This is a genomic window from Brumicola blandensis (assembly GCF_031846165.1).
Taxonomy (GTDB): domain Bacteria; phylum Pseudomonadota; class Gammaproteobacteria; order Enterobacterales; family Alteromonadaceae; genus Glaciecola; species Glaciecola blandensis.
On record NZ_JAVRIE010000001.1, the window covers coordinates 634,387 to 692,057 of the forward strand.

Here is a 57,671-nt window from a genome sequence, read left to right on the forward strand (position 1 = left end):
TTAACTCAGATGCATCATGCCTAGCATGAGCTAAGGAAACTTCAGGATAGCCACCTAATCCGATTGATTTTCGCTTTCCATTGATAACAGTTCTCAAAATCCAACTGGCTCCATTGGGTGGTTTTATTTGAATATTTAGACCTGATACTCTCCCTACTGGGTACATTCCGTCTTTGTCGATTGTTAGCAGGGCTTTTACTTCTTTGTCTGATAATTCCTTTGCAACTTTTGGCATACCATTATACCTACCATAAAAAATTAGATTTAAGTGTATGATATAATATGGATATAGACAATGAATATTTACGATGGCTTTGTATTTAATGGGATTGATGGGTGGTTATGTATTTATATAGACAGTTGAAAAGAGTTGGCCCCGGGCACCATTCTTTTTTATATAATTCATTTACCTACACATACTATTGCATTTGGCATATTTGCCGTCTTACGTATTTTAAAAAGTACACATCTCCGTCTTTTCTCGATATTATCAATGCCTTTGAGCATCCCAGTCATCACAGCAAAGGAATATTGCTATGCAGACAATCATTCAACCAAAGCAATTACTATCATTGTTAGAAGATGAATTACCTGAAGTAGCAGAAGTAAAGTCACCAAAGATATTGTTCACCAGCATGAAGAAGGCGCCGGCATCAAAACCGGGCATAGTGCTATCGAACGATGCCTACATTCCTCAATCCATATACTTCGATTTTGAAACGTGTTTTGTTGATGGTAATTCGGCTTTAGAGCATATGATGCCGCCTGTCGCTATATTTGAGAACGAAATTGCAAAACTGGGTTTGGAAATGGACGATGAAATCGTTGTTTATGACGATTTTGGTAATTTTTGCGCCTCTCGTGTTTGGTTCATGCTGACATCAATGGGCTTCTCTAAGGTAAGAGTGCTTCAAGGTGGTTTACCCACATGGCTTGAGCTTGCTTACCCAACTCAAGCAACACTCACCAGCCCAAAGCCATCGTTCGTAAAAGTAAACCTTCAAGTTAATCGACTAATGAAATTTGTGGATAGTGACTTCATGCTGTCCATCATAAATAAGCGGTCTGGTTTCGAACGAATACAAATTGTAGATGCAAGAAGCGTAGGGCGTTTTGAAGGCACTGAGACTGAGCCAAGAGCTAATATGAGGTCAGGGCATATGCCTGGGGCGTCGAGCTTGCATTACGCTCGCCTGCTAGAGCACGGGATGTTCAAGGAAAAATATGTCTTACAAGATATGTTTGTTGAAGCGGGTGTTGACCTTAACTTACCCATTGTTACATCTTGTGGTAGCGGAGTGACAGCATGTATCCTGGCTCAAGCGTATTATGAATTAGGGAACCGAGAGATATATGTTTACGATGGCAGTTGGTCAGAGTGGGGCGCGAGTGATTCGTTTCCTATAGAAAAATTATAAAAAGGATAAGTGGTCGTGTTCAATTGGGTCGAGCTATTTTCTATTGCGCTAATTCATTTCTTTGCAGTTGCTAGCCCGGGACCGGATTTTGCGGTAGTGCTGAAACAGAGTATACAGCAAGGGCGTTTACCCGCCTTAGTTACAAGCCTTGGAATAGGCTGTGGGATATTGTTGCATGTGACATATTCACTTGTGGGTATTGGCCTGATTATACAAACGACGCCTTGGTTACTTAATTTACTTTTATATGTTGCTGCCGCATATTTAGCCTGGATAGGTTGGTCAGGTTTAAATAGCAAACCTAGCGAAATACGACACGAAATACCCAAAGGTCATTCGAATAAAACATTAGTAAAGTCATTCGTTATTGGTTTCGTCACAAATGGTCTAAACCCAAAGGCAACGCTCTTCTTTCTATCTTTATTTACTGTGGCGATATCAGTTGATACCAGTATTCATGATAAAATCATTTATGGGATCTATATGGCCGTAGCCACAACCCTATGGTTTAGTTTTGTGTCACTAGTCATTACTCATAAAAAGGTGCGTTACTTTTACCAAGACAATGGCTATATTTTTGACCGTATTATGGGCGCGGTCCTTATTATAATGGCGGTACTATTACTTTTTAGTAACTAAATTCTATCAATAGGGCGATCCAAACAGGGTGTAATCAGTTATTATACGAGGGTACCCGAAACAATTATGGTGAGTTGTGTTCCAACAAAATAAGAATGAGTCAGAAGCCTTGGAAAAAGCGCTAAATGGACAGTACGATTTCGATATAAAAAGTTTATTCATGCGGGCAGGTGAAGCCTCCCGAAAAAATATGGCAACCATTCTGAAGTGCATCCTTGCTGCGGTTTTTTTCGCTTTGGGCATTACCATCGTTTTTTTCCAAATATACGAGATTCAAACCGTAGAACAATTTGAAGCAATCCCTTTAGAAACCAGATATCTATTCCAAATGATACTGGAATGCTTAATCGCGCCAATGTTAGTAGGTTTGACCATGATTGGTGTTAGAACTGAGCGCAAAGAGGCGGTCACTTTTAGCATGTTGTGGGCGTATTACCCAATTTTTATCTTTGTCGCGTCAGCGACCTTGATGGTGGCATTGCTATCGCAACTCGGCTTTGCACTTTTCTTGTTGCCTGGAATCTATGTACTGGTCACTACCATGTTCGTGCAAGCACTGGTGGCCGATAAAGCAATGAGTCCCTTAGCTGCGTTAGTATTGTCCATTAAAGTCTCAAATAAATACCTAGTGAAGATCGCTCTGTGCTACTTGGCTTTCTTTGCAATGTTCATCTTCGTCATGATAACGTTTGGATTCGCTCTGATTTGGGTAGGCCCTTTGTTCTTTAATTTTAAAGGGATCCTGTACAATGATTTATTTGGTGGCATTAGCGAGGTTCAAAATGCGCCAGAACATTCAGAAGAGGAAACACACTTTGATGCATAAGTTAAAGATAATTTCGATCGCAATTACGGTTTTGCTTCTTGTTGTATTCTCTGTTTATTTTTTACAGCCCCAAAAATCTGAAATTCAAGAAATCCCACAATCGGTGAGTGCCAAGCAAGCCATTCCCGACTTTGCAGAAATTAAACAGACCACAGAAAAAAAGAAGGCGTTTTTTTCCTATCTCCGTCCTGAGGTTGAAACACAGAATGCCCACATTTTGCTACAACGAGAGTTCGTTCATGGACTCCGTGCTAAACATATTGCAGAAGAGCAAATTACCGAAAACCAAATGGAAGAACTTCTTTGGCTTATGAAGGAGTACAGAGTAGAGGAAAATGATGATCTAGAACTCGTTTTTGACAAACTTTTAACGCGTATCGACATTGTTCCGGTAGAATTAGTACTCGTTCAAACTGCGAATGAAAGCGCTTGGGGCACATCGAGGTTTGCTAGAAAAGGTTATAACTTTTTTGGATTGTGGTGTTTTAGGAAAGGCTGTGGCTTTGTTCCTAAAAGACGTAACGATGGCGCTGCGCATGAAGTGGCTAAGTTTGATGATTTGTCGACAGGTATGTACACCTATTTGAGAAATTTAAATCGACATGATGCATATAAAGAGATGCGTGCAATCAGAAAGCAATTACGTGACCAAATGAAACCAATATCAGCCACGGCGCTTACCGAAGGTTTGACCAAGTATTCCGAGCGTGGTGACGACTATGTCGTTGAGCTTAAACATATGATAAGAACAAATCAGGATTTGATGTAATGAAGAAAGCAATTGTTGGGACTGTATTAGCATTGGGATGCGCGTTTATCGCTTCTCCTGCGCTGGCAGATGAAGTCGAAGTCGCTTACAAGACATTCTATAGTCATGTAAAGAAATTAGACAATGAGGATACACAGGCCCTGCAATTCGCTTTCGGTTTTACTTATGTACAAAATGGTAAGCTTTGTCATATAAATTCAGCTCGGATTAGCACCGAAAAAAAGCAAATGCCATTGAAAGTGAGCAAAGAGCAGCGCTTTACGATTCAATCAGAAAAGGCACTTAATCTTGCTAATGCAAAGGTAGTCATAGACTTCAAAGAACCGTCAAACCAATGTGACATTTCAGTTCAGTTGGAAACAAAACCTGAATACTTAAAAGAGAACTATACTTTCGAAGAATTAAGCTTTCTGTACCAGCAATACGAAGCCTTCTTCAATGAAATGGGAAGTTTTCTGTCGTTTATGATGCCCAACGTAAGTGGTCTAATGTTTCAATTTGAAGATACAAACCTAAGCGAAGCAACTAAAACGGGTGAAAGAGTAAGTGAAGGCACCTTGATGTTAAATGACGAGTGGTTTGAAAATGAAAGGGGCCTTAGATTACAGCGAAAGCCGTTACGCATAACCGCTATAGCTACTAAGTAATAACGCTTAAGGCTAGTTAGCAAGGGAACTCATTGCCTTTGGCACCTTCATTCCCGTTAGCGTAGTGACTCCTGTTAAAATAGACCTTCTAGTGCTTCTCTTTTAAACCAGCAGCTACTTTGTCCATGCCTAATTGATAAAGTAGCTGTTCGGATAGTCTTTCAACCGCCTGACTCCCTTTCTCTGCTACTTCAATCGCTCTATGAAACTCGAGGATGCCTACATCTCTCAGCTGTGGTTCAATTAAAATGTCAGGTGGCTCGCCTGCTAACCTAGATCGTGTCACACGTGCTTGCAAGATTTCCAGCGAACTACTCATAACACTGACAATACCAGGAGGCGTCGCCTTGTTTGGTTTAGGCTCCGGAGAAAACCACTTCTTCATAAAGCCTTCACTAGCGCGATCGAGTAAATCATCAGTACGCTTTTGATTCTCTTCATGTTCTTTTTCACATGTTTCTATCAATCTAGGACGAAAATCAGCACTGAGATTTACTGCTATCACAAAATCAGCACCTAGCTGTCGGCATTGATTCACCGGAACAGGGTTAACGACGGCGCCGTCAACTAACCAGCGGCCTTGGTGGTGAACTGGGCTGAATAGAGCAGGGATTGCGCAGGAAGCTTGAATAGAATCACCAAGTTCACCTTGATTAAAGACAACTTCTTTCCCAGAGTACAAATCTGTTGATACGCAAGCAAATGGTATATTCATCTCATCAAAGCGTTCAGCACAAAACTCATCTTTAAGTTTGTCGAATACTTTTTGACCACTTGCTAAACCACCACGCTTAAAGCCAACACCCAGTAATCTAAAAACTTGCCATTCGGTTAAGGTGTTTGCCCATGCTTCAAGTTCGTCTAACTTACCACTGGCATAGGCAGCCCCTACGTAGGCCCCAATTGAACATCCGGCGATGACATCAATTTGTATGCCGGCACGCTGTAACGCGCGAATAACCCCAATATGGGCCCAACCTCTGGCTGCTCCTGCACCTAATGCAAGTCCAATTTTCATGAAATTCCTTTTACAAGTTTGCTATTTGAATCACTAAAGATTCATCTATGTTAGTCGAAGAGACTTCTTCACTATTGAAGTCATACGCTTTACGTTCGGAACTGCGGTCTATTTGCAGCCCCTTGAAGTCAAATAAGTCGGTATCAGCCAATTGGCTCGGGATAATGCTCTTTGTAGCATTAAAGATATTCTCGACTCTGCCAGGCGTTTGTCTATCCCATTCATTCAACATTGCTTTCACGTTTTGACGTTGCAAGTTTTCTTGTGAACCACAAAGGTTGCATGGAATGATAGGGTACTCTCGAATTGCAGCCAGTGAAGCGATATCTTTCTCGCGGCAGTAGGCTAGAGGGCGAATGACGATGTTGCGCTTATCATCTGATAAGAGCTTTGGTGGCATGGATTTTAGCTTGGCACCATAGAACATGTTTAAAAAGGTTGTTTCCACCATATCATCCATGTGATGACCCAAGGCGATTTTAGTCGCGCCAATTTTTTCAGCGAAGGAATATAAACTTCCGCGCCTTAAACGTGAACACAATCCACATGTGGTTTTTCCATCTTCTATTTTGGACTTAACAACAGAGTAGGTGTCTTTATCGATAATATAATAAGGAATATTTTTCTGTTCCAAATAACTCGGTAGAATATCCTCTGGAAAACCGGGTTGCTTTTGGTCCAAGTTAACGGCGATAACCTCAAAATTAATCGGGGCTGATTGCTGTAAACTAAGCAAAATGTCCAACATCACAAAGCTGTCCTTGCCACCACTAATGGCAGCCATAACAACATCACCATCTTCAATCATCTGATAGTCTGCTATCGCTTTGCCCACATTTCTGCGAATGCGCTTTACGAGTTTGTCATTGTTATATTTTTGCTTAGGTAAGTTTGAAGTTTGAACCACTGTGTATGCCTGTGAATGTGCCGACCTATAAAAGTATGGATGATGCTCGCATACCTAATCTTTGGCGCACATTTTAAAGCTTGTTGTCTGGGTAAGCAAACAAGGAATGAAAAGAGATGCCCGATTTAGGCATCTCTTTGGTTTTGTGTAAAAACGAGGGTGTTTGTTTATGGCTTTATGATGAGCGTGTCACAATTAACCGCATCGATAATCATTTCTGCAGTATTCCCCAACAGGGCTGCTGAAATACCTCTTCGCCCAACAGATCCTATTATCAGTAAATCTGCGTCCAGTTCATTACTTAGCTTAGGAATAACATCTTCAGGCAAGCCCTCTAGTACATGCATCGTAGCATCCTGAAGGGAATGAGTCGTGGCTAGCTCATTCAACTTATTCGTATGTCTTTCTTGTACTGAACGATTGTAAACTTCTGGCGCAAAATTCGGGACTTCCACGGCAATGTGCACAGGCGCGCCAGCATAAGAATTGGCCAAGTGAAGTGTTGAGTTCGTCAATTTAGCTAGCTCATTTCCTGTTTCAGCGATTTTATCACTCAAGCTTATATGCTGATCATCTTTAGCTGAAACACCAATAGAAGCAAGGACTTTACCATTATTTGTCCATTCATGATCTTTGACCAAAAGCACATCAACAGGCGCGTTGCGCAAAATATGCCAATCATTCGGTGTGAAAATACTAGATGCTAACATGCCATGCTTCTTAGTGGATTTCACAATCAGGTCACATGATTCTTCCTGGCAAGTTTCCACCACGGATTCATGCAACTTCTTTTGCCATTTAATCTTGGTGCTAATGTTAACGTCAGTAGTTAGTTCCTTTAGCAGGGCAGTTAGGTTAAGCGATTCATGTTCTAACATTGCCTGTTTCATTTCGTAGCGTTCGTCGCTTGTGAGGATCGCGGCCATGTCATATGACTTATCGTAAATTGAGGATAGGGCAACGACGCTAGCACCGGTTTTTTCAGCAAGGAAAATAGCTCGATTGAGTGAAGGTTGTTGTTTTGTGCTTGGGTCAATGACAGCTAAAATTTTGCTACAAGTAAACATAGTGTTCTCCAGAACGTTGTTATCTATGTATATTGTAGATATTTATGGGCAATGTGCTAGTAACCACATTGCCCCAGATCAAGTTTGCGAATAATAAACTTAACAAACTTGGGTAAAGTTTATTTCCATATCGGGAAGGCGTTGCTTTATGCCGTCGAAATCACTAATAGTGATTAACTTGCCATCAACCTTAATCAGATCTTCTTTTTGGAATCGGGTTAGCAAGCGGCTAATAGTCTCAACCGTCAAGCCCAAATAATTACCAATTTCATTACGCGTCATCGATAAATTGAATTGCTTGGCGGAAAAGCCTCGTTCTTCAAATCGCTGAGATAAGTGACTTAAAAAGTGAAGAAGACGCTCTTCTGCGCTTCTTTTACTGAGTAACATCATCAAATCGTGGTCGTGTTTGATTTCAGCACTCATGAAACGCATGATTTGTTGTCTTAGTTTTGGAAATCTGACTGACATCTCATCTAAGGTCTCGTAAGGCAGTTCGCACACCATTGCAGTTTCTAACGCTTGGGTATAACTGCCATGCTTATCGTCTTTCAATGCGTCGAATCCGATAATATCGCCAGGGAAGTGGAACCCAATAATCTGCTCAACACCGTCTTTATCACTAACATAAGATTTAAATGAACCTGAACGTACGGCATATAATGAATGGAATTTGTCACCATAACGGACTAATTTATCGTTTTTATGAAGGGGTTTTTTTCGCTCAATGATATCGTCCAAGGTATCAAGTTCATTTTTGTTTAAACTAACCGGTAAACACAAATGACTAAAGCTACAACTTTGGCAGTGAATTGAGAGTTCTGGACCTTTTGCCATGACTTACTCTTTTTGATGATTTTCAGATCAATTATTACCTGTAACAAGGTCGTAGGTCAAGATCAAAGAAAACGCAAGTAGTAGAATAGCAATCATTTTTCGAGTGTATTTATGTTGAAAAATGGGCAGTAAGAAACCTGCACCAAGGCTAGTTGCCATGACCGCAGGTAGCGTCCCCAAGCCAAAGAACAACATCATCGAAGCGCCTTGATAAACACTTTCGCTTGCCAATGACCAACTGAGCATGGAGTAGACTAAACCACAAGGCAGCCAACCCCAAATCATCCCGTAAGCTATTGTGTATAATGGGTTTTTAAATGGGATAAGCTTTTTACCAATCGGGGAAATATGTCGCCAAAGATGGCTTCCCAGGCGTTCTAGTGCTGAAAGGCCTTTGTACCAATCACTGATATAAAGTGCCAGCAACACCATAAACACGATGCTAATTATTTGAAATATTGGGAACGCGTTATTCGCACTGGTGCTTATTATGCTGCCAATATACCCTGTTAACGCGCCAGCTGCGGTATAACTCAATATACGACCAATGTTGTAGGCACAGATATAGGTGAGTTGTGAAACGTTTTTCGGAATAGCAAAGGTGAAAGCACTAGCAATACCGCCACACATGCCTATGCAGTGTACCCCCCCAGCAAGCCCAATTAAAAATGCACTTAATAGATTGAAATCGGGATTCAACGCTTTGGTTCTTTTTTGTCTTTAGCTAATTCAGCCTGTTGTTCGTTCGCGTTGCTATCCGCTGCGTCATTCGTCTTTTCAGCACTTTCTGACTTGATATCGTCATCAAATAGAATGCTGTACCCTTGACGATCTAAGTCTTCAAACTGATTACTTTTTACTGCCCAAAAGAATACACCGATAGCAATTCCGACGATGATAATGGCTAATGGGATCAATACATAAATGATACTCACGGCTTCTTCCTAGCTGTTGCGCATTAAACGCGTGGAATTATACACCACTATAATAGAACTTATCGACATCCCTAGAGCCGCCATCCAAGGTGTTAGAAATCCACCAATGGCAAAAGGTAATACAAGTATGTTGTATGACAGCGCCCACGCAATATTCTGCTTAATCTTTCGCTTAGTACGTTTGGCCATATTGATGACATGTAATAGAGAGGCTAAGTCTTGATTCAATAAAATAACATCAGCCGCATTTTTAGCCAGATCAGATGCATTTCCCACCGCGACGCTAACATCTGACACTGCTAAAACAGGTGCATCATTAATACCATCACCCAGCATTAATACACTGCGCCCATTTGCTTGAAGTTGTTTTATGTACATCAGTTTTTGTTCAGGTGCTTGTTCAGCCACGGTATTTTTAATATTTAGGCTGTTAGCGACATGTGTCACATTCTGTAAGGTATCACCACTTAATATTGTTTGCTCGTAGGGAGCTAAGGCTTTGATGACGTCTACCACATCTTCTTTTAACTTATCTCTTAACCAGAATGCTGAGACAAGTGTGTCGTTTTCACTCAGGAGTACGTTTGCCCCCTGAAGTTCATTTCGTTGTTGTTCACTGAGCGCTTCGGCCGGAATCTTCCCTAGAATGTAATTCGGAGAGCCGATATGGTATTGATTTTTTCCAATTTTACAATTTAAGCCTTTACCTATGACTACTTGCAAATCATCCACGGCGAATAAATCAGTCTGCGTTTCTAATGATCCGAATGCCTTAGCAATAGGGTGCTCAGACTGCAACTCTATACTTTTTGCGATGCTTCGATATTTATCGATTGACGCTGATTCGTTATCAGCAAACCAAGACTTGTCTATTGTGAATTCACCATGGGTTAATGTACCTGTTTTATCAAATACAATGTCGGTAACTTCAGTAAGCTGCTCAAGAGCGTCAGCTCGTTTAAGCAAAATACCTTGCTTGTTTAACCTAGCCATTGCGCATGTAAGGGCAGATGGCGTCGCCAAGCCTAGTGCACACGGGCAGGTTGCGACAAGTACCGATATCGTAATCCAAAAGGCGTGCTCATTGCCTTGGTAAGCCCAAAATGCATAGGTAAGTGCTGAAATCGTTAAAACAGCTACCACAAAGTAACGACTCAGTTTATCCGCAATGAGAGCCACTTTGGGCTTACTTGATAGGGCAGTTTCTTGCAATCTAAGTATTTGATTCACCATTGCATGTTTGAGGGTTTTACTTACCTTCAACTTGATAGCGCCATTTTGATTAATGGTACCGCCAAACACGGGGTCGTTAACTTGTTTTGTTACGGGCTCAAACTCACCGGTAAGCATTGATTCATCTAGTAGGGCTTTCCCCTCAACAATGAATCCGTCGACTGGAATAATCTCACCAGCCTTGACCAAAACGAGGTCGTCAACTTTGAGTTGTTTTGCTAGTACGGAGCGTGCCTCTTTGCCTGTCCACAAATTGGCAGTAACCGGGATATGCTTTAACATGTTTGAAGATATCTGCGTTGCTTTGTGTCTAGATCGATGTTCCAAAAAACGACTAATCAACAAGAAAAAGATGAACATGCAAATAGACTCAAAATAAACCTCTGCATTCGGTTTATTCACCGTAAAGAAACCAGCGATATAGGTTGCTAAAATAGCTATTGTTACCGGGATATCCATATTCACCGTTCGCGCCATAATTGCTTTCATTGCGCTGAGATAAAATACACTGCCTGCATATAACACCACAGGAGTCGTAAGGACTAAGCTTATCCAATTGAAATATTTAGTTGTTTCCGCATCGATATTACCGAATAAGTCGAAATACTGACCCATTGCTAACATCATAACTTGCATTGTCATCAAGCCCGACAGACCTACTTTTTTCAAAAAACTTTTTTGTTCTCGTTGATAAGAAGCTTCATGGCTATCAGCTTGGAACGGCAAGGATTCATAACCGATTGTTTTTAATTGTCTTAACACTTGGGAAAGTTTTAGAACGTTGTTGTCCCAAATGACCATTGCTCTGCGAGCACCAACATTGACAGATACCTGCTTTATTCCCTTTGTTTTAGCTAATTGCTTTTCTATTAACCAACCACAAGCGGCGCAAGTAATGCCTTCAACGGTGAGTTGAATTTCTTTATCTGTTCCAATATCAAAAACGAATTCTTCTTGTAATTCGGGTTCATCATAAACCGCTAACTTAGCCAAGGTATTATCTAAGGCTGCATCGCCACGAGCTGCTGGCTCTGTTCTAAATTCGTAGTAGCTTTCTAGCCCGTTATCGACAATTGAAGAAGCCACAGCTTGGCAACCTGGACAACACATTGAATGACTCACACCTAGAATCGTAACAGGGTATTTGTTGCCTTCAAGATTGGGTAGACCGCAGTGAAAGCAGCCGCCTTCTGGAATATTGATGCTCATGTTCGTTGACTAAGGCTCTAGTTTGATAGGAGAACGTGCCGGTAGATTTACATTTTGTTGTACTTTCCAAGCTTCATCTAAAGGCGTTAATCGAACTCGCCATTTACCTTGATAATCAGCGTCTGTGGAAGCTCTGTAGATACCATTTGCATCAGCGCTCAATAACACATGAAAATCTTTCTCTTCCTGCGTTACATGGAAAAAATCCAACTTCAATGCTTCTAGCGTGCTAGGTAGGCCTGAAACAAACTCAACTGAGATGATGCCATCTTCAATATTGAATAACGTTTTTATTTCTAGCTCCTTGGCTGCCTGTATTTTATCTAAGCGTGAATTGATTGTTTTCCCTTCTTTGTAATAGTCATCAATGACTAAACTATCACTTCCGTCTGTCGCGTAACTAATGACAATCCCGCCGACAATAAAAGAGGAAAGGGGAATACAAATGAGAAACCATGGGTAGAATTGTTTGTACCAAGGTTTAATATCCTGCGTTTCCATAAAACTCCAAAGGTAAAATTGAGAAAGCTTTTGCTGAGTTTGCAACAGCGCGAGAAATTATACCGAATAAGATAAAGAAAAGCCCCGAGAACTCGAGGCTTTTTGTTCGTTTTTTACTGACTGTTAGACAGGCTATAAACGTAAGCGGCGACAACGTGAATTTTGTCTTCACCTAGTGTTTCTTTGAAGGCTGGCATAACACCATTTCGACCATAATAAAGTGTTTGTGTCACGGATTTTTCATTCCCGCCATACAACCAAATATTATCAGTTAGGTTAGGCGCGCCAAGCAATTGATTGCCTTTGCCATCCATACCGTGACATGCAGCACATACAGCAAAACGTGCTTTACCTTTTTCTTTCAAGCCTTGGTCAACATCTCTGCCACTTAAGCTCAAGGTATATGCGACAACCTCTGCAACACCGTCTTCACCCATACTGTTTAACCAACCTGGCATTGCGCCTCGACGACCTAAAACAAGAGTTTCCTTGATTTTGTCACCCGATCCGCCGTACAGCCAATCATCATCCGTCAGGTTAGGGAAGCCAGATGCCGCACCTTTCGCATTAGAGCCATGGCATTGAGCACAGTTTTGCAAGAATAAACGTTGCCCAACTTGAATAGCTTCTTCATTTTCTGCTAAGACTTCAACTGGCGTCTTTGCGTATTCAGCGAAGATAGGGTCGAATTTTTCATTCGCATACTTCACTTGTAGCGCATATTCGTTCAAGTTACCTGCAGCAATGTCTTCTTCTAGCGCCAACTTTGACTCTTCTAAAGACAACACACCTTGATTTGAACTTGTCCAACCGATGACACCTTTAAACCCGCCTAGGCCTGGGTAGATAATCAAATAAGCGACACCCCAAACGATACAAATATAGAATAAGATCGTCCACCAACGAGGAAGTTGATTGTTTAACTCTTCAATGCCGTCGAACTCATGCCCCATAGACACGCCTTCTTCAACACCTGTTTTATTCGCGAGAGTCCATCGTAATAGGAAGTAACAACCTACGATAGTACCTAGAGATATCACTGATATCCAAATTGTCCAAAACATACTCATGAGTTTAAGACTCCTGATCTTTTTTATTTAATTCTTTCTTTTCTTCGTCATCGAAAACTAAGTTTGCTGCTTCATCAAAGCTTTTTTTGTTGCGGCTGCTGAATGCCCACAAACAAACGCCAACGAAAACAACAAACACGACAACCGTAAATATTGTGCCTATAGTCCCTTGGTCCATTATTTTAAATGTGTCCCAAGTTGTTGAAGATAAGCAATAAGGGCTTCCATTTCTGTTTTCCCTTTTACTGCAGCTTCAGCACCTGCAATATCTTCATCTGTATAAGGCATGCCCAACATACGATTAACTTCCATCTTCTTGACGATATCAGCACCATCAAGCGTATTTTCAGCTAACCACGGGTAACCAGGCATATTAGATTCAGGTACAACGTTTCTTGGATTAATCAAGTGAACTCTGTGCCATTCGTCGCTGTAGCGTTGACCAACACGGGCAAGGTCTGGACCAGTACGTTTGGAGCCCCATAGGAATGGGCGTTCCCACACTGATTCACCAGCAACACTGTAGTGACCATAGCGCTCAGTCTCTGAACGGAATGGACGGATCATTTGACTATGACAGCCTACACACCCTTCGCGAATGTATATGTCGCGACCTTCAAGCTCTAGGGCAGTGTAAGGGCGTAAACCCTTCACTGGCTGAAGCGCTTGCTGATCAAACATCAAAGGTAATATTTGAGCCATCGCACCAAAACTAATCGCAATAAGGATAAGAATAGTGAGAAGGCCAACATTCTTTTCTAACAACTCATGTGGATTTTTCATTTTCAAACTCCTTATGCTGCAGCTGTTGCAGGTGAATCACTAGCAACGCTTTGTTTAGGGGCTAGAATCGTGCGGTAGCAGTTGTAGGCCATGATTAACATACCGACAACAACAAATAAACCACCAATGAATCGTACAATATAGAAAGGTTTAGAAGCTTCTAGCGACTCAACGAAAGAGTAGGTTAGTGTGCCGTCTGCGTTAACCGCTCTCCACATTAAACCCTGAAGTACGCCTGACATCCACATAGCAACGATGTATAGAACTACGCCGATAGTTGCTAACCAGAAATGCACGTTGATTAGCTTAGTACTATACATTTTAGGTTGACCAAACAATATTGGTACTAAGTGATAAATCGAACCAATGGACACCATTGCAACCCAACCGAGTGCACCAGAGTGAACATGACCAACTGTCCAATCAGTGTAGTGTGATAAAGCGTTAACTGTTTTAATTGCCATCATCGGGCCTTCGAAAGTCGACATGCCGTAGAAAGATAACGAAACAATAAGGAAACGTAAAACAGGGTCTGTTCTAAGCTTATGCCAAGCACCAGATAGCGTCATGATACCGTTGATCATGCCACCCCAAGACGGTACGAAAAGGATGATTGACATCACCATACCAAGTGACTGGGTCCAGTCTGGTAAAGCCGTGTAATGAAGGTGGTGTGGACCAGCCCAAATATACAAAGACACTAAAGCCCAAAAGTGAACGATAGACAAGCGGTACGAGTAAACCGGACGTCCTGCTTGCTTCGGTACGAAGTAGTACATCATTCCAAGGAAACCGGCTGTTAGGAAGAACCCTACCGCGTTATGTCCATACCACCATTGCATCATCGCATCTACTGCACCTGCATAGATACTGTAAGACTTGGTGAATGAAACAGGAATGGCCATGCTGTTACCTATGTGAAGTACAGCAACGGTTAGCATAAATGCACCAAGGAACCAGTTTGCAACGTAGATATGCGAGGTCTTTCGAATAACCAATGTCCCGAAGAAGTTGATGATATAAGCGACCCAAACTAGGGTTATCAGTATATCAATTGGCCACTCTAGTTCTGCGTACTCTTTACTTGCGGTAACACCAAAAGGTAAGGTCACCACGGCGGCAACGATAACAGCTTGCCAACCCCAGAATGTAAAAGCGGCTAATTTGTCGCTAAACAGACGGATCTGACAGGTTCGTTGAACTATGTAGTAAGAGGTAGCAAAAAGGGCACAACCACCGAATGCGAAAATAACAGCATTAGTATGTAAAGGACGTAAACGAGAGTAAGTTAGCCATGGAATGTCAAAGTTAAGTGCTGGAGCAAATAATTGTGCAGCAATTAACACACCTAGTGACATTCCAATGATGCCCCAAACAACCGTCATTATTGTGAATTGCCTGACTACTTTATAATTGTAATCAGGTTGTACTTGGCTTGTTTCGCTCATATTTTTATATCTTCCGCGTCGAGAAAAAATCACTATATCTCAAAGTGTATATTGCCCTTTTTTGCTTCCTAGTTGAGTAGTGTTAGCAAGTTGAGTAATCTACTGAGATATCACAGGTGGATAATAATGTTTTTAAATACAAAAAGATATATTACTTAAGTCCCACTTGATCTTCGTCAATAAAGGAATGTTTACGGTAAACAAAATGTTAAATAACAAGCCTAAAAAACACATAAAATCTAGGGGTGTTCTTCTAGTAATCCTAGTATTGATAGGACTTATAGGGGGTTATTACGAAAATGTAAATTTTTCAACTTATCAGGGTGCTGAGTGCGATTTAAGCGCATCTTCGTGTGAATTTAGACTTGAAAATGAGCAAATTTCCGTAAAATTTTTAAGTGATATCGTCGTCGAAGAGGAAATATTTCTAGAATTTGATCTGTCTCAAGGTCTTAAGCTTGAAAATGCATGGATAGAGGGAGTGAATATGTTCATGGGAAAAACCCCTGTTATTAAGGAAAACGAAGCTTATTTGACCTTTTTGGGCAGCTGTAATTTAGACACCATGAAATGGCGTTTAGTATTCACTGTTACCAATAAAAAAGGCCAAGAGTTTACACGCTCAGCCATTTTCTTTACGTACTTAGACTAACTTTCGTCAAAGCTGTCATCACTACATTTGTGATTGAAGGTAATTAGGTAAACCCAAGCGCTCAATTAAGCCTAACTGTTGTTCTAACCAGTGAGCATGATCCATTTCTGTATCATCTAACAAAATCAGCAGCATATCTCTGCTTACGTAGTCTTGCTCTGTTTCGCACAACGCGATCACTTCGCGAAGTTTTTCTGCCACTTCATATTCAACACGTAAATCACTTTGCAACATATCTGGAACGGTAGTTCCCAACTTGAAACCCACTCTAGTTTGCATATCAGGCTGTCCGCCTAAAAACAACATACGCTCAATCAGTTTAGTAGCATGGCCTTTTTCGTCATCAAACTCATGGTTAATTCGCTCATATAATTTATTTAAGCCCCAATCTAAATACATTTGAGAATGCGCGAAGTATTGGTCCATTGCGGCTAGCTCATAGCCGAGGAGGGCATTTAAGCCATCGATTACTTTTTGATTACCTTGCATATTAATCTTCCTCTACTTGCGATTGTAAATAGTTCTGAATGCCCATTTGTTCAATTTGATACATCTGTGTGTCTAACCAATCAAAATGCTCTTCTTCGTAATCGAGAATAGTTGATAGTAGATCACGAGACACATAATCTAAGTGCTGCTCACATAATTCAATTGCACTTTTCATTTGGGGGACTTGTTTCAATTGAAACTGCATGTCGCATTCCAACATCTCTTTGGGCTCTTCACCGATATTAATTTTACCTAGCGCTTGTAGGTTAGGAAGACCTTCGAGAAAGAGAATTCGCTCAATCAATTCATCAGCTTGCTTCATGTCTTTAATTGACTTTTTGTAGCACACTTTATCGAGAGCCTCAAAACCCCAGTTTTTGTACATACGAGCATGGAGAAAGTATTGATTTATAGATGTTAGTTCTGTGGTGAGCACTTCGTTTAGTGCTTTGATGATCTCGGGTTTACCTTTCATGATAACCTCCTTAGTTTTTATACGCCAAAGTATACCTGAAGATTGATGCAGATCAAATCAAATAAGGAAAAACTCTTTATATTTCATGCGCATACAAAAGATAATGATTTTCATTAAGTCTTAGCTTAGCAATTGATAAAAAGTTAAGCCTAGGGTGTAGACTCCAGCAATTCAAAACTTTCTTCTGCAAAACCAAGACCGGCTTCAGTAAAGAAGTTAAATACTTTATCTACGCCAACATCCATCAACGGAGCTACCTCATCCTCATACCTAGCGATGGCAGCTATCTTACCTTTAAAACCGGCTGAACGAAGCTGATGCGTTATGTTTGACGAATCCTGAATGGATGGTAGGGCCAGCAAGACTAATTCAACTTTTGAAATGTTTACGTTTTCCCAAAGATCGATGTTTTCTCCATCGCCAAGTATTGCATTGTAATCTAACTCTTTTAACGCGCTGACTTTATCAAGGTCTGCATCCATCCCCGTGACGCCATTTTCCATTAATTTGGCTAGGGTGGTGAATGCCCCTTTACCAACACGACCCATGCCAATAACTAATACTCTTGTACCCTGCATACTCGGATAAACGTCTTCCTTTAAAGGAGATGGTTTTTGATAACGCTTTAAAAACTCTTTATGCTTTTTATAACTGTTATGCGATGTTCGATAAATAGCACTCGTAAAAACGAATGAAAACGACACACTAAGCGCTAGAATAACCAACCATATTTTATCCAACATGCCCACACTCACAGCAACCGCACCGACAATGAGACCAAATTCACTATAGTTACTCATAATAAGTCCTGACAGATACGACGTTCTCGCTCGTAACCTGAACTGAGTGAACAAAGTAAAAAATAGCATAAATTTTATCGGTAGCAACAAGGTAATTAACATAGCGATACCCGCTATTTCAAGTGTGGGTAGGGCGGTAAGACCAATTGTTAAAAAGAATCCAATCAGGAATAAATCCTTAAATGAAAGTAAGGATTTTGCTAACTCGTTTGCTTTTACGTGTCCCGCCATTAAAACCCCAAAGATCAATGCGCCCAAGTCACCTTTCACTCCAACAAATTCAAATAAGTGATAACCGCCGAGCGCAAAAATAAAGCCAGTTAAAGGCAGTAGCTCGCCGTGACCAGATTGATCTAAGAGCTTTCTAAACAGTGGAGTTAATGGAATGAGTAACAACAAAGCTAGCGCCCAAGGAGAGGGGATCTTACCTGTTGCTGCTACCAAGAATAGCACGGCGAAGATATCTTGCATTACCAGGATTCCAATGGCAACTTTACCGTGTCTTGTTCTACTTTCTCCGCTTTCCTCTAATATTTTGACAACACAGACGGTAGAACTGAAACTGAAGGCAAATCCAATGAGTGCAATCGTTTCATTAGACAAGTCGCTTATATAAGGAAGGCCCAAAAAGCTGAACAAAAAAAAGGCTGTACTGACGATAGCTATCCACAAAGTGGTATGTAGAATACTGCTTAGCCAAATTTCCCGTTTCAACAAATCATTAATATTTAACTTGAGGCCGATAGTAAACAGCATAATGGTGATGCCGAGGTCTGCGATTTGTTGCAAACTTGCGTTGTTTTCAAAACCCCATGCATTAAGCACAAAACCGGCAATCAAATAGCCAATTAAAGGGGGTAAACCGATAAATCGGAATCCAAGGCCAAAAACAAAAGCGATGAGTAAAAATAGAAATTCCATTGAGGGTCACTTATTTTATAAAAATGTTTACGCTTTGAGAAAGCGTTTAATATCGCGAGCGACTCTGCGCACATCCTCCACCATAGGCATATGGCCAAGATCTTCATATATCGTTGTTTTAGAATCTAACATATTCTGCCAAATAACGTAGTCCTCTACAGGCATCAATTTATCATTGACTCCCCATATTAACATGGTGTCCGTAGAGTTAATTTTATGATCGTGTGGTTGATAAAAATCGTCTGGATTAAAAAAATCCCTAAACATATGAACATATTGTTCCCGTTTACCAATGTACTTGTTAGCTAAAGCCCTAAGCACAAATTTAGGAATGTAGGGAGGTTTAGTCATCACTAAGTCATAAAAATAGAAGAAGTCTTCTTCGTTATAGTGGTTAAATGGGTTTTGATTTGTTTTTGCCATTTGTAGCGAAAAGTCAGAACTTACACCAGCGGGATCGATTAGGATTGATTTTTGGATCCTTTCTGGACATATCTCCAGGAGTTGAGCGGCCATCAATCCCCCCATACTATTTCCGATGATATGAAACTGCTGAATATTAGCGTCATTTAACATCTCCAGCAGCAATTTGACTTGGTTTTTTGTACTGTAATTGTGACTGGATTTGTATTCAGTATCCCCGTGACCCAACAAGTCTGGGATGAATAACTGATAATCTTTCTTCAATCTCAGGGCTAGTCGATTCCAAATATATTTATCAGCACTAAAGCCGTGTACCAGTACAAGAACTGGCCGATCATTATTGAAGGTTGCTACGTTGCTAAGGTAATTTGTCTCCACATCAAACGCTTTGCTATAACCTTTATAATGTTTTAAAGAAGCTATTTTTGCTTCCAATTTATTTGCTGAGTCATAAATAGCAGTTGCGATAATGAAAGATGTATCTACTCTTAGTAGCAGTAGCCAGAGTACAACAATAACTAAAACGATAAGGGTAACAACAAGTAAAGTCATGGATTTCGTCTTTTGCTCGTATAATCTATATGGCCTTAGTATCTATCATTACGCATAATAAATCGAATGAAGATTAGTATAAAAATAGGACAAATCGCTGATTTACTTAGCAATCTGGATAATTAGTCTATCGAATTTTGCTTTTTTTTACTGTGGCTAGTATTGTTAACATGTTCCCTAGACGGCTTACACAGGATATGAAGTCACCAAAGACGATGGATGACGTGAATAAAAAATATAGGTCACCACAACTTGTGTCGAATATAAGCTCTGAAATTAATGCACTAAAAGCGGAGATAGCTAACCGCCTAATGTTAGCGCTCGTTATTTTGTGCTGTATTGGTTTACCGATATCCCTTGCTCGCTGGCCTAACCTTGGCTTTCAGCTTGTGTTTGCGGTGCATATATTATTAACTGCATCGACAATAATAATGTATTTCAGGCCAACAAAAGAAAACTATAAAGTCGACTACCTTTACATAAGCGCGTTTCTTACCCTTTTAGCTGCTATGGGCTTGTATTCATTCGGACTCCAAAGTGGGGGATTCATACATTTCATTTTTGCAGCATTTATTATCGCGGGCATATTCTCTCTAAAAGCGTCAATTATTTATTTAATATTTTCCTCTAGTGGCACCGCGATGCTAGGGCTCCTATTCTCACAAGGTACAATTACACACGTGATCGAACCCAATATATATGCAAGCAGCATGGGCGCTTGGTCTATTGCAATATTCAGTGGTGTAATAACCAGTACGCTTTTTCTCACTGCCGGATATGCTTACTATAGGAAGTTGAAAAGCTCTCTTGAATTACTTGAAACACAGAATGAGAAAGTAGAGTATTTGGCCAATCATGATCATCTTACGGGCCTGACATCTCCAAGGCTTGCGCAAGAACAGTTAGACTTAACCTTAAACTTGGCAAAAAGACACAGTTTTAAGGCAGCCATTCTCTATATAGACGTCGATGACTTTAAGTTAATAAATGATGCACTAGGTCATGATGCGGGAGATTTTGCTCTGAAAGAAATAGCAAACCGCCTTAAGGATTTGATTCGAGATACTGATATTGCATGTCGCCAAGGTGGTGATGAGTTCTTGGTTATTTTGCACTATCCAGTGACCAAAGAAGCATGTGAAGAAATATGTCGACGCCTGATTAGCGCCTTTGATTCAAGACTTCCGTATAAGGAACATGAGATAAAAATCAATCTTAGTATTGGAGTTGCCATCTATCCTGATGACGGTGAAAGACAGGATGAACTGCGCATAAAAGCAGATAAAGCAATGTACACGACTAAGCATCAACAGAAAAACAATTACCTATTTGCGGATGAATTGTAGATAGGTCGTCAACAATTCCTAATTAGGCTGAACTACCGTTTAGGTCACTAATTTACGATATTATAATATAAGCCATTGATTAAAATGGCTTATATTGCAAAAATTAAATTGATACGTCTCTCATCTGCTTTAATGTAGACCCAAATTGGCTTCGCACAACTGGGTTAAATTCATAAATACCCATAAAGTTAATGTGCGCCCAAGCGATAACAGAGCCAGTCGATATTGATTCAATGACATTCATACGTTCATCATGTGAATCAAGAGACAAACAATAGTCAGACAAAAATAAGTAGTTCCATAGAATAATCATATTGCGTAACAAGGTATTACTGGCCATGACCAATTGAATCTCGTCCTGCAGACCGACTTGTAACTTACCATTTCTTCCAAACAGTACTTTGTCAGCAAGTTTTTGGCCTAACTCTACTCTGTTAAGCTGCTTTTGAATATTTTGCCTGAGCGCTTCATCGTCTACATAGTTTAAAATGAAGTGGGTCTTTAGCAAGCGTCCGAATTCTTTAAAGGCTTGATATAGTGTGTTGTCTCGCTCACTACTGGTTAACATTTTTAACATTTTTAACATTTGTGAAGCACTGCAGCGCTTCAACTTCATAGACGCAATAAGCCTCAATATATCATCCCAATTTTCCAATATAAGTTTCTTATTGATTTGCCTCTTTGGCGCTAATGGCGAACCAGAGTATTTGCATGTTGTTTTAGACTCATAAGCATAAAGAGTCTGATGATGAACATTCTTAATGCGTGGTGCAAAAGACACGTCCATGAAATGCAAACCCGCAAACACAGCTTCAGTATAACCATGCGTGTCGGTGCTATGAAAGTGCTCCTCTATATCGCCTTGCATCAATGCATGTTTTGATGAAACTAGTCCTTCGAGGACATAAGGCGCCTCGCGATCTGATGACGTTAAAACATTGACATGAAAAAATGACTGCTTTTCGTCAAGAAAACTATTAACGCTTATCCCTTGTTCTTTGCCGTAATATTTGTATGAATCATTTGCAAGCAGTGAGTTCACGTTAACCACAACTTTCTTACCATCGCTACTTGAATGTAGTCTGCCATCATTTTCATTATATATGGTTGATCTTCCCACAGTTAGGATCACCAATTCTTCAATATCTACCTTAAGTGTGAATCGGTTCTAATTTTACAGGTGCTTCTTAAATCTTGAGCGCCAGATTAAACATCTCCAACTTTTCAGAATATTAATAAGTTTCAGTTTAATACTTAAACTCAAATTTATTCGAGTTTAAGTGGTAGTTTTGTCCTACTAATTTGGGGTTTTAGAGATTTTCCTGAAGAAGTAAGACCAGTCAAAACATTGGTTTCGACAAATAGCGTAAAATAGACGAAAAAAAAGACGGTAATTTAGATGAAAAAATATAAAGACAACTGAAAGTAATGGAAACACTAAAAAAAATAGCAGCTTCGAATGTTACTTCGCCCAATAAATTACAAACATCATTATTAGACAATTATATTGTAGACGTTCAAATTAATATCGCACGATCTGGCCTTTTTCAAAGGAGTCCTAAATTAAACAGCACTAATTTTGTTTAGCATTCTTTTGCAAGCTGAATGTCAATTAAACCGGAGCAAGACTAGTTCTTGTGGATTTTGAAAATGTGATGGTAAATGTTATTTCGTTTTCTGAAGACGTTGCCAAAATATCACCACCATTAATTCTAATTACTGATTTAGCAATTGTTAATCCAAGTCCGGCTCCCTGCCCATCTCTTTTGCGAGAGGGGTCAGCTCTGTAAAATCGGTCAAATAACCTAGCTAAATGTTTTTTAGAAATCGTTTCACCTTGGTTAATAACCGATATCGATACCCGTTCTGAGGTTTCTTTGGTTTCAATTACAATGTCGTTATCAACTGGCGAATATCTGACTGCATTGGATATTAGGTTACTTAACGCTTGTCGAAGCATAGTTCTATCACAATTAACTGTAACGGTTGGGCCAGCTAACTGTAAGCTTATATTTTTTTCATCAGCAAGGAGTTCGAAGTATTCTAGCAAGTCTTTAATTTCACTATTAACATCAATGTTTTCTTTGTTTGGTTTTATTAAGCCATGCTCAGTTTGCGCAAGTAGTAACATGTCGCTGACCATTTTCGTCATACGGTCGAATTCTTCAAGATTAGAGTAGAGCATTTCTGTATATTGTTCGTTACTTCTAGGTCTGCTTAACATCACCTGAGTTTGTGTGGTCAAATTAGTAATGGGCGTGCGCAGTTCATGGGCTATGTCGGCTGAGAAAAAAGATAAGCGAACAAAACCATCTTCGAGTTTTTGCAGCATAACATTGAACGAATCAACTAAAGTGAGTAGCTCCATTGGCACCTCTTCTGAACTGATCCTTGCGTCTAGATGGTCAGCTGATATTGTTTCTATTTTTCGGCTTAGTTTTCGCAGTGGAGAATGGCCTCTATATATGGCGAACCTAGCGGCTAAAATAGTGATCACGGCAGCACACAAGGTAATTAACCACAGCGTTTTCTTAAATTCATCCATATACGTCATATGGAATTCCATGTTAGACGCAACTATTACACTGAAATTGGTTTCGACATTATCTATTAAAATGGTTGCATTTAGTTTTGTCGCTCGGAACATATGCTGAGAATCTTTAAATAGCAGCAGATGCTCTGGTTTAACAGATGTATATGTCCGCGCATATTCTGGGTAGAAGCTAAAATCGACTTCTTTGCTGGTATAAAGTACGTCTCCCATTGCGCTCTCCACATGATAATAAACTCCATGATGCCCTGATACTGCATCTTCAAGTGTGTCTGCTGGAGATGTTTTTTGTAAGCCTGACTCCGCGAGTTGCTTATTAACAGCAACAAATACTTCGTTAAGTTCTCCAGCATCTTGTTCAGTAAAATGTTGCTCTATTGAACGCACCACAATCTCATGCATAATTGTTAAGCATACCACCACCGCAAAACCGACTAGTATCGTAGAGCGAAATGCAAGTGAGTTTGGGACGCGAAACACCTTATTCATTATTAGCCGCTGAAATTTTGTAGCCCATACCACGGATGGTTTGGATAAGTTTCACTGGAAAGTCATCATCGATTTTGGCGCGCAACCGGCGAATAGCAACATCAATAACATTGGTATCACTATCGAAATTGATATCCCATACTTGTGAAGCAATGAGAGAACGGGGTAATACTTCACCTTGTCGTCTAACCATAAGCTCTAACAATGTAAACTCTTTAGTGGTTAGGTTGATGGTTTTGCCCGCCCTTGTGGCAATACGAGAGGGAATATCTAGCTGTAAGTCGGCAATTGCGAGTATATTTGTGGGGGCTGCTATCGTGCGCCTTACTAAAGAGCGCACTCTTGCAAGGAGTTCAGCAAACGCAAAGGGTTTGACCAAATAGTCGTCCGCGCCTAATTCTAATCCCTTTACTTTATCCTTAACACTGTCTCTTGCGGTTAAAAACAGTACTGGCGTATGGTTACCGGCCTCCCTCAATGAACTCATTATCTTCCAACCATCTATATCAGGTAACATCACGTCCAGTATCACGAGTTCAAAGTTTCCCGTCATTGCTTTGTGATGACCATCAAGTCCATTTCTGACTAACTCAACAACAAACCCCGCCTCTGACAAGCCTTGTTTAATATAGTCGCCGGTTTTCACTTCGTCTTCTACCACTAGTATTTTCATGCTTGCTCCATTTGTATCCGCTATTTCTGTGCAACTCTTTGGAAAATATCGAGCGAATGCACAACTGACCGTAAACATCGGCTCATGCCGATAGTATAAAGGACTAATTTGTTGAATAAACATCAGATGACAGAAATGTAATCTATGTGTAATCGTCTTGTCAGGTTGAGTTGATATTATCTTGCAGTCGTTTGAATAACACGCTTTTTATTTGAAAAGTCGTCGTTTGTATTATGTGTCCTTACGCTATATAGAAGGTGTAGATTGCTTACTCGTTTCGTTCACATCAGTGTTGTTATCATATTGCTACTATCGCAAGGGGTAGAGGCGTTCGCTGTGTCTTCTGAAATGCCATGTATGCAGGAACATAATATGATGTCTGAAATGTCTATGAGTGGTTCTCATTTTGACAACATGGCAGTGGATGAAAATAGTGAAGACTGCTGTCCAAAGGACTGTTGTTGCCCGATGGGCTTACTCATCGTCGCCGTGCTAGTAGACAGCAGATTAAACGGTTTGCCTGACTATACCGCGATACAGTTTAAATCAATTGAGCCCTCAATTAAAAAAGCGTTTCTCCATCCGATACAGCGCCCTCCAAAAACTCCTCTCTACATATCATAACTTGCAGTCGCGACAAATATCGCGAGCTGCATTCGCTTATCGTTAAGATAAATAACCAAATCCAAATTATTAAACACACTTTTTCTTTTTTTGAGAGGAAAGATATATGAAATTTTCAATACTATTGCCCGTAAAGGCATCATTAATCGCTGCTGTTCTTCTAACAACGGCCTGTTCAGATGCCGCTAACAACAAGGCGACTGAACAAGGTGAATACATTTCCAAACCTGCCGCCATCGAGCTAACGGTTTACAAAAGCAGAACCTGTAACTGCTGCCAAAAATGGATTAATCATGCCGAAGACCATGGCTTTGATGTGAGTGCAAGAAACATTACGTTTATGTCGGACATAAAAGAGGACAGAGGGATAGCCCCAAATTATCGGTCTTGTCATACGGCAGAGTCAAATGATGGTTATGTGTTTGAAGGGCATGTACCGGCAAAGTACATCAAACAGTTCTTAGCCGACGTGCCAAAAGATAGCATAGGACTATCTGTCCCCGCCATGCCAGTCGGAACGCCAGGGATGGAGGTTGACGACCGCTTTATGCCATACCAAATATTGCTATTAAAAGAAGACGGAAGCTCATCGGTATATGCAGAAATTGCCAGTTATGAGGAGCAATTTTAATGAAATATCGTATCGCTTTTTTATCAACATTAATCATGCTGATGCTAAGTCATAACGTCTTTGCAAATAAAGCTGACATTCTAACACTAGAGGAAGCAATTACAGCAGCAATTAAGCAAGATCCATGGTTGAAGGGAAGTCAATATCGAGAAGACGCGTTACTCTCGAATAGTGTGTCTGCCTCTTCGCTTCCTGATCCTGTGGTATCGATTGGACTGGCGAACCTGCCAACAGATGGTTTTGCTTTTGATCAAGAACCAATGACACAACTGAAAGCAGGCGTATCGCAGATGTTTCCCCGCGGTGATAGTTTGGATATTAAGCGCAAACAACTTGAAGAACTCGCGAAGCAACACCCAATCATGCGCAAAGATCGAATCGCGAAAACAACATTGGCGGTTTCTCTTAAGTGGCTTGAGATTTATCGGGCTCAACAGACAATATCACTTATTGAACAAGACCGTGCTTTATTTGAACAGCTCGGCGACGTCGCCCAAGCGAGTTACTCGTCAGCGGTCGGCAAAGTAAGGCAACAAGATATCGTTCGCGCTCAGCTCGAGCTAACAAGGCTTGATGACCGACTGACTAAATTGCATTCCCAAAAAGAGCAAGCACTTGCTGAATTGCTTGAATGGTTATCAGATGATACGGCTTGGACATCTAATCAAATGCGATATAGGCAAATGGTTTCTCTACCTGCTGCAACGCCATCAATTAAACCTTTGTATGTAGATGCTGAACAAGCGCTAAACAGTCACGATGCGCAAAGCTTAGCCAATTTATTGGTGGCGCACCCTTATGTTTTGGCGATTGAGCAAAAAATAAGAGCCAGTAAAACAGGTATTGATTTAGCAAAGCAGCAATACAAGCCACAATGGGGTGTAAACGCAAGTTATGCATATAGAGCCGACGATCAGTTAGAACGTAGCCGAGCTGATTTTATCTCGGTGGGTATCTCATTTGACGTGCCCTTATTTACCAGCAACAAACAAGATCAGGACGTCTCCGCAGCGATTAGTCAAACTGAGGCGATAAAGACAGAAAAGAGATTAGCCATTAGATCGCTGCTATCTCAACTGCAATCTGCATATGCTGCTCACTTAAGGCTTTTGCAGCGCGAAACACTTTATCAAACGGATATTTTGGTTCAAATGAGCGAGCAAGCTGAGGCTTCTTTAACGGCATATACTAATGATGATGGTGATTTTGCTGAAGTAGTAAGAGCAAGAATAGCCGATCTGAATGCCAGAATTGACGCATTGAACATTGATATTGACTTACTCAAGTCGCGATCACAACTCAACTATTTTTTTAGCGATGGTCAAGACGTTACTCATCGCATTGGAGACAACTCATGAAAAATACAAGTACACTGGCCATTGGACTCATCGCTGGAGCGGTGCTAACTGCATTGACTTATACGTTTATCTTGCCCCATTCAGGCGATAGCGCAGCAAATGCCGACAATGCCGATAGCAACGCCCCCTTATATTGGGTCGCCCCTATGGATCCGAACTATAGAAGAGACGCACCCGGTAAATCACCAATGGGAATGGATCTTGTGCCGGTATATGATGATGGGGGCATGGATGAGAGTCCTGGCACCGTCACAATACATCCAAATGTAGAAAATAACCTAGGTGTGCGAACGGCATCTGTGCAAAGAAAAAGCTTACATGTGCCAATTAGAACGGTAGGTTATGTGCAATACAATGAAGACACGCTTGTGCATATTCACCCACGTGTTGAAGGTTGGATAGACGAATTATATGTCAAAGCAGCTGGCGAATACGTTAAAAAAGGTGAGCCTTTATACGCACTCTATTCACCTGAGTTAGTGAATGCGCAGGAGGAATTTCTGCTTGCTCGAAACCGCAATAACGTCAATCTACTGCAGGCAGCTACCTCTCGGCTTGAAGCGCTTCAAATGCCAGCTCAAGCGGTTAACCAACTCAAGCAAACCGGTAAAGTTCAACAAACCATCACGTTTACCGCCCCTCAAACAGGCTTTGTCGATAATCTGAATATCAGACAAGGCTTTTATGTTAAACCTGGTGTGACGATATTATCTATTGGCGCGTTAGATGAAGTATGGGTGGATGCCGAGGTATTTGAACGTCAGTCGAACCAGATAGAGAAAGGCTTAGCGGTCACCATGACGCTTGAGTATTTGCCAGAAAAAGTGTGGCAGGGTGAAGTTGATTATGTTTACCCAACATTAGACAAAGACACAAGAACGCTTAAAGCGAGATTACGTTTTGACAATCCCGAGTATTTCTTGAAACCCAATATGTTTGCACAAGTCACCATCCATTCCGATCTGGATGATGAAAACCTTTTGGTTCCCACTGAAGCGGTTATTCGCACTGGAAAGCAAGACAGAGTGGTAATTGCTTTAGGTGAGGGGCGCTTTAAATCTATCGAAGTCAAGGTTGGTAATATCGTCAATGAATACACGGAGATTTTAAGCGGTCTGAGAGACGATGATGTTGTCGTCACTTCTGCTCAATTCTTATTAGATTCTGAAAGCAGCATTTCTTCTGATTTTAAACGAATGGAAGAGGCCGAATCTATGCCATCTATGGTATGGACTACCGCAACTGTCAATAGTGTGATGGCAGAGCATAATATGGTGAATCTTGATCATGCGGCAATCGACGAATGGGGTTGGCCTGAAATGACAATGGATTTTTTTGTTGACCAAGATTTAGACATTAGCAAGTTAATGCCTGGCATGTCATTGCATTTACAAATTACAAAGGCAGATCTAGGTGATTACTTAATTACAGAAATCCATATTGTGGATGAAGACGGCAACATGATGCACATGGAAGGTATGGACGATATGGACGATATGGAAAATATGGAGGGCATGGATCATTCTGGTCACTCGATGGGCACAGACAATGCAGATAAAGAGATGGATCATTCAGGTCACGGAGGACAGTACTAATGATTGCAGCCATTATTAGGTGGTCTGTCACCAATCGATTTTTTGTATTGCTTATCACCATAATCATTGTTGGTGGAGGCTTGGTCGCTGTAAAAAACACACCAGTAGACGCACTACCTGATTTGTCAGATGTGCAAGTGATTATTAAAACAAGCTACCCTGGACAGGCACCTCAAGTTGTTGAGGATCAGGTAACTTATCCTCTTACTACCGCGATGCTATCAGTGCCTGGTGCCAGAACCGTGAGAGGTTACTCATTTTTTGGTGACTCTTATGTCTACATCATTTTTGATGACGATACGGATTTGTACTGGGCACGAAGCCGCGTACTCGAATACTTATCCCAAGTTGCTCCTAATTTACCTGAAAATGCTAGGCCTCAACTAGGACCAGACGCTACGGGTGTGGGTTGGGTGTATCTTTATGCCTTAGTCGATAGAACGGGCCAACACGATATTAGTCAGTTGCGCAGTTTACAAGACTGGTTTTTAAAATTCGAGTTACAGACAGTTTCTGGCGTATCAGAAGTATCTTCGATAGGCGGGATGGTTAAGCAGTATCAGGTCAGAGTGGATCCTGAGAAGCTCAGAGCCTATGGCATACCCCTTTCTCATATTCAAATGGCCATTAAGCGCGGTAATCAAGAGGTTGGCGCATCGGTTATTGAGATGGCTGAAGCCGAATATATGGTTCGTGCTACCGGGTACATCGAAAATAAACGAGACATAGAGCTTATTCCCTTGGGCGTAAACAACAATGGCACGCCATTGTTGGTCAAAGATATTGCTGACGTGCAATTAGGACCACAAATGCGCCGTGGCATTGCTGAGTTAAATGGAGAAGGTGAAACTGTTGGTGGAATAGTTGTGATGCGTTATGGCGAAAACGCGCAAAAAACCATTGACGGGGTAAAAGCTAAGCTTGAGGAACTTAAAAAAGGTTTGCCAGACGGTATTGAAGTGGTGACAGTTTATGATAGGTCTGCTTTGATTGAACGCGCAGTCAATAATCTTGGTTTCAAGTTATTGGAAGAGTTTGCTGTGGTTGCCGTCGTATGTATCGCCTTTTTATTTCATGTTCGTTCATCGCTAGTAGCAATTGTGAGTCTACCGGTTGGTATTCTCGTGGCGTTCATCGTCATGTATTTTCAAGGGATCAATGCCAACATCATGTCGCTAGGGGGGATTGCCATTGCTATTGGCGCGATGATTGACGGTGCCATAGTTATGATTGAAAACATGCACAAACACATGGAGCGAACGCCACTTACTAAAGAAAACCGATGGCAAATTGTCGTTGACTCGGCTGTGGAGGTTGGCCCAGCGTTATTTTTTAGCCTTCTTATTATTACAGTCAGCTTTGTCCCAGTGTTTACGCTGGAAGCGCAAGAAGGCCGGATGTTTTCCCCCTTAGCGTACACAAAAACCTATGCAATGGCTGCATCCGCAGCACTTGCCATAACACTAGTACCAGTATTAATGGGGTATTTTATTAGAGGAAAAGTGCTGCCAGAGCATAAAAACCCCGTCAATAAGGGCTTGTCTTGGTTGTACATACCATCGTTAAAAACCGTGCTGCGCTTTCCAAAGCTGACACTTGTTGGCGCATTAGTTGTGCTAGTCATTGGTTTTTGGCCGGTCAATAAAATTGGCAGCGAATTTATTCCGCCGCTTGACGAAGGTGATTTAATGTATATGCCCACCACATATGCTGGCATATCCATCGGTAAAGCAAGGGAGTTGCTGCAACAAACTAATAAGCTTATTTATACCGTGCCCGAAGTAGAAACGGTGTTCGGTAAAGTGGGACGTGCGGAAACTGCCACCGATCCCGCGCCCTTGACGATGATTGAAACGTTCATACAATTAAAGCCCCACGATGAATGGCGTAAGGGGCTAACTACTGAAGATTTGATAAAAGAACTTGATAACCTAATTGACTTTCCAGGGCTCACAAATGCTTGGGTAATGCCTATTAAAACTAGGATTGATATGTTGGCCACCGGAATCAAAACACCGGTAGGTATAAAGATTGGAGGGCCGGAGCTTGGCGAAATACAAGCCATTGGCCAGCAAATCGAAACAATTCTTTCTGAAGTCAAAGGGACAGCCTCTGTTTATTCGGAACGAGTGGCAGGCGGGCGCTATGTAAAGGTTGACATACAGCGCGATAAAGCTGCGCGCTATGGCCTTAACATTGCAGATATTCAGTCAGTTGTATCCAGTGCCATTGGCGGTATGAATGTCACGCAAAGTGTTGAAGGGCTTGAGAGATATCCGGTCAACGTGCGCTATCCTCAATCATATCGCTCATCCCCACAAGCACTATCTTTATTGCCGATTGTGACACCGCAAGGAAAGCGTATTGCGCTTGCAGATGTAGCAGATGTGTACATAGAGGATGGCCCTCCCGGCATAAAAAGTGAAAATGCACGCCTAAATGGCTGGGTGTTTGTGGATATTGATGGCGTGGATATTGGCAGTTATGTGGTGTCAGCTCAGCAAGCCGTGAGTGAGCAGTTAGTATTGCCTGCTGGCTACTCCATAACGTGGTCTGGTCAATATGAGTATATGCAACGCGCCAAAGAAAAACTCACCTACGTTGTGCCACTGACGCTGGCCATTATTATCATTCTGTTGTACCTCAACTTTAGAAACATTACTGAAGTGGCCATTATCATGGGCACTTTGCCTTTGGCGATGGTTGGTAGCATTTGGTTAATGTATCTGGAGGGGTTCAACTTTTCGGTAGCCGTAGGGGTCGGTTTTATAGCACTCGCTGGCGTTGCAGTTGAAATAGGTGTGATCATGTTGGTCTACCTGAACCAGGAATATAACGCGCTAATTACGCGCTGCAAAGAACAAAATGTAATACCGAGCGATGCACAGTTAACAGAAGCTATATTGCACGGCGCAGGACTGCGCGTTAGGCCTGTCATGATGACGGCTTTAGCCATCATTCTTGGTTTGCTACCCATTTTATATGGAACAGGAACAGGGGCAGAGGTCATGAGTCGGATTGCCGCGCCAATGGTAGGCGGAATGATGAGTGCAGTGCTACTCACGCTACTTGTTTTACCCGCCATTTATCTGTTGTGGAAAAAAAAGCAAATACACCAATTAGCTAAAAACATTTAACCCGTAACTTTACAAAAGAGAGATTAATACATGAAAAAATTTATCGTAACGCTTCTTATCACAATGAGCAGTCTGTCAGCGTTAGCGCATACTGGGATCACGTCTTCAATACCCAAAGATAATGCTATGTTAATGAAGAGCCCAGAGACCATTGCCGTGGCATTTGCTGACGAAGTTCGTTTGGTTAACTTATCTATATTGAACAGCAAAAGTGAAAAGGTTGATTTTGAATTCGCCCCCTCAATGGAGGCGAGTAAAACATTTAGCTATGACTTGCCCCAGTTAATGCCTAGCTCTTACAAAGCGTCATGGACAATTATGGGAGTAGACGGTCATAAGATGAAAGGAGACTTTTCATTTATGGTCCATGCTGCTGGCAACATGAAAGAGATGAAACATAAAAAGATGGATCACAGCGACCATAGTAATCATTAAATAGGAATTCCCATGACATCAGGAATTTGGATAGGGCTGCTAGTACTCAACAAGTTTCTGGTGTATTTGGGGATAAGCGGAGCATTTAGCATTATTTGCGTGTATCTCTATATCCCGCCGGCTTCGCTTGAGAATGTTGACAACGCTGCAATGCGTTGGCGACAGACTATATGCAAAGTCGCAATGGTATTGGTCATTATTGGTTTCATTGCTAATGTTGTCGATTTTTTTGTACAAACAGGCAACCTTGCAGAAAATGGTGTAAAAGGCATGTTCGACCCCATCATGCTCAACATGATGTGGGCTAGCTCTGTTGGCACATTCACGATGACTAGAGCAATCGCGTTCGGTCTATCTTTTGCACTTTTGACTCTGATATTAATTCGTCCATTATTTCTGACGAGCAAGTTAAACCAATGGATATTTGGCACACTAACATTGCTCGTCATTATTGGCTTGAGCACCTCATTTACGTTATCTGGACACACTAATACACTCATATTTGGCAGCGTCTCGCTTATCACTCTGCATGTAGCTATGTCGTTTGCATGGTTAGGTGCGCTAATACCATTAGTGCGCGCGACCTACATATTTGAGGGGGAAGCATTGCATGTTGTTATGGAACGTTTTGGTCGATTTGCAGTTTGGGGCGTCGCTATTTTAGTGGCTGCCGCTGTATCTATGCTCATTCAGTTTGTGCCTACATTAGAAAGCCTGTATTCAAGCCGCTATGGACAAGTTTTTATACTCAAAATAGCCTTGGTCTTATTGCTTCTCCTGTTTGCCGTGGCTCATAAGTTCGTATTGGTGCCACGCATATTGAGTCGAGAAGATGGCGCCGTCGCATTACGACGTTCCATCATGATTGAAACGTTTGTGGGTTTTTTAATTTTACTCGTTACTAGCGTGGTCACAACAGCGATGGGCCCGCCAATGCTAGCGAGTTAACTTGTTTAATTAAACAACATCTATCGAAGAGGAAACAAAAATGAAAAACACAATTCATCAGGGCCTTTTGGCATTTGTCGCCATTGTTGCTATGAGTCCGTTCGCTTTTTCGCATGACGGTGATACTCATAATGAAGCTATAGCATCTATGTTTACTGGGACTGAAACAACAGCTGCAAAAACTGTACTTGCCTTTCACAAAGCACTTGAAACCGGTGATGTTGAGACTGCTCGAAACCTGCTCGTTGATAACGTTCTGATTTTTGAAGGGCAAGGTGTTGAACGAAGCGCGAAAGAATATGCAAGCCATCATATGTTGTCAGACATTAAATACTTACAAGCCATGCAAATTGACCTAATTGAACACCATGTTCATGAGTACGATGGCATAGCAACCTCTTTTTCAAGAAGCCAATTGACTGGCACATATAAGGGAAAAAGCATTGATAGAGCAAGTAATGAAACTATCACGCTTATTAAACGAGATAGTCAATGGAAAATTTCACACATTCATTGGTCTAATTAAGCGTGCATTACACTCCCTTTTTAACGCAATTAAATTTATATAGCATTGTTTCTATTACATAATTGTAATCAAACGGTAATGCAATAGCCGATTTTTATTGATGTAGATCATGTTGAGATATCAGCTAAAAAGTAAGCTTACCATATGGGTTGTGAGCCTGTTCACAATTCAATCGCAACGTTATTTGTCAGTATATTAACAAGGAAAAAACTATGAAAAACATCACTAAGCTACTCACGGTATTAACCGTATCTTTATTTTTGCTAGGCGGGTGTGCTAGCCAGTTGTATCACGATTACATCATGAGTGGACAAGTCGTCACAGCCAAAGGAAGCGAACTTGTTGTGTGTGTCGCAGATACCAGCAATCTAGAGCAAAACAAAGTATATGACGTGTACCGAGCGGTATACGATGACAATGTGATCACCGAAGGTGAATCAGGCTATTCCAGAGAATATGTGGGTAAAGTGCGTTTGGGGAATACGAAGGATGAACATTTTGCCAATGCAACGATTGTGAGCGGTCAAGTCATGCCAAATGACATTGTAGAGTTCAACGCTAAATAAGCACGCAGAGGCAGTATATCTAGTGGAAAACGGCATGCTCTTAAACAGTGTTGCGATCATATCGACGTTGATTGTTGGTTGGGGCTTATTTAACAACCGCGTCAGGTTGTCGCCACAGTGGCGAGCAACTGTGACACCTCTTGCCTCCATCATTGGCAGTGGCTTTTTAATTGTTGCACCGCTGCTTCATTCTGTTATGGGGAAGTGGGCATTACTGGGGATCGTGTTGTTATCTGCTCTTGCATATTGTTTAGGTGGTGTCATTCGGTTTAACATCGCTCACGCTGAGCCGCATTTGGAAGACTATCCTAATGGAGGCATTGCTAAATTAGAATATATTGGACAGTGGTTTTTAGGGGCGGCGTATGCTATTTCAGTCGCCTTTTATATTAGTCTATTCGCATCATTTGTGTTTGAAAGAATAAGCGTTACTGATGATACCGTGATAAAGGTAGCCACCAGTCTAGCCTTACTATTTATAATGTTTATTGCGTGGCTAAGAGGAGCTAAAGGGCTTGAAGTAATAGAGCTCTATGCGGTCACAATCAAGTTAGCGATTATAGTGGGAGTACTTGTTGCATTGCTGACATTTGACATGTCAAGTGGCGCGACATGGTTTCAGCATGAAGCGCTCAATGCTATCGGTCTTGTTGAAACCTTAAGTATCTTGGCGGGTATGTTGATGGTCACTCAAGGTTTTGAAACGGCAAGATTTATGGGCGCTGAATATTCGGCTTACCAGCGCATAATGGCAGTAAAATATGCTCAAGGCATTGCGACCGTCATTTACCTAGTGTTTATTGGATTAACCTGCCCCTTATTCAATGTATACCCCATCGTTGAATTAAGTGAAACAACCATTAGCCAGACGCTTGGCCAAGCGATATGGATCCTACCGTTTTTACTTCTTATTGCAGCAACCACTAGTCAAATTAGTGCCGCTTTAGCAGACACAATCGGCGGCGGTGGCTTACTTAGAGAGCTGATAAAAGCGCGTCTTTCAACAAATGTCTATTACATGTTAATCATTGGTATCGCTATTGTACTTGTTTGGACCAGCAATGTGTTTGAGATCATAAACTTAGCAAGCAAAGGCTTTGCGCTCTATTACTTATCGCAAACGGTGCTTGCGACCTGTCTGTTGTCAGGACGAAAGCATAAAACACGGCGTGATTGGTTAACGTTAGCGGGGACAATTATATTGTCTGTGCTATTGGTGTTGGTCATTGTTTGGTCTATGCCGGCACCTCATAGCTAAAATATCACTTGACCTGTGAGCAACTCACAGGCCTATGCTTTTTTTAGCGAGTGAGGAACAGGTTTATTGTCAACCGGAGTATTTGAATAATGAGTATGCAAGTAAAGCAGTTAGCAGACGCATTTGGGATTAACAAGGATACGATTAGGTATTACACCCGAATAAATTTGTTACGACCATCTAGGTCAAGTGAAAATGGCTACAGGTTTTATCCTCTAGAGCAACAAAATCGTCTTAGATTCATACTGAGTGCTCGCGATTTAGGTTTTTCTATCGAGGATATCAAACAGATATTTTCCGAATCCGATAAAGGCAAAACGCCGTGCCCAACAGTCAGGGTGTTGATTGAGAAAAGACTGGCAGAAACTGAACAACGGTTTATTGAAATGGCTAAGTTACGAGACAAAATGCGCAACGCTGTAGATACATGGGATCAAAAACCAGACAAAGAGCCATGTGATAACGTGATTTGCCATTTAATTGAAGATGTCGATTTATCAAATATTGATAACGAACAGGCACAATAATGACTTTTATTAATGGGGAAACGCTATGAGTGATGAACAAATAAATAGAGAAAACGAAGTCACGAAGTCATGTTGTCATAATCGAAACAATACACCCAATGAGCCAAAAATAAATAAAAACATACATTCGTCAAGCGACATCTATACAGCTCAAGAGACAACCATACATCATCTAATGATTGAAGGAGCGAGTTGCGCCAGTTGTGTTAGTAAAATTGAAAAGGCGTTGCGCGCGGTTAATGGCGTGACAAAAGCAGAAATGAATTTTGCACAACGAACGGTCAGTGTTACAGGAAGTGTACAGGGCGCTGCGCTTATTACGGCGATTGAAATAGCGGGTTATCGAGCAAAAGTGGATACCAGCGACTCAGAGCAAGAAGCCCTTGATGAAAAGGATAAGGCTGATTGGGCCTATTACAAAAAGCTCATGCGAGATATGACAATCGCGCTTTTATTAGGTGTACCGCTTATGATCTATGGGCTGGTAATAGGAGAAATGACGGTCAACACAAATAGTGAACGCCTAGTTTGGTTTACTATTGGTCTGGCAACGTTAGCCGTCATGTATTTTTCTGGTAAACACTTTTATGTGGGGGCTTACAACTCGCTAAAGAATCATTCAGCGAATATGGATACTCTCATCGCTTTAGGTACCGGCACAGCGTGGCTATATTCTATGGTGGTAGTGGCCGTTCCGGAGTTATTGCCAACAATGGCGCGTCATGTTTACTTTGAAGCAACTGCAATGATAATAGGGTTAATCAACCTTGGCTTAGCGCTAGAAATAAAGGCGAGAGGCAAAACATCTGAGGCAATTAAACGGTTGATTGGTCTTCAAGCCAAAACAGCGCGTGTCGTTCGAGGAGGAAATGATGTCGATATACCGATAGAAAATGTAATGCTAAAAGATTTTATCCGGGTTAGACCAGGCGAAAAAATTTCTGTCGACGGCGAAGTGGTCGAAGGTCACACTGCAATAGATGAGTCTATGTTAACTGGTGAGCCTATGCCTGTAGAAAAACAAGCAGGGGATAAGGTTGTAGCGGGCACCATTAATAAATCAGGTTCAATCGTATTTCAAGCCACTCGTGTAGGCAAAGACACTGCCTTAGCGCAAATTATCAATATGGTAAAAAAAGCACAAAACTCTAAACCCCCGATAGGTCGTTTAGCGGATGCTATTTCTGCCTATTTTGTTCCCGTTATTATGATTATTGCGGTGCTTAGTGCACTGGCGTGGCTGAATTTCGGTCCATCACCGGCTCTGGTTTTTGCCATCGTATCGGCGACTACGGTTTTGATAATCGCTTGTCCTTGTGCTCTGGGTCTAGCGACGCCAATGTCGGTAATGGTAGGCGTGGGAAAAGCTGCCGAAGCCGGTGTATTAATTAGAAATGGCGAGGCGCTGCAAACAGCCTCGAAGATCACGACGATGATTTTAGATAAAACGGGTACCATCACAGAGGGAGAGCCAAAGGTTACCGACGTGTTACTAACAAAAAATTACTCGCGTAAAGAAGTCTTGATGCTAGCCGCGAGTCTTGAGGCTGGCTCTGAACACCCTTTGGCGATGGCGATTGTCGACAGTGCCAAAGCGCAAGGAATTGATACCAAGAAAGTAGATGGCTTTCGTTCAATTGCAGGTAAAGGTGTGCAGGCATCATGTGAAGGGAAAGCCCTATTATTTGGCAATGAAAAGCTGATGAAAGATAAAGGTATTGTCATTGAGCAATATATAGAAAAAGCGCAAGAGTTTGCACAAGAAGCCAAAACACCAATGTACTTTGCCATAAACAATACTTTGGCCGCGATCATATCGGTTGCCGATCCAATAAAGAGCGATTCCATTGCTGCGATTGCGCGACTTCAGAAAAATGGCATTCGTATTGTCATGCTCACTGGAGATAATCGATTAACGGCTCAAGCGATTGCACAAAAGGTAGGTATCAAGGAATTCGTGGCTGAAGTTATGCCAGAAGATAAAGCGAACAAAGTCGCAGAGCTGCAAGAAGAAGGTGAAATTGTTGGTATGACTGGCGACGGTATTAATGATGCGCCGGCCTTAGCCCACGCCAATGTTGGTTTCGCAATTGGCACTGGTACCGATGTGGCAATAGAAAGTGCCGACATAACGCTCATGCGCGGCTCGCTACATGGTTTGGCAGATGCTATCGCAGTAAGCAAAGCTACGCTAGCGAATATAAAACAGAACCTATTCGGGGCTTTCATCTACAACGTCGCAGGAGTGCCCATTGCCGCAGGCGTATTGTTTCCATTTTTTGGTTTGCTATTAAATCCTGTTATTGCAGGTGCGGCTATGGCCTTTTCATCATTGACCGTGGTTACCAATGCAAACCGTCTACGCCTGTTTAAAGCTAAAAATCATTAAAAGGAGAAAATTATGTTGTGGGTAAATATTGCAGGCATGGGAGTTATCGGTTTGATTATATGGTGGTTTTGGCTTTACAAATCATCATCGGTTGACATGAGTGATGGAGTGATAGAAGTATTGGTGAAGGATGGGGTGTATCAACCGGCAGTTATCAAAGTACCCGCCAATCAAGAATCAACGATTACATTTTTTAGAGCTGATTCTTCACCATGCTCTGAATCATTGCATATACCTGATTTAGAGATTGCCGCAACACTGAGGTTGAATAAAAAAGTAGATATATCAATCCCAGCGATGCAACCAGGTCGACATGCATTTCATTGTCAGATGAAAATGTACACGGGTGAACTGATCGTAGACTGATTTTTGATGCTGTATCCGTTCTTCAATATACAAGCACATTGCAGAGCAGATACATATTAAACAGAAACTAAAAGGAGGCATTTTATGGATGGGGTTTTTTCATTCGTAATATTCGCGGGGCTTTTTTATCTCATGATGAGATATGGTTGCGGCGCACATGTGGCCCACGGCCACCACAAAGAACAAACATCTGAACAACCTAAAGCCATCATTGATCCTGTGTGTAACAAGGTAGTGGAAGTAGATGAAGGTTACGGGAAACTGCACGACGGTGAGTTATATCGCTTTTGTTCAAAAGAATGTCTAGATAAGTTTGATGTAGACCCAGTTAAATACGTGACGAAAACGGACGCCACTGGAGCGCTAAAATGACCCACAAACTATCATTAAGCGCATTTGGGCACGCAACTAGCTTATTCATAAGTATCAGTTTCACACTATGTGTTGTATTCGACCTTATTTTTCCAGAGCACGCTATGTACGAAGTGTGGTTAAAGTTATTACCGGGGTTTGAATGGATAAGTTGGCAGAGTTTTTTCTTGGGACTCCTTGAAAGCTATATGTATGGCTGGTTTATCGCGCTAATGTGGGTGCCACTTTATAATTTTTTTGGAAGCAAAGCGAAATAGCGGCTTTTCGTGACTTGGTTGTTTACTATATAGAGATGAGTTTATGAACGAACCGGTAGCACACTCAGGTGTATGGATCCTAGCGCTTATTATGATAGTAGTGGCGTCTTGGTATCTTTATAAATATATGGCTCCTACATCGTGGCACGAGTGGGCTGGTGCGGGAGTTGTGCAAGCGTTTATTATCGCCTTGTATGCGGAAATGTATGGCTTTCCTTTGACAATATATCTATTGGCACGCTTTGGAGGCCTCGATAGAACCGAGCTTAATGCAAATTTATGGTCGTCTCTTTTGGGGATAGGAGAGACGGGCATGATGATAGCAATGGTATTAGGATACATTTTATTATTCTTGGGTGTAGGACTTTTTTTTCAGGGTTGGCGACAAGTATATAAAGCGCGACAAGAGAATAGATTAGTGACAGATGGCTTATATGCATTAGCGAGGCATCCTCAATACACCGGTTTGTTTATTGCGCTATTTGGCGAGGGGATTGTGCATTGGCCTACTGTATTTTCTGTGGGTCTTTTTCCAGTGATTATCTTTATTTATTATCGTTTGTCATTACGTGAAGAGAAAAAAGTGATTGCTGAATTTGAGGAGGAATATTTGGCCTACAAAGCACAAGTGCCAATGTTTATTCCGCGCATAGTGCAATGGAAGTCTTTTTTTAAGCAAGCCCAAATGTAGCCGTTTTTTTTAGGTAGCCTCAATAAAGAAGAAAATATTTTTTGGATGACTTAGAGCAAAGAGTAGGGTGGTAGAAGTGAACTTAATGCTTAGCCATCTACAGTGGACGCTACCATGATGTATATTTATTTGTGCTATTAGCTTATTTAAAAGCAGTCAGGCTGGCACAAACTAATGAATTTAGTCTTACAGTAATATTTTTAGCATAAAAATACCTTAGGAGGTTTAAATTATGAGTGATTTAGAACACAGAGTAGGCGTAAGCGAAGTTAACTTAGTGCTTCGTCACTTAAAGTTAACGAATACTGATGATTCTAAAATAGTAGCCATCATTAGTGACATCGATGCGACGTTTGGTGTTGACGCAGTCAGTTTCGAATCGAAAAAGCAGACACTACACGTTGGCTACGATGCTACTCATTGCGAGCTCGATGGGATTGAAAATATTATTAAAACCCATGGCGCAGATATATCGCATGATTGGTGGTCAAACTTTAAAGAAGGGTACTACCAATTTGTGGATGAAAATATCCGAGACAATGCAAAACACAAACCTTGGAGTTGTCACAAACTGCCGCCAGGGAGTCGGAAGTAAAGATAAACTTGTTCGTTTATCGATTTTTGAACGTTCAGAGGCCTTTCGCATTATTGAAAAAAAGAGGTAGTGGTGCTGTTAGCTTTTCAAAGTACTGGGGATATATGTGCTTGAAGTGATCCAACAAAACGAAGATTCGGGTCATAGCGTTTCTTCATTGCTATCAATTTTTCGGTGTGCTGACCAAAATATTCGATTACGGCAGACTCTTCCCCCATATCATAGTTTTGGTACGCGTAACCATTAAAGAAGGGGGTGAGTCGCTTGTAGGTATCTTGTACCCAGGCAGCTACAAGTTCCTTACCTTGATTTTGCTTAGTAAGTCCGGTAATGCTGCAGATGAAGGACGCATTTCTGTGAATAAATGCTGTTTCATTAGTACCTTTGTCTTGTATCGCACCGCAAAGAGGATCTAGCATTATACCACCAGAATCATCAGGGCATTCCTTATAACACGCTAATAGTATGTCAATAAACTTATCCGTTAATTCACCCTGAATAATTCCATGTTGCCAATATAAACCCAAACCACTTTCGTAGTTGTTTGATTGACATTCGATATACTGTTTCCGGTCAATTGATACTGTCGCACCTTCCCGCCATGAAGATACTGTCTTTAAACCATGTGACCTCGATTCACTAAACCCCATAATAGAAATATTAGCTTTGTGAGGCACAGAATGGGCAATATAGGCATATAAAAACTGTGACTTTGGTCCCTCTAAAACTGCATGACTATAGGCTTTTAAGATATTTTTCGCCTCACTAATTGGCCACGCTATGGTTCCTCCCTCAACAAACTCAGGAGCAGGGTGCAGTGCAAATTCTATACTGACAACGACACCAAATTGACCGCCGCCACAGCCACGCAGTGCCCAATAAAGATCAGGATGTTTATGAGGCGTCACTTTTAATAACTTTCCATCAGCCATGATGATATCGAATCGTGTGACATTGTCGCAACTTAGTCCGTGCTTGCGCGAGAGGAAGCCAATTCCGCCGCCTAGTGTTGCACCAATGACACCTACATCAGGGCAAGTACCTAACGGTACTACTTTGTTTATGCGAGATAAAAAGTGGTCTAAATGTTTATTCTTAACACCCGCACCAACACTCACATGCCGCCCATCGGCGCTGAGTGATATATCTTGGAAGTTTGCCATGTCAAGAACGACGCCACCATCGACTATAGCGGCTCCTTTTATTCCGTGTCCGCCACCCTTTATTGATATAGGCAAAGAAACTTTATTAGCAAATTTGATCACTTCTATAATGTCATGTACTGACTTCGGTGTAACAATCATAATTGGGTATTTAGAAACAGCCTTATTGAAAACTTGCCTGCGTTTTTCATATTGCACACTGCCGAAGGTACTGACTTCGCCACTCATTTTTCGTTGTAACAAAAGTGCGCTGTCAGTTTGCACTATAGGCTCTCTAGTTTCACTTATGTGAGTGAAATGATATGGTTCATTGATGTCTTTCAACAAATTCCATGATCTTGTTCCAAATGATGTTCGGCTGACGGACATTAACAGTTCTTTTAAATATTTAGCCACGAGTGCAGTTGTGAGAAGCTTATTTTCACCGTGCATTTCGCGCAAAACGTCCGATAAAGGTAACACATCACTTGATGCTTGGCGTATTTCAGCCTGCATGGGAGTATCTACGTTTCCAGGAGCAACGCTTGTAAATACTGCGATATTTGCAGTGACTTCTTGTCGGAAGCAGTCTGTTAGCGTATTGATGCCAGCTTTACTAATGCAATATGCGGATGCCCCAGTCACTGGAGTGATAGGGTGGTCGCTTGTTAAAAAAAGTACTCGGCTACGATTAAATTTAATAATACACAATTGAGTAATTAGCAAGGGCATTTCAAGGTTGACCTTATGATTTTTTCGCCAATCATCTAAATTTAATGAAGATAGTTTAACAATGGGTGAAACTAATCCAGCGCAATGCACCAAATAATCGACTTGCTGATAGTTTTCAAGAAAACGCTTAACAGAAGCAAATGCTGCATTGTGATTAAAGTCGACTTGTCTAATGAGCAACCTGTCTTTATACCTGTTTTTAAGGGGTAGTAGATTGTCTTTGTTTCTGCAAAATGCGATGACCAATAATTGTGAGTATTCAAATAGCAATTCATTAGTTAACGCCAAACCAATTCCAGACCCTGCACCAGTGATCACTGCGATTTTTTTCATTATTTTGCCCTGACTACCTATTTTCTACACGAAATATATCAGCTCATTTCTTCGTCAAAGAAAAAAAGATATTTGCTAGATTTAGGGTAAAAAGCATAAGTAAACTTAATGTTGATTGAAATAAGTAACTGGTTTAATTACGAAAATGTAATCGAACTGTAATCTAATCGTTGTGAATGCTTGATCTAAATCAACTATATTTAATGCGCAATAAATAAGATGACCGCTATGTAAAAGCAAAATGAAATTAGTGTTTTGATGTGAAGGCGAATTTACTATTTTGTGTTTTATATTTTTCACTAACATTTTTTGAGCGTAAAGTTAAAGAGCCTCAATTTAATAACTCTGCGTCAGCGATGCCGAAAATGCCCATAACCGATGAAGAAATCGCAGCATTGGTAGTGTTTTTGTCGCCTCAATAACGTAGCGCCGTCAAAAAAAATACAGATTCAGTATAAGCAAAATTCATTTTTAAACATAATCTGCTCAATTGAGTATCACTAAAGGAAATAAAATCATGAAAACAATAACTTCATTATTATTCGCCAGCGTTTTAGTCATTACACCTATTTCTGCTGTCTATGCACACCAAAACGCGGACAAGCATGAAATGCCGATGATGAAAGACCAAATGATGAAAAAAATGCAAAGTCATATGGAAGACATGCGAGCAATGTTAGCCGCGGTTAAAAGAGAAATAGATCCTAGCAAGCGAGAAGCAATGTTGCATGAGCATGCTAAGAAAATGGAAGGCATGATGGGCATGATGAAATCGGATGACAGCAAGGGTATGAACAACATGAAAGGCATGAAACATAAACATGATGATATGTCGGCTGAGGATAAAATGGCGATGATGGAAAAGCGCATGTCCATAATGGAGGACATGATGGAGCAGATGATGGGGCACGCAGCGGAAAAAAGTAAACCAAAGCATCAACATAAAAAGAATTAGTTGTTTTATAGCATGATAGGTGCAACGCGCCTATCCAAAAACACCTCATCGTTGGATGATACTATGAATAGATTTATAAAGTTCTTTGCAATTGCTGTCTTAGCAATAGGCTTAGGTAGTGGTTGTACTAATCAGGTTTACCATGACTATGTAATGAGCGGCCAAGTAGTCTCTGTTTCCGACCGACAAGCAGTTATTTGTGTGTCTGATACAGATGGATTGAAAAAGCATCAAGTCTTTAACGTGTTTCGAACAGTGTATGATCCGGCCGCGATAGCGGAAGGTGAAAGTGCATATTCCCGGGAATATATTGGAAAAATAAGACTGGGAAAATCTAAGAATCAACATTTTGCTGAAGCAACTGTGTTAGATGGTGAAATTGTTCGTTATGACATGGTTGAATTTGATCGTGATTTTTAATCCTCACATCATTCTTTGGCTGTCACACGCTCAGCTTAGAATAAACTCTAAGAAATATAAGTGGGGTGCTAACCTCGCGACAATTGCATTTAGTGCCTCCTTTGCCGCATCTTGCTCGGCTGCCACTCAAGTTACTGAGTCAATGGAAGAAGCTGGAAAACCTGAGCAAGCATTGCATAAACAAATAGAACAAACTGATCCTAAGTCAACCAGTGACGACTTTGCGGATATTCAAGAAGCCTTACGAGCATTAGACAATTCTCTCGCGCCTACAACACAAAAAAACACAAGTAGGGAGGCATACAGTCAGCCATCTTCAACTTCTGGTGAACCTAGTAATACAAATAAACCAGTAATGGGCATGGGAAAAAATAGCATGACGATGATGTCTAAATCTAATCAGCCTTGCATGGGAATGATGTGCAAAATGAAGATGAAAAATAGCTCAATGATGGGTATGCCTAAAAAACTACCACCAGTGGTAACGGATAAAAATGCCTTAATTACGTTGCCTGGCAAAAGCGACGCATTACATTTGTATCATCTTGGAGAAGACTCGTTTTTTATGAACTTCAAAAGCGCTCTGTTTCTATCAGATGACCAACTAAATCTATTAGTAAATATTCAGGACAAATGGCAAACCTTTCAAGTAAGCCATACTGAAAAGCGAAGTAGTTTAGAGTCAAGCTTATGGACACTTACCTCCAAAGGATTACCGAATTTCAGTGATATTAAAACTACAATCTCTGAAATTGAAATTATAAACAGTGAGCTTCGTATCCAATTTATCGTGTTGGTCGGTGAGGCTGTTGCAGTTTTAACACCGACGCAACTATCTCAAATTGAAGCCCTTTGGCACAAACAACAAGGGCTTTCGCAATGAGACTTTCGTTATTGCCTTTATTTACTCTGAAATGTCGGTTTGTATTTTTAGTCATGTTTACCTTGACGGTAATAGGTTTTTCTTCTCAGCCAATGGCATTTCAACAAACTGAGAACGATGAACATGCCGGACATCATCCAAGCAAAGATGAAAAACCAACTAATGAGGTTTCAAGCATTCAGCCAGCTATAGACACCTCCAGTATGATGGGTCCTGGTATGGGCAAAGGAATGGATAAAATGATGGAGAAAATGGGAGCGCCCAAACCCAAAGATCTCTATCCCTCTTTAATGAGAATGCAGTCAGCGACGCCTGAGCAAACGACATTTCTCTTGAGTAAAGCGACTGAGCGAATGCGATTAGGCAACGAACAACTTTCTAATGGGTTTATGTGGTTGGCAGAGGCCTCACAGGCAGAAGATTATGCCCAAATGCAAATCGCGCTTGAAACAGTAAAAGAGGGAATTGCCCATTTTGATAGTGGTCTTGCGACTAAACGTGCGCTGCTAGATGGACAGGAGCCAAGACGCGTAGCCTTAACGTGGTTCAAAACTCAGATGGATATACTGCCCAGCATACCTGAAAACAATCAGACCATTATTTGGGGGATGACGCCCTTTCACACTTCTATTATGGTGATTTTATTACTCTTTGCCGTTGCCATGATATACGTGTATGGATTTAAAATGCGCAGAGCATCAGCGTTGCTCGCGCAACTCAAAAATGATGAAAACAATACTAAGGCTTCAGGCACAAGTCAAAAAAACAACACTGGCTTACCCACAAATACTGATACGCCAATAGTTGATGTAGAAACAGCGACACCCGTCCCAACTAATAATGGTGTAAACAGTGACTTATCAGCCTCAATACCTGTAAATTCTGCTGACTCAGGGATGCGACGAAAAGTGTTTAGCGGTGAGATGAAAGTCACAGCGATATTCATTGAAACCCATGATGTTAAAACATTTCGCTTTGCTCATCCGAACAATGACCTCATTCCTTTCAGTTACGAGCCGGGTCAATTTGTCACTTTTTCGCTGCAAATTGATGGCGTCGATAAGTTAGTTAAACGTTCTTATACAATAGCTTCATCACCCACACAAACACATTATTTTGAAGTCACCATAAAACGTGAAGAGCATGGTGTGGTATCTCGTTTTTTGCATGACAATGTAAAAGTGGGGGATTCGCTTAAGGTCAAAGCGCCAGGTGGAAAATTCTTTTTTAATGGGAAAGGCGAAAACAGTGTCATGCTCATATCAGGCGGTGTCGGGATCACCCCTATGATGAGCGCAGTAAGATATTTAACCACGACTTGTTGGGACGGTGATATATATTTTCTGTTTTGCACACGTACTACGAAGGACTTTATTTTTGAACAGGAGTTAAGGTATTTACAGGCTCGTTATTCAAATTTGAAAGTACTTGTGAGTATGACGCAGGCAAAGGGGACATCATGGATGGGTCCACAGGGGCGTTTGACCTCTGGATTAATTCAAGATTTTGTGCCTGAAATTGAAGCAAAAACTGCCCATATCTGCGGACCGCCAGCCATGATGGAGGCCATGAAGGGGATCCTTTCTGGTTTGGGCGTGCCTGAGAGCCAAATAAAAACGGAGGCTTTTGGGCCTGCAACTCCTAAAAGTCTTAATAAACCTAACGTTACTCAGCCTGTGCTAGAAAAAGTGAGTGAAAAGCAAATCACCTTTAGTCTTTCTGGTAAACAAGCTCCGGTTAATGCAGATGAAACAATCTTAGATGTTGCTGATTCACTCGATATTGATATTGATAACTCTTGCCGTGCCGGCTCATGTGGAAGCTGCAAAGTAAAGCTCACCAAAGGAGCCGTAGAAATGGACGTTGATGACGGGTTAGAGCCGCAAGATAAAAAAGAAGGATATATACTAGCATGTCAGGCTATCCCAACGTCAGATGTTGAGGTAGAAGCTTAAATGAATACACATGAGCGAAATTTAGTCGGTAGCTTAGTCGCACTCATGATTTTATTTTGGCTAGGCTTTTTGTGGCATCGCTCTTCACAGTTTCCGGGTAGTCTAAGCGGTTTTGTTGTCGGAGCACTAGCCAGCATATTGATGCTGATCCCACTTGTATATATGTTCATAAAGCGAACAAAGTCCCTAAAAAAGAGCATCACAAAATTCATTCCTATGGCAACTCTGCTCAAAATCCATATTTACGCGGGTGTGCTAGGACCAATATTGGCGTTGATACATAGCGCGCACAGATTTGCTAGTCCCGTTGGTATAATACTTGTGTTGTTTATGATGGTAGTGGTTCTGAGCGGTTTTGTAGGCCGATATGTACTTGGTTTAATATCAACTAAAATGAAAGAGAAAAAGCGTCAATTAAACGAGTTTCAACACGCATTAAATGACTCAAAAAACGACTTGAGAGATGGCGTTAGTGATGCTCAGTATGAAGCGTTTACTAAACGCACTTCAAATATCCTTCCGTCCTTTAGTCTAAGCTTGCTCGGCACTAGCCAAGATAAATCATTGCTAAAAGAAAAAGAGTTGCTGAAGATAGTGGATGCCATCTCAGACATCGAATATAGCATTATGATCCATAACACAGCAAAAACTTGGTTTTCTCGCTGGTTGAAGATTCACATCTTTATTTCAATGACGCTATATTGTGTTCTGTTTATACATATAGCAAGTGAGGTTTATTTTGGGCTTAGGTGGCTATAATGAAATGGTTTATCGGTGTATTAGCAATCATAGTCTTAGCGTTTGGCCTGAGTCATTTTTGGCACGAGCCTGAAGATTTATCCAAATTAGATTGGGAGCAGGCAATAAGCCCTGGCTCACTTAGTCAATCTCATGCCTTTATTGATAACGATTGTTTAAGTTGTCATACCCCAATTAAAGGGGTAGGGAGAGATAAATGTGTTGCTTGTCATGCAAACGATACGCATATTGTTGCGCGTCAACCAACTGCCTTCCATGCTGATATACAGGAGTGCACCAGTTGCCATATTGAGCATGAAGGTCTCAATGCCAATATTTCTAAGATGGATCATGGTGCGTTGGTTGATATTGGCTTTGACATGCTTCCAAATCTTGATATGCCTTTTGACGAGGACGCCACAACCATTGCACTTGTTACTTATTTGCTCACGAATAAACAAAGACCTGAACCGCTCTTTATTCACCCTGAAGTAACCAACAAAGAGGCTTTACTCAATTGTTCACAATGTCACAGCAATGACGATAAACATTTTGGTTTGTTTGGAAACGACTGTGTGCAATGTCATAGCACAAATACATGGTCATTACCTAAATATACGCATCCTTCTAGTCAGTCACGTGATTGCAACCAATGCCATGAAGCACCGCCGAGCCATTACATGCAACATTTTAAAATGATTTCAGCAAAAGTAGCCGGCGAGCCTAAAGCAAAAGTAGAGGCATGTTACGCTTGTCATCAATCGACGTCTTGGAATGATATTAAACGTGCTGGGTGGTATAAGCATCATTAGTGCATCTTTGAGCTCGGCCGTTGTTTATATCACAATGCAGAAAATTAAAGGTAATTCTACATGCTCGCAAAAGCGTCGCTTAACAAGATTATTATTGATCATTTTGGCTTAGTTTTTGCTGTAAAACATATACAACTTGATTTTTAAAACTATCAACTTCGATATAAACAATTAAGGAAATGCACAATGGTAAACTTAGACACCTCGTCAAATCTCAATATCTTGAACCAACCAAGTAAGACCGTAAACGATGCTTCAGAACGGCAAGAGTCGAAATGTTGTAACAAAGAAAAATTTGCTGAAAGTCTAGACGAAGCTTTCCAGTCACTTTCGTCGCAAAAAAAGAACTAAGCGGCAAGTATTGTCCGTTTGTGTTTCGGGTGTTTGCAATCTAATTCATAAGTTCTGAAGGCACTATATTTAAATATATGTCTCGATTTTGTCCTAAGCAATAGCTGTCCAAAAGACGCTATCGTTAACACGTCATTTGAACCTTGGTCACAGAGTATAGTAGAAGTCAACTGACAAATACTTATTTAGATTGTGACTGAAGACGGAAATGTATTAGAACAAAAAACTGCAGTCTATCAACAGCGAAAGGGCACAAATAGATTTCATCGTAGCCGCCATCCTGATGTTGTTTTTTTCAGTCAATACTCAAGAACACGATAGTTGCAATCTAACCTGAGAAAGACTGACGATTTTACCAAGATGAAATCTAACCACATAAAATAGTGACCAAATGGTAAACATTTTTGGACCGAACACCTGGATCATATATTATCATATGATATTTTTAGGTGTTGTTCGGGTTTCAGCAATGCTATCTAGTTGGTGTAAAACGCCGCATTCCTTTACTTTTTTATTATCAGCACATGTTGAGCGAATAGAAATGAGAGATTGTCGCAGTGCGTTTAACTCCATTACCCGTTGTTCGATATCATCAATGTGTTTGTCAATCGTAGCATTGACACTTTCGCAACTGCTCTCTGGGTTAGCTCGTGTTTCTAGTACTAAACTAATTTCTTCAATCGTCATATCAAGCGCACGGCATTGTTTAATAAACAGCAACTGCTTTAGTGCTTCTTCTGAATAACTTCTATAATTAGACTGCGTGCGCTCCGGCGCACTTAGCAAGGCTTTTCGTTCATAAAAGCGAATTGTTTGAATACTGAGGCCTGTTTTATCTGCTAACTGTCCTATTTTCATTTTTCTTTACCTAGTGGGCTTGACTCTATACCAAGTATAGAGTTTACACTTGAGCTATAAATCAGTAAAGCGAGTGTTTTTATGAGCGGTTGTGGATGCGAAGTTGAAATTAAAGACCAAACACAAAAAAAGGTGTTGTATTGGTTGTTAGGTATCAATGCAGTCATGTTCGTTGTTGAGATGAGCGTAGGTCTGTTAGCTGACTCTACCGCACTTATCGCAGATTCATTGGATATGCTAGCGGATGCGGTCGTGTATGGTATTGGTATTTATGCAGTGGGCAAAACCATTATTCTCAAAGCAAACGCCGCAAAAATAAGTGGCTATTTTCAATTAATACTTGGCCTCATTATTTTATTTGATATTGCTCGTCGTTCGATATTAGGAAGTGATCCAGAGTCATTGTTAATGATGGGGATGGGTTTTGTTGCCCTAATCGCCAACGTCATATGTTTATTAATCATTAGAAAACAGAAGAGTGGCGAAGTACATATGCGAGCAAGTTGGATTTTCTCGGCAAACGACGTCATTGCCAACATGGGCGTAATATTAGCTGGCGTGACGGTTTATCTATTTGACACTCGATGGCCCGATTTAGTGATTGGCCTTATTGTGTCTATCATTGTTTTACGCGGTGCAATTTCAATATTAAAAGACGCCAAACAAGAGCTTCGCAATAACCGTCAATCTATCGGAGAAGCATTATGAATTTCACGCAAGCAGCAAAACCTTATGTAAAAGAAAAATTAAGAGATGCGCAACAAGCATTTACAAATAAAGATGATGTAGCAGGTTTTAAAGCCCTTGAAGATGCACATGTGATTGGACAGCACTCTACCTTTCATCATACCCGAGTGCACTATGAGATGCTGAAATTTGGATTAAAACACAGGGACATGAAAGAAGTATTTGGGCAAATATTTAGAATGATAGGTGCCTTGACGAAAACAGCGATAGGCTTATTACCAGAGGGTAACACGGGTGGTGCAAATGTCAGCCCATTCAAGCCCATGCCAGTCTCGCCTGCAAATAAAGCAATCTTGGATAAGATTAAACATGCACAGTCATAACCACTCACATAACCATTTACACTCAGATGGAAATTCAAAGGATGCATCAAGGCGCATTGGCTGGGCGTTCTTTTTAAATGTGGTGTTCACCATCATCGAGTTTATCGGTGGTTGGCTAACCAATAGCACCGCTATCATGGCAGACGCGGTACATGACCTCGGCGATAGTTTGTCAATTGGCACAGCGTGGGGATTGAACAAGCTTAGCGACAAAGATGCTAATCAAACGTTTTCATATGGCTACAAACGCTTTTCTTTATTGGGCGCATTAATTAACGGTTTAGTGCTGTCGGTAGGCTCGATTTGGATATTGTTTGAAGCGATACCTCGTTTGGCAGAGCCTGAAATGCCGCAAGTTGAAGGGATGTTAGCCTTATCGATTTTTGGTATGGCAGTAAACGGTTTTGCCGCTTATAAACTAAGTGAAGGAACGTCATTAAACGAACGAGTGCTTAATTGGCACTTGCTAGAAGATGTGCTCGGTTGGGTGGCAGTGTTTATTGTATCGATCGTCTTAATGTTTAAGCCATGGGCGATTTTAGATCCCATCCTGTCCATTGGCTTTACTTTGTTCATCCTCTTCAATGTGTTTCGTAACCTAAAAGAAACCCTGATGCTATTTTTACAGGCAACGCCAGATGAGGAGCAAATGTCAAAAATCCGAAACGATTTGCTTGCAAACGATAAGGTAAGTGACCTCCATCATTTTCATATTTGGTCTTTAGACGGCGAGCGAAATGTAATGACAGTCCATCTTGTTTTACAGGGTGAGGTGAACATTGAGCACATCCAGACATTGAAGCATAGCGTACAAACATCATTAGCAAAGTACGACTTTGAACACACTACAGTCGAAATAGAATTTGCCGATGAACAATGTCGTGACGAAGTGAAATAGGCTTGGTAGACTAGTACTCATGAAAAATTTAAAACGTCTAAGTTACATCATGATCTCGCTGATACTCTTTCAGTCGTTTTCTGCTGTGGCGAATTCCCTAGATTTTCATGCCATCGATACTCAACATTTGCAACATGAACACCAGCATTCAGAGCACAATCAAGCGTCAAACGACATGCCAACTAAAGCGCTTGGTGAGTCAGCAAAAGCAGACCACCACAACCCTGCCGATTGCCATCATTGTGGCCACTGCCACGGTACGCACGCACAGTGGTTAGGTCAGCACAACATCAACAATCTACAAGCTGTGGTATCTATTCACAATTTTAATTATTTGGATGCGATTATCGACGCACCCATCAACCGATTACTACGCCCACCTAAAACACCATCCTAATATCGCTTTCGATAGTGTCGCGCTAGAAAAGCTCGCGACGCTGAATATTGATAAATTATTAGGATACTCTAATGAAAATGTTTCATATTTTTGTGCATGCACGCGCCATTACGTTTGCTTGCGCATTGGGCTTAACGTTGAGCCCACTTACCGCTCAAGCGGTACAAACTAATCGCTATATAGATGATGGTGTTCAAGCGCCTATGCGAGAAACGCTGAGCCTTGAAGATACGGTAAGACTTACACTTGCCAATAATCCAAGTTTATATGAGTTTGAATTTAGACAGCGAGCAATTGACGGTGAATCAAAAACCGCCGCGCTTAAACCCGCACTGAACGCTGGGGTTGAACTAGAGAACTTTATGGGAACCGGCGAGGTGTCGGGCATTAAGGAGCTTGAAGTCAGTTTAACTTTGTCATCTGTACTACAGCTCAACGACAAGCCTAGCGCAAGGTTGAATGTACTTTCTGAGCGTAAGGTACAACAAGAGGTGGAAAAGAAAATACGCACATTAGATGTCCTCGGCGAGCTGAATCGTCGTTACATCGAAGCACTCGTATTGCAGGCCACCTTAGACGTGCAAAACGACGCACAGACACTTGCACTCTATACTTATAACGCAGTTGCTAAGCGGGTTGATGCAGGCGCGTCACCATTGCTAGAGCAAAAACGCGCCCAAGCAGCGCTAGCCCAAGCAAAACTCGATGTTAAATTAGCTCAAGAAGGTCTTCAATTTGCATTGCGCAGTCTTGCCATCATGTGGGGCGAACAAACGCCCACTTTTAAGCGAGTGGAAGGTCAACTTTTTGCGTTTCAAGACATTGGCTCATTCGAGACGCTTTCGACCGCTATCCAAAGCAGTCCGCATATAGAGTTGTTCGCAAAACAAAACCGTGTTCAAGCAGCGCAGCTTAGGTTAGTGCAAGCCAACAATCGAGCTGACATTGAGTGGTCAGCGGGTGTTCGACGAATACAAGGTATTGATGAAACGGCTTTAATAGCTGGGATCAGCGTGCCATTGTTTCAACAAAAACGAAACCTAGGTGAATACGAGGCGCAAAAAGCTCGCCTTGATGCAATAGAGGTTCAAAAACAGAGCAATGTGCGCAGTCTATTGCATTCAGTTAATCAGGCCTTAGGTGAGCACACCCGCGCATTATTAGAAGTTGACGCTATTCAACAAACCGTCATACCGCCTCTTGCAGAAGCCTTGGATTTAGTCGAAAGCGCTTATTTAGATGGCAGATTTAGCTATTTGGAATGGGTATCTACTCGACAAGAATTCTTAAATACGCGCCTGACATTAATCGAGGCGGCGTCTCAAGTGCACCTAAGCAAAACAGAAATTGAAACGCTTACCGGTCTTGCACTTAAGGCTCCACAAAGCGGCACTGCAAAAACGGATACTGCAAAGAGCAATGCTTCCAAAAAGCTAGAGCACAACATCACTATGCAGCCGCCATCAAACATTTCGATAAGAAGTAACGATCATGAATAAATTTACTCAATTAAAAACATTCACAATATTAAAAGTACTCGTCTTAAGCGTCACGCTAATGATGATACATGGGACGGTAATCGCGGGAGACAAACACGCAGGCGGTGATTCTCATGAGGACGATAAACACGCTGGTGAAGTCGTTACCATGAGTGATGAGACGGCTTTGCAAAATGGGATTACCACCGCAAATGTCATCGCTGGCGACATTTCACTTTCGACCACACTCTATGGGCGAATAAGTGCAGATCCGGGTTCATTGAGTCATATCAGAGCACGTTTTGACGGTGTGATCAAAGATGTCAAAGTCAATATTGGCGACACAGTTAAAAAAGGAGATGTTTTAGCGGTCGTAGAATCAAATGAGAGCTTAAAAAGCTACTCGATTGTTTCTCCCTTTGAAGGCAACGTAATAGCGCGGCATGCCAATAACGGTGAGTTATCAAACGGACAAGTACTTTTTTCATTAGCCAATTACAAGAATGTGTGGGCACAGTTAACCGTGTTCTCACAGCACCTCTCCAAAATAAAGGTAGGACAAGCTGTTGAATTAAGGCATGCAAACTTTGAACAGCTATCTGAAATTGCTTACCTGACACCTTCGGCCGATGGTAGCCCGCATTCGCTTGCTAACGTCACTGTGGATAATAGCAGTGGTTATTGGCCATTAGGCACCTTGGTAAAGGCGCAGGTAACCACCACCACTAAGGCCGTAAGTCATATGGTGCCTGTTACTGCCGTGCAAGAGTATGAAGACAAGCAAGTGGTATTTGTTAGTTATGATAATGAATATAAACCACGCCCCGTGCAGCTTGGTGTGACGGATGGTCGCTTTATTGAAGTCATCAGCGGCATTGAATTAGGTGAGCTTGTTGTGGTTACCAACAGTTACCTGATCAAAGCAGATTTGGAAAAATCGGAGGCCGGTCATGATCATTAATGCCTCAATACAACTCGAATATACATGTTTGCAACTGCAAGGCTTTAAAGGAGGCTTAACATGCTAGCTTCCATTATTCGCACCGCAATAGACAGGCGCGGTATATTTTTGATGCTGAGTTTTTTAGTCATTGGTTTTGGCTTATTTAGTTATCAAAAGCTGCCTATTGACGCCGTACCCGACATCACCAATGTCCAAGTACAAATTAATACACAAGCAACTGGTTATTCGCCACTTGAAACTGAACAACGCATCACCTTTTTGGTAGAAAACGCTCTAGCGGGTTTACCAAACTTGGATTATACCCGTTCGCTATCTCGTTATGGCTTGTCTCAAGTGACCGCCGTATTTGAAGAAGGCACCGACCTGTATTTTGCCAGAAACCTCATTAATGAGCGGATAGGCATTATTAAAAATCAGCTACCGGAGGGTATCGAGCCAGAAATGGGACCGATTGCCACCGGTTTGGGTGAAATCTACATGTACACACTCAGCGCTAAGCCGGGCACATTGACATCCGATGGCAGAGACTTTGATGCGATGGCTTTAAGAGAGTTGCATGACTGGGTGGTAAAGCCACAACTCGCTTTACTAAAAGGTATCACCGAAGTTAACGCCATTGGCGGCTTTACCAAGCAATATCATGTGAATCCTGATCCTCAACGTATGCTTAACTATGGTGTGAGCACTGACGATCTGCTGCGGGCATTGGAGCGCAATAATGCCAATCAAGGTGCGGGATATGTTGAACGCAACGGTCAACAAATACTGGTGCGCTCTCAAGCGCAACTGGCCACAATTGAAGATATTGGTAATGTCGTGGTGACACTCACTAACCAGTCTCCAGTGACCGTGAACGATATTGCCGACGTCGCTATTGGCAAGGAGCTTCGAACGGGGGCCGCGACACGAGAGGGTAAGGAAACCGTCTTAGGCACTGCCATGATGCTCATTGGTGAGAATAGTCGTGCTGTGGCCTTGGCAGTGGCTGACAAAGTGGATGAAATCCAAGCTAGCTTGCCCGAAGGTGTAGTAATAGAAACTGTTTACGATAGGACCGCACTGGTTGATAAAGCCATCAACACCGTTCGCAAAAACCTTGTTGAAGGCGCATTGCTGGTGATTGTGGTGTTGTTTCTGCTGCTTGGCAACATAAGAGCAGCCATTATTACCGCCGCTGTGATACCGCTCGCGATGCTCGCCACGATAACGGGGATGGTGCAAACAGGCGTAAGCGCAAACTTAATGAGCTTAGGTGCACTGGACTTCGGGTTAATTGTGGATGGTGCAGTCATTATTGTTGAAAACTGTATCAGGCGATTAAGTGAAGCGCAAAGGCGAACTGGCTCAGTGTTGCCCATCAAAGAAAGACTCGAAGTTGTGTATGAAGCCACCAATGAAGTGATACGGCCGAGTCTGTTTGGCGTGATGATTATTACAATCGTGTATATCCCCATTTTCAGTTTAACCGGAGTAGAGGGGAAGATGTTCCACCCAATGGCGGCCACCGTCATCTTGGCATTACTTGCCGCGATGGTGTTCTCAATCACTATTGTGCCAGCAGCCGTTGCGATGTTTATGTCGGGTAAAGTCAGTGAAAAAGAGAGTCCAATCATAGTGGGGGCGAAATCGGTGTATCGTCCTGTTCTGTTATGGGCGCTGAAGCTACGTTGGTTGGTAATAGGCTCAGCGACATTATTGGTTGTTGTGAGCGTTTGGCTAAGCATGCGACTTGGTTCTGAATTTATTCCTCAACTTGATGAGGGTGATATTGCCTTGCACGCAATGCGAGTGCCCGGCACTGGCATTGAGCAAGCCGTGGATATGCAAAAAAGGCTTGAAGACGTCATTATGCAATACCCACAAGTGAGCACTGTATTTGCTAAAACAGGCACGGCAGAAGTTGCCACCGATGCGATGCCGCCTAATGTTACCGATACGTTTGTGATGTTGAAACCTATCGACCAATGGCCAGATACTACTTTATCCAAAGCCGAATTTGTCGAGCAAATGGAGCGTGAGCTTCAAAACGTGCCCGGCAATAATTACGAGTTTACTCAACCTATACAAATGCGGTTTAACGAACTAATTAGCGGCGTTAGAGCTGACTTAGGCATAAAGATTTATGGTGATGATTTAAACAAACTGCGCGATTCGGCCGGTGATATATTAGCTGTACTGCAAGATATACCCGGCGCTGCGGATGCCCGTGTTGAGCAAGTTGATGAAATTCCTATCTTTACCTTGAATCCGAAACCTTATGCTTTAGCGCGTTATAATTTGGATGTGACTGACCTGCAAACATGGTTAAGCGCATCGGTTGGGGGTAAAGAAGCAGGCTTGATATTCGAGGGCGACAGGCGATTTGAGATAGTTGTGCGCTACTCAGAGGATATTCGCAATAATCTTGATACGCTAGGCAGCATACCTATTATGACAGGGGATGGTAATTATGTGCCGATAGCAGAGGTTGCAACGGTTAAATATGCCAGTATACCCAGTCAAATCAGCCGAGAAAACGCTAAGCGCCGTATTGTGGTGACTGCCAATGTAAGAGAGCGCGACCTGGGCTCGTTTGTTACTGAGGCAAAAATGCAAATAGCTAAAAATGTCATATTACCAAGTGGTTATTGGGTCGATTATGGCGGCACGTTCGAGCAGCTTGAAAGCGCGAGTCAACGATTGAGCCTTGTTGTGCCAGCGACTCTTTTCTTAATTCTTGCATTGCTAGTTAT

Annotated in this window: 59 protein-coding genes (2 of these 59 only partly in view); 37 read left to right on the plus strand and 22 right to left on the minus strand. The window is 41.6% G+C overall.

What is annotated here, in order from left to right; genetic code table 11:
* Positions 1–235, minus strand: partial view of a tyrosine-type recombinase/integrase gene (locus RM544_RS02755; protein WP_311360243.1) — the beginning only. 1,025 nt of this gene lie to the left of the window's left edge; 235 of the gene's 1,260 nt are visible here — the first part of the coding sequence; it begins with the start codon at positions 233–235; its stop codon lies beyond the left edge, outside the window.
* Between the two features lie 301 nt (positions 236–536).
* On the opposite strand from RM544_RS02755, the gene RM544_RS02760 reads away from it, so the two are divergent.
* From RM544_RS02760 to RM544_RS02780, 5 genes are all read left to right on the plus strand, one after another.
* Positions 537–1,418: a sulfurtransferase gene (locus RM544_RS02760; RefSeq protein WP_311360244.1), complete on the plus strand. Its 882-nt coding sequence runs from the start codon at positions 537–539 to the stop codon at positions 1,416–1,418.
* Positions 1,419–1,433: 15 nt separating this feature from the next.
* Complete coding sequence (locus RM544_RS02765; protein ID WP_311360245.1) at positions 1,434–2,057, plus strand: LysE family translocator; 624 nt, start codon at positions 1,434–1,436, stop codon at positions 2,055–2,057.
* A 76-nt stretch (positions 2,058–2,133) separates the two neighbouring features.
* Positions 2,134–2,883, plus strand: coding sequence for a hypothetical protein (locus RM544_RS02770; RefSeq protein ID WP_311360246.1), 750 nt, complete (start codon positions 2,134–2,136; stop codon positions 2,881–2,883).
* A complete protein-coding gene (locus RM544_RS02775) occupies positions 2,876–3,652 on the plus strand; it encodes a glucosaminidase domain-containing protein (protein WP_311360247.1) in 777 nt (258 codons plus the stop codon). Before RM544_RS02770 ends, RM544_RS02775 begins: the two co-directional genes overlap by 8 nt.
* Positions 3,652–4,299, plus strand: a complete 648-nt coding sequence (locus tag RM544_RS02780) for a DUF2987 domain-containing protein (protein WP_311360248.1) — start codon at positions 3,652–3,654, stop codon at positions 4,297–4,299. The genes RM544_RS02775 and RM544_RS02780 overlap by 1 nt, the downstream gene beginning before the upstream one ends.
* 88 nt (positions 4,300–4,387) lie before the next feature.
* Here the strand turns inward: RM544_RS02780 and rssA are convergent, their stop codons facing one another.
* The 12 genes from rssA to ccoN form a co-directional block, all read right to left on the minus strand.
* The gene (rssA, locus tag RM544_RS02785) at positions 4,388–5,317 is read right to left on the minus strand and encodes a patatin-like phospholipase RssA (RefSeq protein WP_311360249.1); all 930 of its coding nucleotides are present in this window, start codon (positions 5,315–5,317) and stop codon (positions 4,388–4,390) included.
* Positions 5,318–5,327: 10 nt separating this feature from the next.
* Positions 5,328–6,224 carry a tRNA 2-thiocytidine(32) synthetase TtcA gene (gene ttcA / locus RM544_RS02790; protein ID WP_311360250.1) on the minus strand — a complete coding sequence of 299 codons (897 nt, stop codon included), beginning with the start codon at positions 6,222–6,224 and terminating at the stop codon, positions 5,328–5,330.
* A 167-nt stretch (positions 6,225–6,391) separates the two neighbouring features.
* A complete protein-coding gene (gene uspE / locus RM544_RS02795) occupies positions 6,392–7,291 on the minus strand; it encodes a universal stress protein UspE (RefSeq protein WP_311360251.1) in 900 nt (299 codons plus the stop codon).
* A 99-nt stretch (positions 7,292–7,390) separates the two neighbouring features.
* Positions 7,391–8,128, minus strand: a complete 738-nt coding sequence (fnr, locus tag RM544_RS02800) for a fumarate/nitrate reduction transcriptional regulator Fnr (RefSeq protein WP_311360252.1) — start codon at positions 8,126–8,128, stop codon at positions 7,391–7,393.
* A 27-nt stretch (positions 8,129–8,155) separates the two neighbouring features.
* Complete coding sequence (locus tag RM544_RS02805; protein ID WP_311360253.1) at positions 8,156–8,827, minus strand: sulfite exporter TauE/SafE family protein; 672 nt, start codon at positions 8,825–8,827, stop codon at positions 8,156–8,158.
* A complete protein-coding gene (gene ccoS, locus RM544_RS02810; protein ID WP_311360254.1) occupies positions 8,824–9,063 on the minus strand; it encodes a cbb3-type cytochrome oxidase assembly protein CcoS in 240 nt (79 codons plus the stop codon). Before ccoS ends, RM544_RS02805 begins: the two co-directional genes overlap by 4 nt.
* Positions 9,064–9,072: 9 nt before the next feature.
* On the minus strand, positions 9,073–11,505 hold the full coding sequence (locus RM544_RS02815) for a heavy metal translocating P-type ATPase (protein WP_311360255.1): 2,433 nt from the start codon (positions 11,503–11,505) through the stop codon (positions 9,073–9,075).
* Between the two features lie 9 nt (positions 11,506–11,514).
* Positions 11,515–12,006 carry a FixH family protein gene (locus RM544_RS02820; RefSeq protein WP_311360256.1) on the minus strand — a complete coding sequence of 164 codons (492 nt, stop codon included), beginning with the start codon at positions 12,004–12,006 and terminating at the stop codon, positions 11,515–11,517.
* A 113-nt stretch (positions 12,007–12,119) separates the two neighbouring features.
* The gene (gene ccoP / locus RM544_RS02825; protein WP_311360257.1) at positions 12,120–13,076 is read right to left on the minus strand and encodes a cytochrome-c oxidase, cbb3-type subunit III; all 957 of its coding nucleotides are present in this window, start codon (positions 13,074–13,076) and stop codon (positions 12,120–12,122) included.
* A gap of 4 nt (positions 13,077–13,080) precedes the next feature.
* On the minus strand, positions 13,081–13,254 hold the full coding sequence (locus RM544_RS02830; RefSeq protein ID WP_311360258.1) for a cbb3-type cytochrome oxidase subunit 3: 174 nt from the start codon (positions 13,252–13,254) through the stop codon (positions 13,081–13,083).
* A complete protein-coding gene (gene ccoO, locus RM544_RS02835; protein WP_311360259.1) occupies positions 13,254–13,859 on the minus strand; it encodes a cytochrome-c oxidase, cbb3-type subunit II in 606 nt (201 codons plus the stop codon). The genes RM544_RS02830 and ccoO overlap by 1 nt, the downstream gene beginning before the upstream one ends.
* 11 nt (positions 13,860–13,870) lie before the next feature.
* Positions 13,871–15,307, minus strand: coding sequence for a cytochrome-c oxidase, cbb3-type subunit I (gene ccoN / locus RM544_RS02840; RefSeq protein WP_311360260.1), 1,437 nt, complete (start codon positions 15,305–15,307; stop codon positions 13,871–13,873).
* A 205-nt stretch (positions 15,308–15,512) separates the two neighbouring features.
* Between ccoN and RM544_RS02845 the strand changes: the two genes are divergently transcribed.
* Positions 15,513–15,959, plus strand: coding sequence for a hypothetical protein (locus RM544_RS02845; protein ID WP_311360261.1), 447 nt, complete (start codon positions 15,513–15,515; stop codon positions 15,957–15,959).
* A 21-nt stretch (positions 15,960–15,980) separates the two neighbouring features.
* On the opposite strand, the gene bfr (RM544_RS02850) is transcribed toward RM544_RS02845, so the two are convergent.
* The 4 genes from bfr (RM544_RS02850) to RM544_RS02865 all read right to left on the minus strand — a co-directional run bounded on the left by bfr (RM544_RS02850) (position 15,981) and on the right by RM544_RS02865 (position 19,619).
* Entirely contained in the window at positions 15,981–16,448 is a 468-nt protein-coding gene (gene bfr / locus RM544_RS02850; protein WP_311360262.1) for a bacterioferritin, read from the minus strand.
* 1 nt (position 16,449) lies between these two features.
* Positions 16,450–16,923, minus strand: a complete 474-nt coding sequence (bfr, locus tag RM544_RS02855; RefSeq protein ID WP_311360263.1) for a bacterioferritin — start codon at positions 16,921–16,923, stop codon at positions 16,450–16,452.
* Between the two features lie 149 nt (positions 16,924–17,072).
* The gene (locus RM544_RS02860; RefSeq protein ID WP_311360264.1) at positions 17,073–18,644 is read right to left on the minus strand and encodes a cation:proton antiporter family protein; all 1,572 of its coding nucleotides are present in this window, start codon (positions 18,642–18,644) and stop codon (positions 17,073–17,075) included.
* Positions 18,645–18,671: 27 nt separating this feature from the next.
* Positions 18,672–19,619 carry an alpha/beta fold hydrolase gene (locus RM544_RS02865; protein WP_311360265.1) on the minus strand — a complete coding sequence of 316 codons (948 nt, stop codon included), beginning with the start codon at positions 19,617–19,619 and terminating at the stop codon, positions 18,672–18,674.
* 197 nt (positions 19,620–19,816) lie between these two features.
* Between RM544_RS02865 and RM544_RS02870 the strand changes: the two genes are divergently transcribed.
* Positions 19,817–20,965, plus strand: a complete 1,149-nt coding sequence (locus tag RM544_RS02870) for a diguanylate cyclase domain-containing protein (RefSeq protein WP_311360266.1) — start codon at positions 19,817–19,819, stop codon at positions 20,963–20,965.
* A 103-nt stretch (positions 20,966–21,068) separates the two neighbouring features.
* Here the strand turns inward: RM544_RS02870 and RM544_RS02875 are convergent, their stop codons facing one another.
* From RM544_RS02875 to RM544_RS02885, 3 genes are all read right to left on the minus strand, one after another.
* The gene (locus tag RM544_RS02875; protein ID WP_311360267.1) at positions 21,069–22,085 is read right to left on the minus strand and encodes a Tn3 family transposase; all 1,017 of its coding nucleotides are present in this window, start codon (positions 22,083–22,085) and stop codon (positions 21,069–21,071) included.
* A 492-nt stretch (positions 22,086–22,577) separates the two neighbouring features.
* Complete coding sequence (locus RM544_RS02880) at positions 22,578–24,005, minus strand: heavy metal sensor histidine kinase (protein WP_311360268.1); 1,428 nt, start codon at positions 24,003–24,005, stop codon at positions 22,578–22,580.
* Positions 23,998–24,678, minus strand: a complete 681-nt coding sequence (locus RM544_RS02885) for a heavy metal response regulator transcription factor (protein ID WP_311360269.1) — start codon at positions 24,676–24,678, stop codon at positions 23,998–24,000. Before RM544_RS02885 ends, RM544_RS02880 begins: the two co-directional genes overlap by 8 nt.
* 264 nt (positions 24,679–24,942) lie before the next feature.
* Here RM544_RS02885 and RM544_RS02890 point away from each other — a divergent pair, with 264 nt between their 5' ends.
* From RM544_RS02890 to RM544_RS02970, 17 genes are all read left to right on the plus strand, one after another.
* Complete coding sequence (locus RM544_RS02890) at positions 24,943–25,302, plus strand: hypothetical protein (protein WP_311360270.1); 360 nt, start codon at positions 24,943–24,945, stop codon at positions 25,300–25,302.
* Positions 25,303–25,408: 106 nt separating this feature from the next.
* Positions 25,409–25,933, plus strand: coding sequence for a DUF411 domain-containing protein (locus tag RM544_RS02895; RefSeq protein WP_311360271.1), 525 nt, complete (start codon positions 25,409–25,411; stop codon positions 25,931–25,933).
* Positions 25,933–27,291, plus strand: a complete 1,359-nt coding sequence (locus RM544_RS02900) for a TolC family protein (RefSeq protein WP_311360272.1) — start codon at positions 25,933–25,935, stop codon at positions 27,289–27,291. Before RM544_RS02895 ends, RM544_RS02900 begins: the two co-directional genes overlap by 1 nt.
* Entirely contained in the window at positions 27,288–28,886 is a 1,599-nt protein-coding gene (locus tag RM544_RS02905; RefSeq protein ID WP_311360273.1) for an efflux RND transporter periplasmic adaptor subunit, read from the plus strand. The genes RM544_RS02900 and RM544_RS02905 overlap by 4 nt, the downstream gene beginning before the upstream one ends.
* A complete protein-coding gene (locus tag RM544_RS02910; RefSeq protein WP_311360274.1) occupies positions 28,886–32,023 on the plus strand; it encodes an efflux RND transporter permease subunit in 3,138 nt (1,045 codons plus the stop codon). Before RM544_RS02905 ends, RM544_RS02910 begins: the two co-directional genes overlap by 1 nt.
* 30 nt (positions 32,024–32,053) lie before the next feature.
* Positions 32,054–32,458: a copper resistance CopC family protein gene (locus RM544_RS02915; protein ID WP_311360275.1), complete on the plus strand. Its 405-nt coding sequence runs from the start codon at positions 32,054–32,056 to the stop codon at positions 32,456–32,458.
* 12 nt (positions 32,459–32,470) lie between these two features.
* Positions 32,471–33,406, plus strand: a complete 936-nt coding sequence (locus RM544_RS02920) for a copper resistance D family protein (RefSeq protein ID WP_311360276.1) — start codon at positions 32,471–32,473, stop codon at positions 33,404–33,406.
* 40 nt (positions 33,407–33,446) lie between these two features.
* Entirely contained in the window at positions 33,447–33,932 is a 486-nt protein-coding gene (locus tag RM544_RS02925; RefSeq protein WP_311360277.1) for a YybH family protein, read from the plus strand.
* Between the two features lie 212 nt (positions 33,933–34,144).
* Positions 34,145–34,498: a hypothetical protein gene (locus RM544_RS02930; RefSeq protein ID WP_214449588.1), complete on the plus strand. Its 354-nt coding sequence runs from the start codon at positions 34,145–34,147 to the stop codon at positions 34,496–34,498.
* A 34-nt stretch (positions 34,499–34,532) separates the two neighbouring features.
* Complete coding sequence (locus RM544_RS02935) at positions 34,533–35,756, plus strand: APC family permease (protein ID WP_311360278.1); 1,224 nt, start codon at positions 34,533–34,535, stop codon at positions 35,754–35,756.
* 95 nt (positions 35,757–35,851) lie between these two features.
* Positions 35,852–36,283, plus strand: a complete 432-nt coding sequence (locus tag RM544_RS02940) for a MerR family transcriptional regulator (RefSeq protein WP_311360716.1) — start codon at positions 35,852–35,854, stop codon at positions 36,281–36,283.
* 175 nt (positions 36,284–36,458) lie between these two features.
* A complete protein-coding gene (locus RM544_RS02945; protein WP_250883952.1) occupies positions 36,459–38,672 on the plus strand; it encodes a heavy metal translocating P-type ATPase in 2,214 nt (737 codons plus the stop codon).
* 12 nt (positions 38,673–38,684) lie between these two features.
* Complete coding sequence (locus RM544_RS02950) at positions 38,685–39,038, plus strand: cupredoxin domain-containing protein (protein WP_311360279.1); 354 nt, start codon at positions 38,685–38,687, stop codon at positions 39,036–39,038.
* 159 nt (positions 39,039–39,197) lie between these two features.
* Positions 39,198–39,410, plus strand: a complete 213-nt coding sequence (locus tag RM544_RS02955; protein ID WP_311360280.1) for a YHS domain-containing protein — start codon at positions 39,198–39,200, stop codon at positions 39,408–39,410.
* Entirely contained in the window at positions 39,407–39,667 is a 261-nt protein-coding gene (locus RM544_RS02960) for a DUF5676 family membrane protein (protein ID WP_311360281.1), read from the plus strand. The genes RM544_RS02955 and RM544_RS02960 overlap by 4 nt, the downstream gene beginning before the upstream one ends.
* 43 nt (positions 39,668–39,710) lie before the next feature.
* On the plus strand, positions 39,711–40,358 hold the full coding sequence (locus RM544_RS02965) for a methyltransferase family protein (protein WP_311360282.1): 648 nt from the start codon (positions 39,711–39,713) through the stop codon (positions 40,356–40,358).
* 232 nt (positions 40,359–40,590) lie between these two features.
* A complete protein-coding gene (locus RM544_RS02970) occupies positions 40,591–40,953 on the plus strand; it encodes a cation transporter (RefSeq protein WP_311360283.1) in 363 nt (120 codons plus the stop codon).
* A gap of 86 nt (positions 40,954–41,039) precedes the next feature.
* On the opposite strand, the gene RM544_RS02975 is transcribed toward RM544_RS02970, so the two are convergent.
* On the minus strand, positions 41,040–43,160 hold the full coding sequence (locus RM544_RS02975; protein ID WP_311360284.1) for an SDR family NAD(P)-dependent oxidoreductase: 2,121 nt from the start codon (positions 43,158–43,160) through the stop codon (positions 41,040–41,042).
* 517 nt (positions 43,161–43,677) lie between these two features.
* On the opposite strand from RM544_RS02975, the gene RM544_RS02980 reads away from it, so the two are divergent.
* From RM544_RS02980 to RM544_RS03005, 6 genes are all read left to right on the plus strand, one after another.
* Complete coding sequence (locus RM544_RS02980) at positions 43,678–44,115, plus strand: hypothetical protein (protein ID WP_214452437.1); 438 nt, start codon at positions 43,678–43,680, stop codon at positions 44,113–44,115.
* A 63-nt stretch (positions 44,116–44,178) separates the two neighbouring features.
* Positions 44,179–44,535 carry a hypothetical protein gene (locus RM544_RS02985; RefSeq protein ID WP_311360285.1) on the plus strand — a complete coding sequence of 119 codons (357 nt, stop codon included), beginning with the start codon at positions 44,179–44,181 and terminating at the stop codon, positions 44,533–44,535.
* Positions 44,504–45,418, plus strand: a complete 915-nt coding sequence (locus RM544_RS02990; RefSeq protein WP_214452435.1) for a hypothetical protein — start codon at positions 44,504–44,506, stop codon at positions 45,416–45,418. The genes RM544_RS02985 and RM544_RS02990 overlap by 32 nt, the downstream gene beginning before the upstream one ends.
* Complete coding sequence (locus tag RM544_RS02995) at positions 45,415–47,373, plus strand: 2Fe-2S iron-sulfur cluster-binding protein (protein WP_311360286.1); 1,959 nt, start codon at positions 45,415–45,417, stop codon at positions 47,371–47,373. The genes RM544_RS02990 and RM544_RS02995 overlap by 4 nt, the downstream gene beginning before the upstream one ends.
* Entirely contained in the window at positions 47,374–48,132 is a 759-nt protein-coding gene (locus RM544_RS03000) for a hypothetical protein (RefSeq protein ID WP_311360287.1), read from the plus strand.
* Positions 48,132–48,923, plus strand: coding sequence for a cytochrome c3 family protein (locus RM544_RS03005; protein WP_311360288.1), 792 nt, complete (start codon positions 48,132–48,134; stop codon positions 48,921–48,923). The genes RM544_RS03000 and RM544_RS03005 overlap by 1 nt, the downstream gene beginning before the upstream one ends.
* Before the next feature lie 783 nt (positions 48,924–49,706).
* Here the strand turns inward: RM544_RS03005 and cadR are convergent.
* Positions 49,707–50,132 (minus strand): Cd(II)/Pb(II)-responsive transcriptional regulator, encoded by a 426-nt coding sequence (gene cadR, locus RM544_RS03010; RefSeq protein ID WP_214452433.1) that lies wholly within the window; start codon positions 50,130–50,132, stop codon positions 49,707–49,709.
* 81 nt (positions 50,133–50,213) lie between these two features.
* Between cadR and RM544_RS03015 the strand changes: the two genes are divergently transcribed.
* The 7 genes from RM544_RS03015 to RM544_RS03045 form a co-directional block, all read left to right on the plus strand.
* The gene (locus tag RM544_RS03015; RefSeq protein WP_311360289.1) at positions 50,214–50,840 is read left to right on the plus strand and encodes a cation efflux transmembrane domain-containing protein; all 627 of its coding nucleotides are present in this window, start codon (positions 50,214–50,216) and stop codon (positions 50,838–50,840) included.
* The gene (locus RM544_RS03020) at positions 50,837–51,202 is read left to right on the plus strand and encodes a DUF3703 domain-containing protein (RefSeq protein WP_311360290.1); all 366 of its coding nucleotides are present in this window, start codon (positions 50,837–50,839) and stop codon (positions 51,200–51,202) included. Before RM544_RS03015 ends, RM544_RS03020 begins: the two co-directional genes overlap by 4 nt.
* The gene (locus RM544_RS03025) at positions 51,189–52,100 is read left to right on the plus strand and encodes a cation diffusion facilitator family transporter (protein ID WP_214452430.1); all 912 of its coding nucleotides are present in this window, start codon (positions 51,189–51,191) and stop codon (positions 52,098–52,100) included. Before RM544_RS03020 ends, RM544_RS03025 begins: the two co-directional genes overlap by 14 nt.
* Positions 52,101–52,119: 19 nt before the next feature.
* Positions 52,120–52,497, plus strand: coding sequence for a hypothetical protein (locus tag RM544_RS03030; RefSeq protein WP_311360291.1), 378 nt, complete (start codon positions 52,120–52,122; stop codon positions 52,495–52,497).
* A gap of 71 nt (positions 52,498–52,568) precedes the next feature.
* A complete protein-coding gene (locus tag RM544_RS03035) occupies positions 52,569–53,996 on the plus strand; it encodes a TolC family protein (protein ID WP_311360292.1) in 1,428 nt (475 codons plus the stop codon).
* Positions 53,989–54,936: an efflux RND transporter periplasmic adaptor subunit gene (locus RM544_RS03040; protein WP_311360293.1), complete on the plus strand. Its 948-nt coding sequence runs from the start codon at positions 53,989–53,991 to the stop codon at positions 54,934–54,936. The genes RM544_RS03035 and RM544_RS03040 overlap by 8 nt, the downstream gene beginning before the upstream one ends.
* A gap of 60 nt (positions 54,937–54,996) precedes the next feature.
* Positions 54,997–57,671: the 5' portion of an efflux RND transporter permease subunit gene (locus tag RM544_RS03045; RefSeq protein ID WP_311360294.1), read on the plus strand. The gene runs 433 nt beyond the window's last position; the window shows 2,675 of its 3,108 coding nt (coding positions 1–2,675); the start codon lies at positions 54,997–54,999; its stop codon lies beyond the right edge, outside the window.

Coding starts and splice junctions, on each gene's coding strand:
- RM544_RS02760 (WP_311360244.1), top strand. CDS start 537: ATGCAGACAATCATTCAACCAAAGCAATTACTATCATTGTTAGAAGAT.
- RM544_RS02775 (WP_311360247.1), top strand. CDS start 2,876: ATGCATAAGTTAAAGATAATTTCGATCGCAATTACGGTTTTGCTTCTT.
- RM544_RS02780 (WP_311360248.1), top strand. CDS start 3,652: ATGAAGAAAGCAATTGTTGGGACTGTATTAGCATTGGGATGCGCGTTT.
- rssA (WP_311360249.1), bottom strand. CDS start 5,317: ATGAAAATTGGACTTGCATTAGGTGCAGGAGCAGCCAGAGGTTGGGCC.
- uspE (WP_311360251.1), bottom strand. CDS start 7,291: ATGTTTACTTGTAGCAAAATTTTAGCTGTCATTGACCCAAGCACAAAA.
- fnr (WP_311360252.1), bottom strand. CDS start 8,128: ATGGCAAAAGGTCCAGAACTCTCAATTCACTGCCAAAGTTGTAGCTTT.
- RM544_RS02815 (WP_311360255.1), bottom strand. CDS start 11,505: ATGAGCATCAATATTCCAGAAGGCGGCTGCTTTCACTGCGGTCTACCC.
- RM544_RS02820 (WP_311360256.1), bottom strand. CDS start 12,006: ATGGAAACGCAGGATATTAAACCTTGGTACAAACAATTCTACCCATGG.
- ccoP (WP_311360257.1), bottom strand. CDS start 13,076: ATGAGTATGTTTTGGACAATTTGGATATCAGTGATATCTCTAGGTACT.
- RM544_RS02830 (WP_311360258.1), bottom strand. CDS start 13,254: ATGGACCAAGGGACTATAGGCACAATATTTACGGTTGTCGTGTTTGTT.
- ccoO (WP_311360259.1), bottom strand. CDS start 13,859: ATGAAAAATCCACATGAGTTGTTAGAAAAGAATGTTGGCCTTCTCACT.
- ccoN (WP_311360260.1), bottom strand. CDS start 15,307: ATGAGCGAAACAAGCCAAGTACAACCTGATTACAATTATAAAGTAGTC.
- RM544_RS02845 (WP_311360261.1), top strand. CDS start 15,513: ATGTTAAATAACAAGCCTAAAAAACACATAAAATCTAGGGGTGTTCTT.
- bfr (WP_311360262.1), bottom strand. CDS start 16,448: ATGCAAGGTAATCAAAAAGTAATCGATGGCTTAAATGCCCTCCTCGGC.
- bfr (WP_311360263.1), bottom strand. CDS start 16,923: ATGAAAGGTAAACCCGAGATCATCAAAGCACTAAACGAAGTGCTCACC.
- RM544_RS02860 (WP_311360264.1), bottom strand. CDS start 18,644: ATGGAATTTCTATTTTTACTCATCGCTTTTGTTTTTGGCCTTGGATTC.
- RM544_RS02865 (WP_311360265.1), bottom strand. CDS start 19,619: ATGACTTTACTTGTTGTTACCCTTATCGTTTTAGTTATTGTTGTACTC.
- RM544_RS02870 (WP_311360266.1), top strand. CDS start 19,817: ATGAAGTCACCAAAGACGATGGATGACGTGAATAAAAAATATAGGTCA.
- RM544_RS02880 (WP_311360268.1), bottom strand. CDS start 24,005: ATGAATAAGGTGTTTCGCGTCCCAAACTCACTTGCATTTCGCTCTACG.
- RM544_RS02885 (WP_311360269.1), bottom strand. CDS start 24,678: ATGAAAATACTAGTGGTAGAAGACGAAGTGAAAACCGGCGACTATATT.
- RM544_RS02895 (WP_311360271.1), top strand. CDS start 25,409: ATGAAATTTTCAATACTATTGCCCGTAAAGGCATCATTAATCGCTGCT.
- RM544_RS02900 (WP_311360272.1), top strand. CDS start 25,933: ATGAAATATCGTATCGCTTTTTTATCAACATTAATCATGCTGATGCTA.
- RM544_RS02905 (WP_311360273.1), top strand. CDS start 27,288: ATGAAAAATACAAGTACACTGGCCATTGGACTCATCGCTGGAGCGGTG.
- RM544_RS02910 (WP_311360274.1), top strand. CDS start 28,886: ATGATTGCAGCCATTATTAGGTGGTCTGTCACCAATCGATTTTTTGTA.
- RM544_RS02915 (WP_311360275.1), top strand. CDS start 32,054: ATGAAAAAATTTATCGTAACGCTTCTTATCACAATGAGCAGTCTGTCA.
- RM544_RS02920 (WP_311360276.1), top strand. CDS start 32,471: ATGACATCAGGAATTTGGATAGGGCTGCTAGTACTCAACAAGTTTCTG.
- RM544_RS02925 (WP_311360277.1), top strand. CDS start 33,447: ATGAAAAACACAATTCATCAGGGCCTTTTGGCATTTGTCGCCATTGTT.
- RM544_RS02930 (WP_214449588.1), top strand. CDS start 34,145: ATGAAAAACATCACTAAGCTACTCACGGTATTAACCGTATCTTTATTT.
- RM544_RS02935 (WP_311360278.1), top strand. CDS start 34,533: ATGCTCTTAAACAGTGTTGCGATCATATCGACGTTGATTGTTGGTTGG.
- RM544_RS02940 (WP_311360716.1), top strand. CDS start 35,852: ATGCAAGTAAAGCAGTTAGCAGACGCATTTGGGATTAACAAGGATACG.
- RM544_RS02945 (WP_250883952.1), top strand. CDS start 36,459: ATGATTGAAGGAGCGAGTTGCGCCAGTTGTGTTAGTAAAATTGAAAAG.
- RM544_RS02950 (WP_311360279.1), top strand. CDS start 38,685: ATGTTGTGGGTAAATATTGCAGGCATGGGAGTTATCGGTTTGATTATA.
- RM544_RS02960 (WP_311360281.1), top strand. CDS start 39,407: ATGACCCACAAACTATCATTAAGCGCATTTGGGCACGCAACTAGCTTA.
- RM544_RS02965 (WP_311360282.1), top strand. CDS start 39,711: ATGAACGAACCGGTAGCACACTCAGGTGTATGGATCCTAGCGCTTATT.
- RM544_RS02970 (WP_311360283.1), top strand. CDS start 40,591: ATGAGTGATTTAGAACACAGAGTAGGCGTAAGCGAAGTTAACTTAGTG.
- RM544_RS02975 (WP_311360284.1), bottom strand. CDS start 43,160: ATGAAAAAAATCGCAGTGATCACTGGTGCAGGGTCTGGAATTGGTTTG.
- RM544_RS02980 (WP_214452437.1), top strand. CDS start 43,678: ATGAAAACAATAACTTCATTATTATTCGCCAGCGTTTTAGTCATTACA.
- RM544_RS02985 (WP_311360285.1), top strand. CDS start 44,179: ATGAATAGATTTATAAAGTTCTTTGCAATTGCTGTCTTAGCAATAGGC.
- RM544_RS02990 (WP_214452435.1), top strand. CDS start 44,504: ATGACATGGTTGAATTTGATCGTGATTTTTAATCCTCACATCATTCTT.
- RM544_RS02995 (WP_311360286.1), top strand. CDS start 45,415: ATGAGACTTTCGTTATTGCCTTTATTTACTCTGAAATGTCGGTTTGTA.
- RM544_RS03000 (WP_311360287.1), top strand. CDS start 47,374: ATGAATACACATGAGCGAAATTTAGTCGGTAGCTTAGTCGCACTCATG.
- RM544_RS03005 (WP_311360288.1), top strand. CDS start 48,132: ATGAAATGGTTTATCGGTGTATTAGCAATCATAGTCTTAGCGTTTGGC.
- cadR (WP_214452433.1), bottom strand. CDS start 50,132: ATGAAAATAGGACAGTTAGCAGATAAAACAGGCCTCAGTATTCAAACA.
- RM544_RS03015 (WP_311360289.1), top strand. CDS start 50,214: ATGAGCGGTTGTGGATGCGAAGTTGAAATTAAAGACCAAACACAAAAA.
- RM544_RS03020 (WP_311360290.1), top strand. CDS start 50,837: ATGAATTTCACGCAAGCAGCAAAACCTTATGTAAAAGAAAAATTAAGA.
- RM544_RS03025 (WP_214452430.1), top strand. CDS start 51,189: ATGCACAGTCATAACCACTCACATAACCATTTACACTCAGATGGAAAT.
- RM544_RS03030 (WP_311360291.1), top strand. CDS start 52,120: ATGAAAAATTTAAAACGTCTAAGTTACATCATGATCTCGCTGATACTC.
- RM544_RS03035 (WP_311360292.1), top strand. CDS start 52,569: ATGAAAATGTTTCATATTTTTGTGCATGCACGCGCCATTACGTTTGCT.
- RM544_RS03040 (WP_311360293.1), top strand. CDS start 53,989: ATGAATAAATTTACTCAATTAAAAACATTCACAATATTAAAAGTACTC.